General features: G+C 30.5%; 54 protein-coding genes and 1 pseudogene (2 of these 55 cut by a window edge). 29 read left to right on the top strand and 26 right to left on the bottom strand.

The genetic code is table 11. The annotated features are described in order from the left end of the window. The 7 genes from AQ1685_RS07610 to AQ1685_RS07580 form a co-directional block, all read left to right on the top strand. Positions 1–2904, top strand: the 3' portion of a protein-coding gene (locus AQ1685_RS07610) for a hypothetical protein (protein WP_095070904.1). It extends 6459 nt beyond the left edge of the window; only the last 2904 of its 9363 coding nucleotides appear in the window; its start codon lies beyond the left edge, outside the window; its stop codon occupies positions 2902–2904. A 677-nt stretch (positions 2905–3581) separates the two neighbouring features. After that, complete coding sequence (locus tag AQ1685_RS07605; protein WP_095070902.1) at positions 3582–5369, top strand: autotransporter outer membrane beta-barrel domain-containing protein; 1788 nt, start codon at positions 3582–3584, stop codon at positions 5367–5369. Between the two features lie 7 nt (positions 5370–5376). After that, positions 5377–6243 carry a hypothetical protein gene (locus AQ1685_RS07600; protein ID WP_157730152.1) on the top strand — a complete coding sequence of 289 codons (867 nt, stop codon included), beginning with the start codon at positions 5377–5379 and terminating at the stop codon, positions 6241–6243. Positions 6244–6253: 10 nt separating this feature from the next. After that, the gene (locus AQ1685_RS07595; protein ID WP_157730151.1) at positions 6254–6418 is read left to right on the top strand and encodes a hypothetical protein; all 165 of its coding nucleotides are present in this window, start codon (positions 6254–6256) and stop codon (positions 6416–6418) included. A 101-nt stretch (positions 6419–6519) separates the two neighbouring features. Further along, entirely contained in the window at positions 6520–8745 is a 2226-nt protein-coding gene (locus tag AQ1685_RS07590) for a T9SS type A sorting domain-containing protein (protein ID WP_157730150.1), read from the top strand. A 5-nt stretch (positions 8746–8750) separates the two neighbouring features. Next, a complete protein-coding gene (locus AQ1685_RS07585; protein ID WP_157730149.1) occupies positions 8751–8909 on the top strand; it encodes a hypothetical protein in 159 nt (52 codons plus the stop codon). Positions 8910–9023: 114 nt separating this feature from the next. Further along, on the top strand, positions 9024–10580 hold the full coding sequence (locus tag AQ1685_RS07580; protein WP_095070898.1) for a tetratricopeptide repeat protein: 1557 nt from the start codon (positions 9024–9026) through the stop codon (positions 10578–10580). Positions 10581–10599: 19 nt separating this feature from the next. On the opposite strand, the gene AQ1685_RS07575 is transcribed toward AQ1685_RS07580, so the two are convergent. From AQ1685_RS07575 to AQ1685_RS07540, 8 genes are all read right to left on the bottom strand, one after another. Continuing rightward, a complete protein-coding gene (locus AQ1685_RS07575; protein WP_157730148.1) occupies positions 10600–12450 on the bottom strand; it encodes a hypothetical protein in 1851 nt (616 codons plus the stop codon). A gap of 155 nt (positions 12451–12605) precedes the next feature. After that, positions 12606–13463, bottom strand: a complete 858-nt coding sequence (lgt, locus tag AQ1685_RS07570; RefSeq protein WP_095070896.1) for a prolipoprotein diacylglyceryl transferase — start codon at positions 13461–13463, stop codon at positions 12606–12608. 23 nt (positions 13464–13486) lie between these two features. Then, on the bottom strand, positions 13487–13726 hold the full coding sequence (gene yidD, locus AQ1685_RS07565; protein WP_095070894.1) for a membrane protein insertion efficiency factor YidD: 240 nt from the start codon (positions 13724–13726) through the stop codon (positions 13487–13489). 1 nt (position 13727) lies between these two features. Next, on the bottom strand, positions 13728–14546 hold the full coding sequence (locus AQ1685_RS07560) for a hypothetical protein (protein ID WP_095070892.1): 819 nt from the start codon (positions 14544–14546) through the stop codon (positions 13728–13730). 17 nt (positions 14547–14563) lie between these two features. Beyond that, entirely contained in the window at positions 14564–16045 is a 1482-nt protein-coding gene (cysS, locus tag AQ1685_RS07555; protein ID WP_095070891.1) for a cysteine--tRNA ligase, read from the bottom strand. Positions 16046–16323: 278 nt separating this feature from the next. Then, entirely contained in the window at positions 16324–17337 is a 1014-nt protein-coding gene (locus tag AQ1685_RS07550; protein ID WP_095070889.1) for a hypothetical protein, read from the bottom strand. Further along, positions 17318–17866: a hypothetical protein gene (locus tag AQ1685_RS07545; RefSeq protein WP_095070888.1), complete on the bottom strand. Its 549-nt coding sequence runs from the start codon at positions 17864–17866 to the stop codon at positions 17318–17320. The genes AQ1685_RS07550 and AQ1685_RS07545 overlap by 20 nt, the downstream gene beginning before the upstream one ends. Continuing rightward, positions 17850–18410 (bottom strand): RNA polymerase sigma factor, encoded by a 561-nt coding sequence (locus AQ1685_RS07540; protein ID WP_095070886.1) that lies wholly within the window; start codon positions 18408–18410, stop codon positions 17850–17852. The genes AQ1685_RS07545 and AQ1685_RS07540 overlap by 17 nt, the downstream gene beginning before the upstream one ends. Positions 18411–18513: 103 nt before the next feature. Here AQ1685_RS07540 and meaB point away from each other — a divergent pair, with 103 nt between their 5' ends. Continuing rightward, entirely contained in the window at positions 18514–19596 is a 1083-nt protein-coding gene (gene meaB, locus AQ1685_RS07535; protein ID WP_095070885.1) for a methylmalonyl Co-A mutase-associated GTPase MeaB, read from the top strand. A 155-nt stretch (positions 19597–19751) separates the two neighbouring features. Further along, positions 19752–20462, top strand: a complete 711-nt coding sequence (locus AQ1685_RS07530) for an energy transducer TonB (protein ID WP_095070884.1) — start codon at positions 19752–19754, stop codon at positions 20460–20462. A gap of 129 nt (positions 20463–20591) precedes the next feature. Here AQ1685_RS07530 and AQ1685_RS07525 read toward each other — a convergent pair whose 3' ends face one another. Further along, a complete protein-coding gene (locus AQ1685_RS07525) occupies positions 20592–21389 on the bottom strand; it encodes an MBL fold metallo-hydrolase (RefSeq protein WP_095070882.1) in 798 nt (265 codons plus the stop codon). 81 nt (positions 21390–21470) lie between these two features. Here AQ1685_RS07525 and AQ1685_RS07520 point away from each other — a divergent pair. The 4 genes and pseudogenes from AQ1685_RS07520 (at position 21471) to AQ1685_RS07505 (ending at position 24537) form a co-directional block, all read left to right on the top strand. Then, a pseudogene (locus AQ1685_RS07520) lies at positions 21471–22896 on the top strand (TonB-dependent receptor). Between the two features lie 59 nt (positions 22897–22955). Further along, the gene (locus AQ1685_RS07515; RefSeq protein WP_095070881.1) at positions 22956–23501 is read left to right on the top strand and encodes an RNA polymerase sigma factor; all 546 of its coding nucleotides are present in this window, start codon (positions 22956–22958) and stop codon (positions 23499–23501) included. 34 nt (positions 23502–23535) lie between these two features. Continuing rightward, positions 23536–24060, top strand: a complete 525-nt coding sequence (locus tag AQ1685_RS07510; RefSeq protein ID WP_095070879.1) for a hypothetical protein — start codon at positions 23536–23538, stop codon at positions 24058–24060. 15 nt (positions 24061–24075) lie between these two features. Next, positions 24076–24537, top strand: coding sequence for a hypothetical protein (locus AQ1685_RS07505; RefSeq protein WP_157730147.1), 462 nt, complete (start codon positions 24076–24078; stop codon positions 24535–24537). 52 nt (positions 24538–24589) lie between these two features. Here the strand turns inward: AQ1685_RS07505 and AQ1685_RS07500 are convergent, their stop codons facing one another. From AQ1685_RS07500 to idi, 8 genes are all read right to left on the bottom strand, one after another. Next, positions 24590–24790, bottom strand: coding sequence for a hypothetical protein (locus AQ1685_RS07500; RefSeq protein ID WP_095070876.1), 201 nt, complete (start codon positions 24788–24790; stop codon positions 24590–24592). Positions 24791–24919: 129 nt separating this feature from the next. Then, on the bottom strand, positions 24920–25186 hold the full coding sequence (locus AQ1685_RS07495) for a hypothetical protein (RefSeq protein WP_095070874.1): 267 nt from the start codon (positions 25184–25186) through the stop codon (positions 24920–24922). A gap of 20 nt (positions 25187–25206) precedes the next feature. Continuing rightward, a complete protein-coding gene (locus tag AQ1685_RS07490) occupies positions 25207–25836 on the bottom strand; it encodes a CatA-like O-acetyltransferase (RefSeq protein WP_095070872.1) in 630 nt (209 codons plus the stop codon). Beyond that, complete coding sequence (locus AQ1685_RS07485) at positions 25833–26528, bottom strand: HAD family hydrolase (RefSeq protein ID WP_095070870.1); 696 nt, start codon at positions 26526–26528, stop codon at positions 25833–25835. Before AQ1685_RS07485 ends, AQ1685_RS07490 begins: the two co-directional genes overlap by 4 nt. 2 nt (positions 26529–26530) lie before the next feature. Then, entirely contained in the window at positions 26531–27256 is a 726-nt protein-coding gene (gene kdsB, locus AQ1685_RS07480; protein WP_095070868.1) for a 3-deoxy-manno-octulosonate cytidylyltransferase, read from the bottom strand. A gap of 208 nt (positions 27257–27464) precedes the next feature. Beyond that, positions 27465–28439 (bottom strand): type I phosphomannose isomerase catalytic subunit, encoded by a 975-nt coding sequence (locus tag AQ1685_RS07475; RefSeq protein ID WP_095070866.1) that lies wholly within the window; start codon positions 28437–28439, stop codon positions 27465–27467. Between the two features lie 14 nt (positions 28440–28453). Beyond that, positions 28454–28867 carry a 6-pyruvoyl trahydropterin synthase family protein gene (locus AQ1685_RS07470; RefSeq protein WP_095070864.1) on the bottom strand — a complete coding sequence of 138 codons (414 nt, stop codon included), beginning with the start codon at positions 28865–28867 and terminating at the stop codon, positions 28454–28456. Beyond that, positions 28868–29398: an isopentenyl-diphosphate Delta-isomerase gene (idi, locus tag AQ1685_RS07465; protein ID WP_095070862.1), complete on the bottom strand. Its 531-nt coding sequence runs from the start codon at positions 29396–29398 to the stop codon at positions 28868–28870. Positions 29399–29500: 102 nt separating this feature from the next. Between idi and AQ1685_RS07460 the strand changes: the two genes are divergently transcribed. From AQ1685_RS07460 to AQ1685_RS07405, 12 genes are all read left to right on the top strand, one after another. Continuing rightward, a complete protein-coding gene (locus tag AQ1685_RS07460) occupies positions 29501–30214 on the top strand; it encodes a peptidylprolyl isomerase (protein ID WP_095070860.1) in 714 nt (237 codons plus the stop codon). A gap of 96 nt (positions 30215–30310) precedes the next feature. After that, positions 30311–30874, top strand: coding sequence for a TetR/AcrR family transcriptional regulator (locus AQ1685_RS07455; protein WP_095070858.1), 564 nt, complete (start codon positions 30311–30313; stop codon positions 30872–30874). A gap of 51 nt (positions 30875–30925) precedes the next feature. Beyond that, a complete protein-coding gene (locus AQ1685_RS07450; protein ID WP_095070856.1) occupies positions 30926–31333 on the top strand; it encodes a nuclear transport factor 2 family protein in 408 nt (135 codons plus the stop codon). A gap of 10 nt (positions 31334–31343) precedes the next feature. After that, positions 31344–32312 (top strand): alpha/beta fold hydrolase, encoded by a 969-nt coding sequence (locus AQ1685_RS07445; RefSeq protein ID WP_231970262.1) that lies wholly within the window; start codon positions 31344–31346, stop codon positions 32310–32312. Between the two features lie 153 nt (positions 32313–32465). Then, complete coding sequence (locus AQ1685_RS07440; RefSeq protein WP_095070854.1) at positions 32466–34055, top strand: peptide chain release factor 3; 1590 nt, start codon at positions 32466–32468, stop codon at positions 34053–34055. A gap of 10 nt (positions 34056–34065) precedes the next feature. After that, positions 34066–35619, top strand: a complete 1554-nt coding sequence (locus tag AQ1685_RS07435) for a hypothetical protein (RefSeq protein WP_095070852.1) — start codon at positions 34066–34068, stop codon at positions 35617–35619. Between the two features lie 9 nt (positions 35620–35628). Continuing rightward, the gene (locus AQ1685_RS07430) at positions 35629–36558 is read left to right on the top strand and encodes a peptidylprolyl isomerase (protein ID WP_095070850.1); all 930 of its coding nucleotides are present in this window, start codon (positions 35629–35631) and stop codon (positions 36556–36558) included. A 279-nt stretch (positions 36559–36837) separates the two neighbouring features. Beyond that, positions 36838–37518: an energy transducer TonB gene (locus AQ1685_RS07425; RefSeq protein ID WP_095070848.1), complete on the top strand. Its 681-nt coding sequence runs from the start codon at positions 36838–36840 to the stop codon at positions 37516–37518. Positions 37519–37681: 163 nt separating this feature from the next. Next, entirely contained in the window at positions 37682–38767 is a 1086-nt protein-coding gene (locus AQ1685_RS07420; RefSeq protein WP_095070846.1) for an energy transducer TonB, read from the top strand. 72 nt (positions 38768–38839) lie between these two features. Next, positions 38840–39307 (top strand): Mpo1 family 2-hydroxy fatty acid dioxygenase, encoded by a 468-nt coding sequence (locus tag AQ1685_RS07415; protein WP_095070844.1) that lies wholly within the window; start codon positions 38840–38842, stop codon positions 39305–39307. Positions 39308–39354: 47 nt separating this feature from the next. Beyond that, entirely contained in the window at positions 39355–40170 is an 816-nt protein-coding gene (locus AQ1685_RS07410; RefSeq protein ID WP_095070842.1) for a LytR/AlgR family response regulator transcription factor, read from the top strand. Positions 40171–40297: 127 nt separating this feature from the next. After that, a complete protein-coding gene (locus AQ1685_RS07405) occupies positions 40298–41161 on the top strand; it encodes an alpha/beta hydrolase (protein WP_095070840.1) in 864 nt (287 codons plus the stop codon). A gap of 48 nt (positions 41162–41209) precedes the next feature. On the opposite strand, the gene AQ1685_RS07400 is transcribed toward AQ1685_RS07405, so the two are convergent. Both AQ1685_RS07400 and AQ1685_RS07395 read right to left on the bottom strand, forming a co-directional pair. Further along, complete coding sequence (locus tag AQ1685_RS07400) at positions 41210–43714, bottom strand: M14 family metallopeptidase (protein ID WP_095070838.1); 2505 nt, start codon at positions 43712–43714, stop codon at positions 41210–41212. Positions 43715–43830: 116 nt separating this feature from the next. After that, a complete protein-coding gene (locus AQ1685_RS07395) occupies positions 43831–43989 on the bottom strand; it encodes a YqaE/Pmp3 family membrane protein (RefSeq protein WP_095070836.1) in 159 nt (52 codons plus the stop codon). 305 nt (positions 43990–44294) lie between these two features. Between AQ1685_RS07395 and hglS the strand changes: the two genes are divergently transcribed. From hglS to AQ1685_RS07375, 4 genes are all read left to right on the top strand, one after another. After that, positions 44295–45725 carry a 2-oxoadipate dioxygenase/decarboxylase HglS gene (gene hglS, locus AQ1685_RS07390; RefSeq protein ID WP_095070834.1) on the top strand — a complete coding sequence of 477 codons (1431 nt, stop codon included), beginning with the start codon at positions 44295–44297 and terminating at the stop codon, positions 45723–45725. A gap of 29 nt (positions 45726–45754) precedes the next feature. Beyond that, positions 45755–46213, top strand: a complete 459-nt coding sequence (locus tag AQ1685_RS07385; protein ID WP_095070832.1) for an Lrp/AsnC family transcriptional regulator — start codon at positions 45755–45757, stop codon at positions 46211–46213. Between the two features lie 170 nt (positions 46214–46383). Then, on the top strand, positions 46384–49281 hold the full coding sequence (locus AQ1685_RS07380; protein WP_095070830.1) for an FAD-binding and (Fe-S)-binding domain-containing protein: 2898 nt from the start codon (positions 46384–46386) through the stop codon (positions 49279–49281). A gap of 63 nt (positions 49282–49344) precedes the next feature. Beyond that, on the top strand, positions 49345–49797 hold the full coding sequence (locus AQ1685_RS07375) for a hypothetical protein (protein WP_157730146.1): 453 nt from the start codon (positions 49345–49347) through the stop codon (positions 49795–49797). 55 nt (positions 49798–49852) lie between these two features. Here the strand turns inward: AQ1685_RS07375 and AQ1685_RS07370 are convergent, their stop codons facing one another. From AQ1685_RS07370 to AQ1685_RS20335, 7 genes are all read right to left on the bottom strand, one after another. Continuing rightward, positions 49853–52015: an OmpA family protein gene (locus tag AQ1685_RS07370; protein WP_095070826.1), complete on the bottom strand. Its 2163-nt coding sequence runs from the start codon at positions 52013–52015 to the stop codon at positions 49853–49855. A gap of 10 nt (positions 52016–52025) precedes the next feature. Continuing rightward, positions 52026–52925 carry a PorP/SprF family type IX secretion system membrane protein gene (locus AQ1685_RS07365; protein ID WP_231970261.1) on the bottom strand — a complete coding sequence of 300 codons (900 nt, stop codon included), beginning with the start codon at positions 52923–52925 and terminating at the stop codon, positions 52026–52028. Between the two features lie 54 nt (positions 52926–52979). Continuing rightward, on the bottom strand, positions 52980–56159 hold the full coding sequence (locus AQ1685_RS20355; protein WP_162288563.1) for a Calx-beta domain-containing protein: 3180 nt from the start codon (positions 56157–56159) through the stop codon (positions 52980–52982). 80 nt (positions 56160–56239) lie between these two features. Further along, on the bottom strand, positions 56240–56404 hold the full coding sequence (locus AQ1685_RS20350) for a hypothetical protein (RefSeq protein ID WP_394341873.1): 165 nt from the start codon (positions 56402–56404) through the stop codon (positions 56240–56242). Between the two features lie 160 nt (positions 56405–56564). Beyond that, a complete protein-coding gene (locus tag AQ1685_RS20345; protein WP_162288562.1) occupies positions 56565–56729 on the bottom strand; it encodes a hypothetical protein in 165 nt (54 codons plus the stop codon). Positions 56730–56749: 20 nt separating this feature from the next. Then, complete coding sequence (locus AQ1685_RS20340; RefSeq protein WP_162288561.1) at positions 56750–57055, bottom strand: Calx-beta domain-containing protein; 306 nt, start codon at positions 57053–57055, stop codon at positions 56750–56752. A gap of 20 nt (positions 57056–57075) precedes the next feature. Next, positions 57076–57671, bottom strand: the 3' portion of a protein-coding gene (locus tag AQ1685_RS20335) for a Calx-beta domain-containing protein (protein ID WP_162288560.1). Its footprint extends 454 nt past the window's final position; the window shows 596 of its 1050 coding nt (coding positions 455–1050); the start codon falls outside the window, past its right edge; its stop codon occupies positions 57076–57078.

Genomic DNA, 57671 nt, shown 5'->3' with positions numbered 1-57671 from the left:
TCATTAGATCTTACAAATAATACTTCATTACGAAAGTTATTGGTAAATGGTAATGGAGGTTTAACCAGTTTAGATATCAGTAATAATACTAAACTGGTAGAATTTAAAGCGTATGCTACTAATATTGCTGCTTTAGATTTTAGTGTTCATCCTGATTTAGAAACTTTAGAATGTTATGGTACACAAATTAGTACTGTTGATTTCTCTAATAATCCTGAATTACGAGTATTGCGTGTTGATAATACAAATATTACTGAATTGAATTTAAGTAATAATCCGAATATTGAAACATTACACGTAAATGATACAGGTATAACCTCTTTAGATTTAAGTAAGCAAATAGTTTTGAAAAACTTATATGCACATGAAACGAATTTAAGTTACTTAAATGTGAAAAACGGAAACAACACAAATGTTACTACGTTTAGAGCTGAAAATAACCCTAACTTAACTTGTATTGTTGTTGACAATGCTACGTATAGTACAACAAATTGGACAGATATTGATGGAACTGCTAGTTTTACAGATACTTATTGTCGCTATACTGCCATTCCTGATGCAAATTTTGAAGCGGCTTTAGAAAATTTAGGTTATGATGATATTTCTGGTGACGGTCAGGTACCAACAATATTAATTGAAGGAATTACTACGTTAGATGTAAAGAATTTATCTATTACAGATTTCACAGGAATAGAAGATTTTGTTGGATTAACTAGTTTAGATGTAGGAAATAATAACGCTGGAAGTATTGATATTACAAATTTAGTTTTGCTAGAATTTGTTAGACTAGATGCGATGTCGTTAACATCCATAGATCTTTCTAAAAATACAGCACTTGTCGATTTACGTTGTTCATTTAATTCAGGAATAACTAGTATTGATGTTTCAAATAATACGTTATTAGAAACTGCGCATGTTGGTAATAATAGTCTTACAAATATCGATCTAAGTAATAATACATTGTTGCATGAGTTAAGAATGTCTAATAACAATCTAACAAGTGTAGATTTATCAAAAAATACAGCATTAACAGAATTGATTTTATCAAATAATGAGTTAAGTTATTTAAATCTTAAGAACGCCAACAATACTAATATGTTGATATTTTACAGTACGGGTAATCCGCTTTTAAGTTGTGTGTTAGTTGATGATGCAAATTACAGTACAACGAATTGGACAAATATTGACGACACAACTAACTTTAGAGATACAAATTATTGTAATTATACTGCAATTCCAGATGCCAAATTTGAAGCTCGATTAGAAGCTTTAGGTTACGATGATATCTCTGGTGACGGACAAGTTCCTACGGAATTAATTGAAGGTATTACTTCTTTAACTGTAAACAAACAATCTATCACAGATTTCACAGGAATTCAAGATTTTACCAGTTTAACATCCTTAGATGTAGGAAATAATAGTGCAGGAAGTATTGATATTTCAAATTTAGTTTTATTGGAATTTGTAAGACTTGATGCTATGTCTTTAAGTTCAATAGATGTATCAAAAAACACCGCTCTAACTGATTTACGTTGTTCATATAATTCAGGAATGACCAATATTGACATTTCTAAAAATACTTTACTTGAAACGATACACATAAGTAATAATAGTCTAACAAGCGTAGATGTTAGTAATAACCCATTGCTTTATGAACTAAGAGCTTCTTCAAATGATTTAACGACAATAGATGTATCAAAAAACACCAAACTATTAGGTTTAAATCTGAGTAATAATCCAAATTTAACAAGCCTTGATTTAGCAAACAACACAATATTACAAGAATTAAGTGCAACCAATTGTGGCTTAAATTCAGTAACATCTATTAACACAACCGACTTAAAAGAAGTAAGATTATCAAACAACAATCTTACAAGTTTAGATCTATCAAATAGTATTGCTAGTATATTCGAATTATATGTTGGTGAAAACAACCTAACAAGTTTAGATGTAACCGGAGCTGTTCGTTTATTCACATTATCAGCATATTCAAACAGTATTACTAATTTAGATTTATCTACTGCGACCAGCATTGAAATTATAAATGTTTCCTACAATAGTCTGTCTTATTTGAATCTAAAAAATGGTAAAAATAATTTAGTCCTATCTTTTAATGCTGAAAACAACGCTGCTCTAGAATGTATACTAGTAGATGATGCTGATTACAGTACTACGAGATGGTCTGATATTGATAATACTGCTAGTTTTAGCGACACTAACTGTGGTTATATTCAATTAGCTATAAATGCTTACTTACAAGGAGCTTATATAAATCCGAATTCTGGGGAAGAAAGTTTAATGCGTGACGATTTAAGAATTGCCGGAGGAACTTACGGATCAACTTCTCCTTATTCGGATGCTGCTACTATTTCTGATGCTATAAAACTAGATGATGCAGGAGTAAATTCTATGGTTGACTGGGTTTGGGTTGAATTAAGAGATTCAACTAACCCTGATACTGTAATCGCTGGAAAGTCTGGAATATTACAACGTGATGGTGATATTGTAGAAACAACTGACGACCGTAGTACTCCTCTCCTATTCGATGCAACTCCTGGTGATTACTTCGTGGTAATTAAACACAGAAATCACTTGAGTATTAAAACCTCATCTGTAGTGAGCTTTTCTACAACTGCTGTAACTGCTGTTGATTTAACATCAAGTAGTAATATTATTTCTGGAGGAACCAATGCCGTTATCGATATGGGTAATGGAATTTTCGCTATGATTTCTGGTGATTTTGATGAAAATGGACAAATTCAGAATATTGACACCAATGCTGTTATTCAATTATTAGGAGTTTCTGGCTACAATAAAGCAGACTTAGATATGAACGGACAAGTACAAAATGTAGACATTAATAACTTATTGAATCCTAATATTGGTAAAGGTGAACAATTTTAAGATTCATTTCATTATAAATACAGATTAGATACAATCAATTATTATATTACTTACAACCAAAAGAGATAATACTTTATACAAATAGTATTATCTCTTTTTCTTTTATTCAATTTTTATACTAATCATAAATTAACCAGAATTTTCCTCTACTAAATAATAACAATTTTGGTTTTTCTAATACTCGCAAAAAAACAATTTCGGGCAGTATGAAACTTCAAAATTAACGCTAAATGATATTGAAATTGTAATTCAAATATTTTAAAATTCATTTATAAAAAGTCTCAAATAATTATATCTATTCTACTTATTCATCTCTTTAAAAAAAATAAGTATCCAATTATTCTGATGAAAATAACAAGTACCATTTCTCACATACTTTTTTTGAAACATTAATACAACAAGGGTTCAATAAAAAATACGATAAACCCCAGTAAAACAATGCTTTTTATTGTTTGCACCCTGTTTTGCACCCCATGATTTCTTTTTTTTAACCCCAAATCCAAATAGTATTGCACCATGGTTTTACTACTACATCTAGTAAAAAGTAAAATTCATAAAGTTTAAGAAAACATATTAATAATTTAAAAAAATAGAACTGAGAAACATTAAAAAATAGACAAAGAATAACACCTGTTTATTTATAAAAATTTAAAAGCTACTAATAATATAACTAAGACATGAAATACATAAAAGATCCAAATGACAATTTCAATTCGATGTACACAAAAAATTTAAGCATCTTTTTATTCTTATATCTTTTCTCTTTAATCGCATATTCACAAACTCCAGAAGGTTTCAATTATCAATCTGTAGTTAGAAACGCATCTGGAGAAATATTAGCAAATGCTAATGTAGGTGTTGAGTTAAAATTACGCCAAGCAACAGCAGACGGGACTGTAATTTATACAGAAACACATACGACAACAACAAATGGGTATGGAGTATTTAGCTTAATTGTTGGGCAAGGCGCTACAGTAGATACTTTTTCTACAATAGATTGGGCATCTAATAGTCATTTTTTAGAAGTTAGTATTGATATTGCTGGAGGTACAACTTATGTAAGTATGGGAACTACACAATTATTAAGCGTTCCTTATGCATTACAAGCTAAGTATGTAGAAAATGGAGATAATTTAGGAAACCACACATTAACTGAAAACATAAAAACAGATGGAAAATGGATTTCTAATGATGGTGACGATGAAGGTTTACTAGTGAATTCTGGAGGAAGAGTAACTACATCACACAAATTATTCTTAGGAAGTAATATCAATTTAGATACACACTGGATTAATGGAGACGGAACTAATGATAGCGGAATTCAGTTTGATACAAATGGTAATGTAATTACATCAGCTAAAATTTCTTTAGGAGGAAATATTCAAATTAATTCTAATTGGATTTCTAATGATGGAGACGATGAAGGAATTGCTATTAAAGCTGATGGTAGTGTTGGTATTGGAGAATCTAATCCTCAGACAAGTTTAGATGTTGTCGATAATGCTGTGATTGGAAACATTGCTGTTGGTTCTCAAAGTACAACTCAGAATGCTTCTAACCAAAAAGATGAAGGTTACATGACTACACCATGGATTTACACATCGGCTATACAAGCTCCAGGAGAACGAGACAGTTCACCAACAATGATTGCTGTTGGAGGAGATAATAATTTTGGAAAAGCTGATGAAATTCATTTTGTAACAAATGGAACTTCTCAAGTAGAAATTACTGATGGTTTATTAAATGTTTCTGGATCTATAAAATCAACTGGTAATTTTGAACTTGATGGAGCTCTTACAACATCTTCTTTTGAAAACCAAATTTTTGGTTCTTATGATGATACAAGTAATCTTTCAAACCTAGAAAGAAGAAATGTAATTATTGGATATCAAGCTGCAGAGGGCGCACAATCAGGAGATAGTAATGTTGTAATAGGATACTTTGCTGGATATAATTTAAACGGAGACTCTAATGTATTAATCGGAACAGCAGCAGGAGCTGGAGGTTCATTCTCTAATCAATTACATATTAGAAATTTAATTTACGGTGAATTTGATAATGATTACTTACAAGTTAACGGAGAATTAAAAGTAGAAGAAAACATTGCTACTGATGGAAATGTAGTTATAGATCAAGATGGTGATGATCTTAGAGCAGCTGGTGCATCTAATAATGTAGAGATTATTTCTATAATCGTAAACGCAGATGGTTCATTAAATACTAATGTTACTAATTCTTCTGGTATAACAGCCTCTAGAAGTGGAAACACCTATACTGTAAATTACTCGAATCACTTTTCAAATTTACCTGCTGTAACGATCACTTGTATTGGATCTACTTCTGTAACTAGAGCTGCTATGATTACTTCATTGGCTCAAGGTAAAGTGGAGTATCAGGTAAGAAGTTCTGGTGGAGATAACAAAACTGATGCGGCAACTGTTTTACATATTATTGGAAAAAGATAATAAGCGTATGAAACAATTTATATTCATAATCGGTTTACTTTTTTCGGTGACAATGTTTTCACAAACGTTAGAACGTACCGTAATCGGATCAACAGGAAAAACATTAAGTAATACTAACGGAAGCATAAACTTTACTGTAGGAGAATTAGTTGTTACAACTAATTCTAATGGTACAGCAATATTAAACCAAGGGTTTCAACAAGAAGCGATCATACTTAAAATTAGACTTTCTCCAATAGCTTTTTTACAGGGACCCTTGGCTACTTCAGGAACTACAACTATGGACGATAGTTTACGAAGTAATAGTTTGTTACCAACTACAAGTCCGTATTCAGATGGCTTAACCTGTGAAAATTCAGTATTTAATAATACCGGTAACGACGCAATTATCGATTGGATTTGGATCACTTTACGAGACAAAAATGATAAAACCATAGTACTTGCAAGTCAATCTGCATTATTACAAGCTGATGGAGATATTGTTGATACAAACGGGATTTCTCCCGTACAAATAGCATTGTCTTCAGACAGTTATTTTGTAGGAATTAACCACAGAAATCATTTAGGAATTATAAGTACAAATCCAGTTACTTTAAATACAACTTCTACTACTACAATAAATCTTAGTGATACAACTACAGCCGTATTTGGCGGAACTAACTCTGTTTTAAATATGGGGAACGGAATATTTGCGATGATCGCTGGTGATTTTGATGAAAACGGACAAATTCAAAATATAGATACCAATTCAGTGATTCAATTATTAGGAATTTCAACATACAATAAAGCCGATTTAGATATGAATGGTCAGGTACAAAATTCTGATATCAACAATCTTTTGAATCCTAACATTGGAAAAGGAGAACAATTTTAACTAAAACTACATGAAACTAACTAAAAATAAAAGATTTAAAGTTCGTATAGAGATTAAAAAATTTGCCTATTTACCGATAATCTATCGTGGAAGTTTATTCTGGCTATCAAAAATTAAGATAGAAAAATCGTTCAATGGAATGTCGATGAGAATTATCAATGTTCAAAGAGTATAGTCTTTTAAAAAATATATACATCTCTTTTAAAACCTCACTAAACATAAAAAATCTAGAAGGTTTTACAATAAAAAAGATACAAAAAACAACAATTATTCATGATGAGAAATTTACTATTTATTGTTCTAGTTGCTTTTACTAGTCAACTATTTTCACAAAACATAAGTTTTTCTTTTGTTAATGCAAGGAATACAAACGACGGAACTAATGATTTTTATGAAGCTGATATTTATATCGCTTCAGATACAGATTTTATCGTAGGGTCTGGTCAAATTTATTTCAATTATAATACAGAAGCATTTGGCGAAAATGTTGACACCAATACCAATTTTGAGATGCTACAACCAGATGGTTCTATTTTAGCAACTAGCTTTTTTTCTGGGACCGTTTTTGCCTACCATTCTTTTATAGTGAACGATAATACAACATCAAGAGTATCTACTTCTTTTCAACAATTGGCAAGTAGTGGAACTATAGGAATGCCTGTTGTTACCGATACACCACAACATTTATACAGTATTAAAATTAAATATACAGATGTAAGTAAAGATCCTAATGTTACTTTTGAAACTGGTGGCGTATTTTTAGATCAATTTTATACAGCCTGTGGACCAACAACAGCAGTTGCTTTCGGAACGGCTAATTGTACGTCTGAGCCAGGAATTCAACTTACAGGAGATAGTTATGATTCAACAGGAGCTTCACTTCCTACAGATATAAATTGGACAGGAGCTTCTAGTGCATTTTGGGGAGTAACTTCAAATTGGAATACTTCTGAAATTCCTAATGCTACTAATAATGTAATAATTCCAGATGTTACAAACGATCCTATTTTAAATACTGGAAGTTATGTAATTGATGATTTAACTGTTAATTCTGGAGCTGATTTAACCATTTCAAATGGTGTTTTAAATGTAAATGGAAATTTAAATAATGATGGTGCAATTACAGTTACAGCAGATACTAGCGATAGCAGTGTTTTTATCGTAGACGGAAGTGCTTCTGGGCAAGTTACTTTTCAACAAAATGGTTTAGTAGCTAATGAATGGAACATTATAACTGCTCCTGTTAGCGGACAAAGTATTAAAGAATTTGCTGAAAATACTTTAAATGATATTCGTGTAAATACTACTGTAACACCTCATAGATATGCAATTGGATATTATGATGACAGTAAAACAGATGGATCTAAATGGGTGTATTACACAACTACTGATTTAGCTACAAACTCATTAACTTTTGAATTAGGTAAAAGCTATGCCATATCTAGAGCTTCAAACGGAAGTGTATCTTTTACTGGAACTATAGCAACTAACGATGTAACCGAAACTGTTACTGAAAATGAGTGGAATGCTATTGGAAATCCTTATACTGCTTACCTACCAATTAATGATCTTTCTGGTGAAAACTTTATCGCTAATAACTCTAATAAATTCGATCCTTCGTTTGTAGCTGTTTACACATGGGATGTTGCTCAAAATAAATATGTAGCTACTTCTTTAGTTGATGCTGAAAGTAAATTAGCACCAGGGCAAGGTTTCTTTATAAGAACAAAAGCTGGTGAAACAGAAGTAAATTTTAATAAAGACCAGAGAGGAATTAATATTTCAAGTGGTCCTTCTATGAGATTTCAAAATAGAAGCGAAAATGTAGAAATCGAATTATTAGCTGAAACAAATGACAGAAAAGTTAAAACTCGAATATTATATACAAACACAGCAACAAAAGGATTAGATGCTGGCTATGATATTGGAAATTTTGGCGGTGCTAGTTTTGATATCTTCACGCGACTTGCCGATGAAAGCACGAATACTAATTTTACAATACAATCTTTACCAATTAGTGAACTTAAAGATATTATTATTCCTATTGGTTTAGTTGCTGAGAAAGATACTGAAGTTGAGTTTTCTATTCATACAACTGAATTACCTGATACTGCCGAAATTTATTTAGAAGATAAACAAAATAACACCTTTGTAATTCTTAATAATGAAACTACACATAAAATAAAAATAGATGAAACTGCTACTACAGTTGGAAGATTTTATTTACACACAAGTGCTAAAACATTAAGTACAGAACAAGAGAGTTTAGTTTCTGAAAACATCAACATCTTTAAATCTGGTAACAAAGAAATTACAATTACAGGAATCACCTCAACTTCAGAAGTAAAAATATACTCAATTCTTGGTAAGGAAGTATTTAGTACTCAAATAGCATCAAGTTCTTCTTCGAAGATTGATTTAAATGCTATTACTCCTGGAGTATACATTGTTAAGCTACAATCAGAACAAACAAATTCAAGTAAAAAAATAATAATAGAATAACAGAAATGAAAAGTAATCAAAAAGAAATTACCCGTAAAGAGGCTTTAAAGAAGATTGGTGATTTTGGGAAATATACGGCATTAACTGCCATAGGAACATATTTAATTTTGAGTCCGAAAAAAGCACAAGCTGCCTCTCCTGAGGCTCCTGGTGAAGGATTCTAAAATTAAAATCGGGGATTAATTATGTGAAGGTCGACCACACTACTACTGTTGGCCTTCATTTTTTAATTTACAGGAATAACCATCTATTTAAGAAAATCAACCATTAATAATAACATGAAAAAACTTGTTACTCATGTTTTTCTGTTCATTTCCATTGTCATACAAGCACAAAATAGAGATACAACTTTAATAAGATTAGAAAGTGATTTACAAAAAAAACAAACCGATTCGTTACGAGTTGAAGCTTTGTTAAATTTATGTGCTTATCAAAAGAAAAGAGACTATAATAAAGTAATTGTTTACTGTAAAGAAATCCATAAAATTCTAGATCAAGTAAACTATGATACTCGATTGCAAAGAGCTAAAACATACGGTCATTCTGGTATTTATAAAAGAAGAAAAACTGACTATACAGGAGCTTTGAAAGATTATCATGCCGCAGAGAAAATTTATATCAAAATAAACGATACAGTTCAACTTTCTACTATTTACCACAACATAGCTTTTATATATAGAAAAAGAAAAGAATATCAGAAATCAATTCAATTATTTAAAAAAGCTATTGCTATAAACTTCCTCAATAAAAGATACAAAAATCTTGCTAATAACTATAGTATGATGTCTGCATGCTATAAAAATTCAAAGCAAATAGATTCTGCTTTTTATATACTAGATAAAGCAATTTATTATTTTGAATTAAGTAATTATGAAGAAGGAAAACAACAGGCTATTTCTAATAAGGCTTCACTATATTCTATGCAAAAAGAATACGACAAAGCATTACATATATATTTGGAGTATTTGAAGTATACCCAACAAATTAATAAAAAACGTTCTATCATTAATACACTTTCAAATATTGCTAATATTTACCTTAAAACTGAAGCGTATGATAAAGCTTTAGTTCATATAAATAACAGTATAGAAATGGCTATTTCTGAAGATACCAAACAGTATTTATATAATGCTTATCTAATTAGAAGTAAAATATATAAAGCCATGAAAAAATATGAATTAGCTTTTGATGACGTCAAAAAATATAACTCAATAAACAGAAAAATAAATGATATTAGAAAAATAAGAGAGTTAAAGACATTAGAGATTTTAAATACTTATGAAAAAAAACAATTAAGAGATAGTATTGTTAAAGCTAAAGAAAGAAAATTACTACAAATACAATCACAAAATAAAAAATTACAGAACAGACTATATAGCATCGTTTTAATTATTCTATTGCTGATTTTATTATCTATGGTGATTTATGCTTATAAATACATGAAGAAAAAAAATGGTATTAGCCCAAAGCATGAAAAAACAAATCTAGAAAAATACGATAAGTCACTTCAAGAAGAATTACAACAATCATTGCAGTTGATAATTCATTCTTTAAAAAGTAATCAACAAGTAGCGAAAGAAGATATAAATGTTTTAAAGAAACAAATACACACTCTTAATAACGAATATTTAAAAAGATTAAAAACAAAGCATCAAAAACTAACAAAAACTGATATTGAAATTTGTTCTTTTATTAAAATTGGACTCTCTAGGTCGGAAATTGCGCTTTTAAGAAATACCAGTTTAGAAGCTGTAAAATCTACTCGATTTAGATTAAAAAAGAAACTAAATCTTACTAGTGAGCATTCATTAAATAATTATCTCTTAAAATTATAAGTTCATAAAAGTCTTATTTTTAAGAAGCCTCCAAATATTCTAAAATTGAACTTCCTTTTGGCGCATTTACTTTTTTACGAAGACGAGACCTACTTCTAACAACACTATCATTGGAAATCGCTAACATAGTAGCAATTTGTTTAGTATCTAAATATAACTTTTCCATGGCTAACAAGCGTTCTTCAGACTTAGTAAGGTTATATCCTTTATCTTTTAGTCGCATGAAAAAAGTAGGATGCACTTTTGTGAATTTTTCTTTAAAAATATACCAATCATCAGAAGTTAAAATTTTTGTGGTAGTTAAATCATTAATTTTCTCAATAGATTTTTGATTTCCAATTTCTTCTTTTAACTTTTCTAATTCTTGAGTTAAAGACTCTTGTATCTTACTTTTCTCTAATAACTGATTGGTATATGAAGTAAGTTCTTGTTTATTTTCTGCTATTTTTTGTGCCAATACCTTTCGTTTCATTTTACCTTTATACCAGATAAAATAAGAAATAAACGCTGAAAGTACTATTACAGAGAATAAAATAAACCATAATATTCTTCTTTTAGCTTCACTAATCTCTTTGTCTTTTTCTAATAGCGTAATTTCAGTTTCATTTTTAAAGATTTCACTATCCTTTCTTTGTGTTTCGAACTGCGATTGATAATATAAGAAAGTATTTGTTGTAATTCTTCTTTCTATAGAGTCTTTAGCTTTAGTATAAGCCTTTAAATATTTGTACGATTCTGCTATTTTTCTTTGAGCTGATAACACGTCTGAAAGTTGCTTGTTTGCCTCCATTCGCAGTTGTTCGTCACCCAATTTATTATTCTTATTCAATAGCTTTTTATAAAACTTTTCTGCAACAGGATATTCTAATTTGGCACTATGATATTGGCCTGAATACAATAAAAAGGAATTCTTATGATATTGATCTTTTCGTTTACTTGATTTCAATTTGCTATCAAATTCTTTTAGATATTTATAAACACTATCTAATTTTTGAGCTTTTAAATAATATTTAGTTTTAATTTTTGCCAAATGCATGCTAAATCCTCTTTTCATCATTTCATTTTTAACATCAGCATACGAACTCGTCATAGAATCTAAATACTTTTTTGCAATATTTAATTCGTTTTTCTTAGCATACGATGTAAATAAATGTGAGTAGGCATAGAAAATACCTGTAGGATCATTCATTTTCTTAGCACCTGATAAAATTCTTTTTCGTTCGTAAATAGCCTTATCATGAAATCCATTTTTTCCATATAAACTTGATAATTCATTTAGTGTGTAGTTAGCATAACTCGCGTCACCTAATTTGATATAAAGCTGGTAAGCTTTTTCAAATCTTTGCACACTATTTAAAAAATCATTCTTATCAAAATATACCTGCCCAGCAAAAAAAAGTGCATCTGCTGCAAAAATAGAGTCATTACTCTTTAAAAAAAGTTCTCCAGACTTATCATAATCTATTGCTGCACTATCTAACTGTTCTTTATGATAGTATAAAGCTCCCTTTTTAAGTAAAACATGAGCTTCAGAACTTTTCTTTTTAAACTTATCTACATTTTTTAATTGAGTTTCAATCTCTTTAAACGCTGCCTTAAAATCTCCTTCATTAATGTATTCTTGTATAAGAAATCGAGATTTATTCGCTGCTAAATCATATTCTCCTTGTTTACTTGTTAAATTAACATAATCAAGTAAGTATTGTAATTTCTTGGGATGATTCTTACGTACCATAAGATTAGTTAACGTATCTAAATAGGCAATTCGATCGTTAACATTAGTACTTTCATCTAGTTTCTTAAGTAATTCTTCTGCTTTATTTTGACCATAAATAGAAATACCTAAAAAAAACAAGATAAGAAAACTCACACTTCTAATCATTGATTTTGTAGTAATTAGTTAATAAATATGAATAGAATAGCTTTAAATAAACTATTAAAATTAGACGGTCGAAATTTAGCAAAAAAAAATGCAGAACTTAAAAAGTATTTCTGCATTTTGATTATCGATTATTATTTTGTTTTTTATTTTTCAGTTTTAGCTTTTCTAAAAATTAACCAAAGTCCTATTAAAATTAGAGGAATACTTAATACTTGACCAGTATTAAACATTAAAATCCAATCTTCTCTAGTATCAACTTGAGGTTTCTTTAAAAATTCAATTGTAAATCGTAAAGACCATAAAGCAACCATGAATATTCCGAATAAATAGCCTTCTTTAAGTTTTTTATCTGTTTTCCAATATAATCTCCAAAGGATAAAGAATAAAGCTAAATAACTGAACGCTTCGTATAACTGTGTTGGGTGTGCTGGATATCTCTCCCCTGCTCTTTTAAAAATTACACCAAAACTACTACCTGTTAGTTTTCCATAAATTTCTGAATTGAAAAAATTTCCCATTCTAATAAAGAAACCTGCTAAAGCAACCATAATCCCCATTCTATCAAGAATAAATAACCATGATTTTTGCAGATGTTTTTTTGCATAAAAATATAAGGCAATTGGTATGGCTACTGCAGCTCCATGACTTGCAAAACCTGAAATACCTGTAAATTTCCATCCTTTTAATAAACCAAAAAACGCTTCAGCTCCTTCTTTCTTTTCAAATGGTAAAATAATTTTCCATAGGTTATCTTGATAATCTGGCCAACTATAAAAAAATACTTCCCCTAAACGCATACCTATTAACATAGACAAAAATGTATACATAAATAACGGATCCATTTTTTCATGAGAAATTCCATCTTGCGTAAAGATTTTTTTCATTAAATGTGTTCCTAATATAAATGCTATAACAAACATTAAACTATACCAACGTACACTAAAACCTCCAATGTTAAATATTTCAGGATTCCAGTCCCAAGTAATTGCTAAAAAGTTCATCTATTTTAAATAAGTTTGATTTTTTATTTTTTGTTTTTTTTCTCTGGTACAGGATCATAACCACTTCCTCCCCATGGATGGCAACTAGAAATTCTTTTTATTGCTAACCAACCTCCGTAAAATAAGCCATGTTTTTTTAATGCTTCTAGTGCATAAGAAGAACATGTTGGGTTATATCTACAAGTCGCAGGTGTGAATGGAGAAATAGCTGTTTGGTAAAAACGGATTAATAAAATAAACGGATATGTAAGTATTTTCTTCAATTTAGTAATACGTTATATTTATATCTGGCTCATTATCTCTTATCCTTTTTACTGGAAAACCGTTCTCTCCGTATTCGTACTCAAAACGTATAACACCTTCTTCATAATTGATAATGTTATTTGGACAATATCCTTTGAAGAAAAAATTAGTCACACCACTGGTAAATTCATTATAAAGAGTACTATCGTAAAGTTTTTGATAAGCATGATAATAAGGGTTTGGTTTATCATCATAAACATACTCTTTTACAATATCATCATAATTTCCAGAAGAATAATCTTTACTAATCAATTTTATTAGATTTCCTCTTTCATCATATTCACACTCTTGATTAACATATAGATCTCCAGAAAATTCAATTGCTTTAAATTTAATAACTCTTCCTTTATTATCTAAAGTTAGTTCTGATTTGTATGATTGTGACGAGTTTTCAATAATTACTTTATTCCCATTATATGAAAAGATTACATCTCCACCTTCAGGAAATTCTATCTTTTCTAATTTGTCTTGAGCATTATATGAATAGTTAGCTATTACTTTTCCTTCTAACAAAGAAGTTTCTTTCGTTAACTTTCCTTTAGAATTGTATGTGTATTCAGTAATGCTGTAAAAGAAATTATTTTCATCTCCATTTTGATATTTGGTTAAAAAACCATCTTCATAATAAAACAACTCTTTTAAATGTTCAAGATTTGAGTCAATATAATCTATCGATTTAAGATATTTAACCTGTGAAGAAGGTAAAAGTTCTTCCGTTTCATCTTCACTGCTACAAGAACTAATTATCAACAGGCTTAATAACCATAATACTTTTCTCATATTTAATTGAACATTATTTAATTTACAGAAAATGTTGTTCCTTCTCTACCGTCTTTTAGTTGAATACCTAAAGCTAATAATTCGTCTCTAATTTGATCTGATAATGCCCAGTCTTTATTATCTCTAGCCTCTTTTCTTAACTTAATTAATAACTCAATTGTTCCATCTAATTTATTTGATCCTTGATCTTTAGTGTCATTTACTAACCCTAAAATATCAAATACAAAAGCATTCATTGTTTTTCTTAGTAATTCTAAATCGTCAGAAGTTATTGTTGCTTTATTATCTTTAATCTGATTAATGAATTTAACTGCATCAAAGAGTTTTGCTATTGCTATTGGTGAATTAAAATCATCATTCATAGCATCGTAGCACTCCTGTCTCCAATTTGAAACATTAAAAGAAGAATTTCCACTAGTTTTTAAAGTATTCAATAATGAAACTGCCTCCATTAAACGATTATAACCTTTTTCAGAAGCTAATAAACCATCATTAGAAAAATCTAAAACACTCCTGTAATTTGCCTGCATGATGAAGAAACGTACGACGCCAGGCCCGAAAGCTTTACTTAAAATTGAATTTTCACCTGTTAAAATTTCACCAGGTAAAATACTATTTCCAGTTGATTTAGACATTTTTTGCCCGTTTAACAACAACATATTAGCATGCATCCAATAATTAACTGGCTGAACTCCCGAACAAGCATGAGATTGTGCGATTTCACATTCGTGATGCGGGAATTTTAAATCCATTCCACCACCATGAATGTCAATTTGATCCCCTAAATATTTAGAGCTCATTACAGAACATTCTAAATGCCAACCAGGAAATCCATCTCCCCAAGGTGAAGGCCAACGCATAATATGAAATTCATTTGCTTGTTTCCAAAGAGCAAAATCTTGAGGATTTTTCTTTTCAGATTGTCCGTCTAAAGCTCTTGTATTATGAATTGCATCCTCTATATTTCTACCAGATAAAATTCCGTAATTGTTGCCTTCTTCATTATATTTAACAACATCAAAATAAACAGATCCATTCACTTCGTAAGCTAAACCTTTATCCATGATTTCTTTAATCATTTCAATTTGTTCAACAATATGACCTGTTGCAGTTGGTTCTATACTTGGAGGTAAAAAGTTATATTTTGCCGTGATTTCATGAAAATCTACAGTATAACGCTGTACAACTTCCATAGGCTCTATCTGTTCTAATCGTGCTTTTTTGACTATCTTATCTTCCCCTTCTTCAGCATCGCTTTCTAAGTGTCCTGCATCAGTAATATTTCTTACATAACGAACTTTATAACCTAAATGTAATAAATATCGAAACACCATATCGAATGACATAAATGTTCTTAAGTTTCCTAAATGTACGTTACTATATACTGTTGGTCCACAAACATACATTCCTACTCTTCCTTCTGTTACAGTTTTAAATACTTCTTTAGATTTAGAAAGTGAATTATAAATTTTCAGTTGATTTTCTTTGTATAGCTCCATTAAATTACACTATTTTGAAATGTAAATATAGGTACTTTTAATAAAGTGAAATCATAATTTTTTTAAAAAAGTACTTTTAGAAAATTTTGAGGATTTATGAGGTATACAATGTTTAAAATTAAACATTTCTAGTAGTGAGTCTGATTAATCTTTGGATTATTATATGTGGTTAAACAGGGGATATTCTGAAGTCTTTTCTCTCTTCCAAAGATTACAAAAAAGGTTAATGACTATTCGGTCACTAACCTTAAAATATAAATAAGTGTTTTTTTTATTGTTTAATCATTTCCAAAGCTTAATTCTCCATATTTTACATTCATATTAAACTTTGCATTCTTCGGAGCTCTTATAAAAATTAATCGTTTGACTTTCAACTTGCTTCTATTCTTTAAAACCATCTGAATTTTCTTACGTTCCTTCTTTTGTTTTTCTAATTTCTTGAGTTGTTTCTTTAATTTTTCTTGATTCTCCTTTAATTGTTTTTTAGCTTTTTCCATCAACTTTTTTGATTCTTCTTTCCACTCTTTCTGATAAGCTTTTATTTTCTTTTCTCGCTCTTTTTTATTCTTTTCTCTGTCTTTAAGAAAGATCATTAAATCCTGGTTTCCATGTAAAGAACCCGACATTGTAATATTAGAATCATCTGTAGCTATAGAAATTGACTTATCTCCTATTTTTACTTTTGCATTTTCCCCAAGTGCTTCTTTATTCTCTTCTTTCCAACGTTTTAAATAATCTTTGTCCTTTTTATATTTCTCAAAATCGAACTCTGTAAACATTTTGAATGTTGTAAAAGGTGGCATTGGTGGTGTAGGAGGCGCCATAATACCTGATATTGCTGGTGGTTCTGGTGGTAATGGCGGCATTATAAAATCTATGGAATCTAAAACGTCTAAACTACCAATAGAGTAATCTGATAAATCATTAACTATAAAACTATAATCGGGATCATCAAAATTGAATGAATGAAAGTTAAAACTTGGATTCGTTCTAGATTTAACATTTATTTTTTTGCTGTTTCCTGTAACATCAAAATCCCATTTCTCATAGAAATGATCTTTCATTTCTTGTGTTACCTCTTCTCCTTCGACCATCATGTATGCTTCTACTGTAACCTTATCCTTATTCCAAGTTTCTATTTGAATATCTGAATGTCTTGTATTAATATCAATAACCACATCAGATTTTACTTTAAACTCTTCCTTAAAATTCTTGTCTTTTTTCTGACTAAACACATGAAATGTACTTAGTAATAATACGAATGCTGTTGTTTTATATAACGATACTCTCATTGTTGTTTTCTTTAGTTTGCAGATCATTTAATTGATCTTTCAAATGAATTAAAAGTTGTAAACGTAATTGAAGATTTGTAATTAAAGAATTGATTGTTTTATTGGTTATACCTTCTTTTTTTAATTTCTGATTTAACCTTTTATAATCTGTATCTAGCTTACTAATCTTCTCAAAATACTCATCTAATAAGGCCTTATTATTTTGAGTCTCATTTAAACTTGCTATTTCATAATTTATAGCTGTTAAATAATAATCTTCTATTTTCTTCATTTCAGGAGATATCTCTCCTAAATTAACTTGTTCGGTTTCTACATTTTCTTTGGTTGATTCTATATGATTAGGATAAAATTTAATACCTAAGCCCAATAAAACAACTATAGATGCTACAGCATATAACCATTGAAATGATTTCTTTTTTTCAGGAAATGCCTCTTCTAATTTGTTTAAGAATCTTGCTTCATGATTTTGAGATAGCTCAATATTTTCCATTTCAAAATCTCTTACTACGTTTCTAATATCCTTCGGCATGGTTTGTAAATTTTAAATGTTCTTTTATTAACTTTTTTCCTCTCATTAAATGAGTTCTAGAGGTAACTTCTGTAATTCCTAGTATTTCTGAAATTTCTTTATGATCATATCCTTCCAGTAAATACAGTGTTAGTACTAACCTATATTTTTCTTTTTGTTTATTAATAGCTTCAATAATCATTTGTGATGTTACTGAATTATCTATTTCCCAAGTACTGTTCTCTTCTTGTACTTTATGAATTTCAGAATTGATAGAAACCATTACTAACTTTTTCTTTTTAAGCTCATCAATACTCTGATTTATAACAATTTTTTTTAACCAAGCTCCAAAACTTACTTCTCCTTTATAACTGGTTATATTTTTAAATGCTTTTATAAAAGCTTCTTGCATAATATCTTCCGCCAAAAATTGATCCTTTACATATCTGTAAGCAACTAAAAACATTGCTTTACTATAACTTTTGTAAAGCTGTAATTGTGCTTTCTTGTCATTCTTTTGACAGGCCCGAATTAATTTTTGATGAAATTGTTTAGTTGATTTCATTTATTGATTTCTTGTCTTAAAGACGACACATTTTTTAACGCGTTGCATTTTGAATAATTTTTTATTTCTAAATTTACAAATAGTATGATGTATACCTTGATTTATGGCAACTAATTCAAAATCAAATTTATCGGAAAAAGATGGAGTTTTACAACCAGAAACTACCAGTAAAACTTCTGCAGAAAAGATAAAACTGAATAGAAGGAAAAAAATTGATACCAAAGAATTTGTGGCTAAAATCCTTGACGGAGATATTACATTTCTAAGTAGGGCTATTACATTGGTTGAAAGTACAAACAAACGACATCAACAAAAAGCTAATGAAATTTTAAATGCATGCCTGCCTTACGCAAATAAATCTATTAGAATTGGAATTACGGGTGTACCCGGTGTTGGAAAAAGTACTTTCATTGAAAGTTTTGGAAAACATTTAACTTCTATAGGAAAAAAAGTAGCTGTTTTAGCTGTAGATCCTAGTAGTTCAGTGAATAGAGGAAGTATTTTAGGTGATAAAACTAGAATGGAACAACTTGTTGTTGATAAAGATGCATTTATTCGTCCTTCTCCTTCTGGTACATCACTTGGTGGTGTTGCACAAAAAACTAGAGAAAGTATAATTTTATGTGAAGCTGCTGGTTTTGATACTATTATTATTGAAACCGTTGGTGTTGGTCAAAGTGAAACTGCTGTACATTCTATGGTAGATTTTTTCTTGTTATTAAAATTATCTGGTGCTGGTGATGAATTACAAGGAATTAAACGTGGAATTATAGAAATGGCTGATGCCATTGTAATTAATAAGGCAGATGGCGATAATGTAAAAAATGCCAAAATCGCAAAAGTTGAATTTAATAGAGCTTTGCATTTATATCCTCCAAAAGAAAATGGTTGGCAACCAAAAGTACTCACAGCAAGCGCACTTAAAAATTCTGGAATTGATGCTATATATGAAATGATATTATCTTACATTGATTCTGCTAGAACTTCTGGTTATTTTGAAAAAAGACGAAATAACCAAAATAAACATTGGTTATTTTCAACTATAGAACAAGAATTAAAAAGACGTTTCTACGATAACACTGACGTGAATGATCAATTAAAAAAAGAAATCCATGAGTTAAACAATGGAAAAACTACACCTTTTTTTAGTGCCGATAAACTATTAAAATTGCTCAATAAAAGTTAAAAACGAACCGTTTATCGATGTTTAACACTTTTTAACTGATTTTTTTCTTTATTTTGATGTAAGAAATGAAACATTTTAAAGTCTAATTCGTTAAACATTGTGACTTTCGGGATAAAATGTGTCATAATAGTGTGTAAATAATTAATCCCCAACTTATGAGAAAAATAATATACTTATCATTTTTAATAGCGACCACCATCGCATGGGGTCAAAAGGAAACTTGTGATACTGATGAAAAGTTAATTGAAGATTTAAACAGTATTACAAAATGTACAGTTAAACAAACAAAAAATAAAAAGGATAAAAAGTCAAGACAAATTAGTGTTAGAGTATCTGCTTCTAAGAAACGTTTCTTGAAAAGAAGAAAAAAACATGCAGCTACTGAGGCTAATCAATTAAATAGTTCTGGTGTATCTACTATTGAAGGATCTTCAAACTTAAAGTCTTTAAAAATTAAAACAAACTTAGCTGCTTTAAAAAATAGTTTATCAAGAGAAGAACTAAGAGCTGCACAAAAGTTTGGTACAGTAGATGCTATTCCTGCATTTCCAAATTGTGAAAGTAATGGTGATCAATTAGAATGTTTCAATTCAGAAATGATCAAACATATACAAGAATATTTCATTTATCCTAACGAAGCTTTATTAAACAAACAAGAAGGTGAAGTTTGGGTGCGTTTTATCATCGATAAGAACGGAAATGTTACTAACATTAAAACTTTAGGACCTAAAGGAGGTAAAATTTTAAATGATGAAGCGGTTCGTGTAGTTTCTAATTTACCAAAGTTTAAACCAGCAACAAAAGACGGAAAACCTGTTTCTGTAAAATATGGGTTCCCTATTAATTTTTCTTTAGAAGATAATTAATATCAAAACATATATATTAAGAAAACCATCAATTATGAATTGATGGTTTTTATTTTTTAAATGGTTCCTATCTAAAATATTAATATAGAAATCATTTCAATCTTATAGCGTAACGAAAAGCTAAAAAATTTATGTTCCACTCACTTCTAAGGTGTCATAAGCTAAAAATACATTTTCTGGTAAATCCTTTTCAATTTCTGCATGAAAACCAAGTAACTCACTAATATGACTAAAATAAGCTTGTTTTGGCTTTAGTTCTTCCACTAGAGTCAATGCCTCTTCTAAAGTAGCATGTGTTTTATGAGAGTCTAAACGTAAAGCTGTAGTAATTAAAATATCTAAATCTCTTAATTTCTCTTTCTCCTCTTCAGGTATCCATTTTACATCTGTTAAATAAGCAATATTTCCAAAACGATAACCTAGAATAGGTAAATCTCCATGCATTACTCTAATGGGAGTTATTTTTACTCCATGAAATTCAAAAACATCATCCTTAGAAATTACATGTGATTTTACTTCTGGAGCTGAAGGATATCTATTTTCAGTGGTAAAAATATATTCGTATCTTTTTTCTAATGATTTTAAAACTCTTGCATCACTATATATAGGAACTGGACCCATTTTGTAATAATATGGTCTAATTTCATCAAAACCAGCAATATGATCTGCATGTTCATGAGTAAATAAAATACCTTTGATACTATCTACATCAGCTTTAATCATTTGCTGACGAAAATCTGGACCACAATCAATCACATAATTGATTTCTTCACCTTTATCTTCCCAAGAAAAAATAACAGATGATCTTAATCTCTTATCTTTTGGGTTCTCAGAAAATCTTACAGGACTTTTACTTGTAATCATTGGTACACCTGTGGATGTACCTGTTCCTAAAAATGTTACTTTTAACTCTTTTTTATCATTCATTGTCTCTACAAAAATAAGATAAAAATTGACTGATACTTTCTATTTTCAGTACATTTGTCAACGTAAACAAAAACAACTAAAATGGCTATAATCTTAAAAGGGGATCAAAAAATAAGCAGTGTCCCAACTTCTAAAATGAAGGCTCTTAGAATTAACTTAAATTCTAATATCTACGGGACATTTGCTGAAATTGGTGCTGGACAAGAGACTGCAAGAAATTTCTTTAGAGCTGGAGGAGCCTCAGGAACCATTGCAAAAGCAATGAGTGCTTATGATAAAGATTTCTCTGATGCTATTTATGGTATTGAAGATGATAGGCGTTATGTCACAGAATCTCGACTTAAGAAAATGCTTAGGCATGAAATTAATTTAATTGAAGACCGTTTAGATCGTAAAAAACATCCTGAAAAATTATTTTTTAGCTACGCAAATACTGTAACAACAATTGATTTTGCTAAAAAATTTAAAGGACATGGTTGGGTTGGAATCCGTTTTCAATTAGATCCGTTAGAAGATTATAATGAAATAGTACTACACTTACGTTTTAAAGAAACAGAAGCAAAACTTCAACAAGAAACTTTAGGTATCTTAGGAGTGAACTTAATTTATGGTGCTTTTTATTTAAACGACAATCCTAAAGAACTTTTAAAATCTTTTTATGACAATATAGACAAGGATAAACTAGAAATTGATATGATTAATTTCTCTGGTCCTCGTTTTATGTATGTAGATAATCGTTTGATGAGTTTACAACTTGTTAAAAATGGTATGACAAACGCTGTAATGTTTGGTCCTGATGGAAACAATTTATTACCTGCTCAAGTTTTATACAAAAAGAATATTCTTGCCCTACGTGGAAGCTTTAGACCAGTAACTAAAGTTAACATGGATATGTTCGAAAAGTCTAAAATTCAATTCTTAAACGAGAAAAAAGTAAACCCAGAAAAAACACAAATTATTTTCGAAATCACGCTAAGTAATTTAAGAGCTGAAGGTGAAATTAACGAACGTGACTTCTTAGACCGTGCAGAATTATTATGTTCATTAGGTCAGAATGTAATGATTACAAATTATCAAGAATACTACAGATTAGTAGAATACTTTAGCGAATTTACCAAAGAAAGAATGGGACTTGCTATGGGGGTTAATAACCTAGTTCAAATCTTTGATGAGAAATATTACCGCAATATAAGTGGTGGTATTTTAGAAGCTTTTGGGAAATTATTCTATAAAGATCTTAAAATATATCTTTATCCGTACAAGGACAAAGAAACAAATGAATACATTAAAAGTACATCCGAGAATTAAAGAATTATACAAATTCTTTAAAATTAATGGTAGACTTGTAGACATTGAGGATTTTGATCCTGAAATATTATCTATTTTCTCTAGAGAAGTATTAAAAAAGATTCAAGAAGGACAAGATGGTTGGCAAGAATTATTACCATCAGGAATTTCTGAGATGATCGAAGAAAAACGCTTGTTTGGATGCTCTAGAAGAAAATAATTCTTTTTTTAAATTAAACCTTTTACTAATTTTAAAGTCATAATGAAAAACCAATTCATTTGACTGACGAAATTACATTAGTATCACAATTACGAAATGTAGCTACTAAAGAAGCTGCATTTCGTAATTTAATATCGCAATACAAAGAGCGTTTGTATTGGCACATAAGAAAAATAGTAATATCGCACGACGATACTGATGATGTATTACAAAATACTTTTATTAAAATATTTAAAAGTATCGATAATTTTAAAGGGGAAAGTAAGTTGTACTCTTGGATGTATAGAATAGCAACTAACGAAGCCATTACTTTTTTAAATAAGAGAGCAAAACAGAATAATGTTGATATTTCTGATTATAAACAACAAATCGTTTCAAATTTAAAAAGTGATGATTGGTTCTCTGGCGACGAAATACAAATCATCTTACAAAAAGCAATAGCTACACTTCCACAAAAACAACAGCTAGTTTTTAATATGAAATACTTTGATGACCTAAAGTATCAAGAAATTTCTGATGTTTTAGATACATCTGTTGGAGCTTTAAAAGCATCGTATTTTCATGCCGTAAAAAAAATTGAAGAATTTATTAAAAATTATAATTAAACCTTTTCGTATTTCTGAGGTCTAACTAATAGAAATGAATCAAAACAAAGAACATAACGACGATTTTTTGAACCAAAAATTTGGTAAGAATACTGGTTTCAATATGCCAGATAATTACTTTAATGATTTGGAAAACGATCTAATGAGTAAATTGATAGTAGATGATTTGCCAGAAAAATGTGGTTTTGAAATTCCTGAATCTTATTTAGATACTTTAGAAAATAAAATTCTTGATAAAACTAAGGATGATACTAGCAATAAAACAAAAGTAATTTCACTACGAAAGAGAATTGTAAAGTTTACATCTTATGCAGCAGCTGCCTCAATATTAATATTTATTAGTATTCAATTTATAAATACAAATCCTTCTACGGAAGAAAATATTGTTACTATAGACGATTGGTTCGAAAATAATGATGTAACAACAGATGAACTAGCTTTACTATTTGATGATCAAGATTTTTCGGAAAATGACTTATCTTACACGCTTGAAAATGATAGCGTAGAAGATTATTTAGATAATATTGACAATTCATCTTTACTAGACGAAATACAGTAAATGAAATTTGAAGAAATGAAAAAAACAATACTTTTTTTAATAGTAACTTTTGTAGTTTTTACTACATATGCACAAAGACCAGATAAGTCAAAAATAATGAGAGCAAAAAAAATAGCTTTTATTACTGAGAATTTAGATTTATCTGAACAAGAAGCAGAAAAATTTTGGCCTTTGTATAATAAATTTGATAAAGCCAAGCGTAAGTTATACAAACAAGAAAAAGAAGAAATTAGAAATAAGATTAGATCAGCTGGTGGATTAGATAACGTTAGCGAAGATGAAGCTAAAAGATATTTAAAGTTATTCCACAAAATAAAAGCTTCTCATGAAGAAATTAAAGCTTCTTTTCATAATGATCTTTTAGTATTCTTGTCTGCTAAAAAGGTTTTAAAGTTAGAAATTTTAGAACATCGTTTCAATAAAAACATGATAAAACGATTTAAAGAAAGAAGAGGAAGAAATAGAAGAAATCAGTAATTAAATTATATTTTGTAGAAACTAAAAAAGAAGCTTTAAAGCTTCTTTTTTTTTATTTATTATCAATTACTCCCATACAAACATAAAGTTCTGGTTTGTTAGCAGTATATTGCTTTACCCAAATAACTAATTCATCTACTTCATAGGGTAATAATCTTTTCATTGCTTTTTCTAATTCTTTACAAAATAGTTCTGTATTAAAACTCACTTTTTGTAATACCACCTTGGTATATTCGAACATTGCTCTAGGCATAAGTTAAGGGAATTTGAATTATTACATTTTAAATATACAAAAAAATAAAAAGCATTTTGTTAAAATACTACCAAAAAAAAGCTCTATTTCTTAAAGAAATAGAGCTAATTAACTAATTAATAAGTGTTTTTATAAAGCATTAACTTTGTCTACTAAAGCTTTTGCTTTTTGTTCTAATTCAGAACTTATGCTTTTAAAGTGAGATCTTTTATTTTCTACATCTTTAGCATTAACCTTATCTAATAATTCATCAAAAGCAGTAATAGCTTCGTCAATTATTCCTTGAGATGTAGCAGTATCAGCTCCAGGGTTTTCTAACTCCCATAAATAACATTCTTCAATAATATCTCCTAGAGTATAATTGATATCTTTCTTTAAATTTTTAACGCTTGCCATAATTAAAATTTTTGACAAAATTACTCGATTTTATCTAAACCCTTCTGAAAATTTTCAAAAAACTTACCAACATGATACCCATCTACCAAAGCATGATTCACATTAACTGCTACGGGCATTAATAGTTTAGAATTCCCCTTAAATACTTTACCAAAAGACAATTGTGGAACACTACTATTTTTATCTCCAGAAACTGGTTCTTTATGACTTGTAAACGTAAACCAAGGGATAGCAGAACAGTGATAACATCCTAAAGAGTATTTTGGAGGAAAAAGGTGGGTTGAGTTTAAAATACGTTCTTTTTCAGCTAAAAAATTATGATGAAAAACTTCATAATCTTCATCAAACTCTATAAATGAAAAACCAAAAGTTTTATCTTCTCTTAAAATTGTTGCTGAAGCATCTAACTTCTCATAAATTGTGATTTTATCTTCCTCAAGTCTATATCTAAAATTTTCTACAGAATTTAATGCTTTAGTACACTCATGCAAATATGTTGTAAAAAAAGATTTTTGTTTTATTTTACAGATACTATACACATTAGTAACATCTACATTTACCACAGTTGCAAAAGTAGGATCATTTAACGTTAAAAAATGTTCATATATTTCTTTCCTATTCCAAGTTTCAATATCTAAATATGATTTCATTTTAATAAATCGATAACTTCTTTAATATTAGACAATGTTTTGTAATCTGTTGTTGACTTTTGTTCTTTAGACACTGTTTCGTGCGCCCAAGTAGTATGAAAAGGAATATGAATTGCTGAAGCTCCTACTTCAATTAGAGGCAACACATCTGATTTTAAAGAATTTCCTATCATTAATAAATCCGCAGGATTAATATCTAATCTTTGTAACATTTTTTTGTAGTCAATAGGCTTTTTTTCACTCATTACCTCTACATGATGAAAATATTTAGAAATTCCAGATTTCTCTAGTTTACGTTGCTGATCTAGTAAATCACCTTTAGTTGCTACAATTAATTTATACTTTCCTTGGAGTTGCTGTAAAACCTCTTCTACTCCATCTAGTAACTCTATTGGTTTTTCTAACATTTCTTTACCAATATTAAGGATTCGATCTAAAGTTTTCTGAGGTATTTGATAGTTAGATAATTCTAAAGCACATTCTATCATAGAAAGTGTAAAACCTTTTACACCATATCCGTACAATTCTAAATTATCTATTTCCTTTTTGAATAACTCTTGATGAATTTTATTTTCAGTTTCGTAATCATTTAAGAGAGCAGCAAATTCATTTTCTGCATCTCTAAAATAAGTTTCATTTACCCATAAGGTATCATCGGCATCAAAGGCAATTACTTTAATATCTTTATACATTTTTAAAATAATTTTTTAGCTTTTTCTAAATCCTCAGGTGTATCTATACCGATAGATTCTACAGAAGTTTCAATCATTTTTATTTTTTTTCCTACTTCTAAATAACGAATTGCTTCTATTTTTTCTGCTGCTTCTAAAGGAGTCATTGGTGTATTATAAAAATCCATTAAAGCATTTTTTCTAAATGCATAAACACCTTTATGTTTGAAATACTTCACTTTTAAAGTTTGATCTCTATGATAAGGAATTACAGATCTTGAAAAATAAATTGCAAAATCGTTCTGATCGGTAATTACTTTTACATTATTAGGGTTTTCTATATCTTCTATAGTATTCATTTCTACTTTTAAAGAAGCTAAATCTATTTCATGATTCATATCGTCTTTAAATACTTCAATTAATTTACTCAGTGAAACTTCGTCTATAAAAGGTTCATCTCCTTGAACATTAATCACAATATCCACATCTAAATCTTCAACAGCCTCAGCAATTCTATCAGAACCACAATCATGTTCTTTTTTACTCATAATTACCTTTCCATCTGCAGCCTTAATTACATCATAAATAACATCTGAATCGGTTACAACATATACGTCATCGAATAATTTCGTATGTAATGCACTTTCATAAGTACGTAAAATAACAGGTTTCCCTGCTAAGTCTTTCATCAGTTTCCCAGGGAATCGACTTGCGTTAAATCGAGCAGGAATCATTGCGATAATTTTCATAAAAAATGGTCATTAGAATGGGTCAAAGATACATATTTACATATTCTGAAAATAGCACTTTAAAAATGTTAAAAAACCAAAACTTTAACATTTATAATATGGAGTCGGTTTTGTCGCTGATAGTAATCTGACTATGTTTGAGTAAATTCTTTTGTAAGTTAATTTGGTTTGTTTGTTTAAAAAGCTCAAAACGTAGATTTTGGGCTTTTTATCTTATATACACCTCTAAGAGTTCAGATTTTTCAACTGATTTAAGCTTAAATTCTTTGAGTTTTGCAGGAACTAATACTGTTTCGCCAGCTATTAAAATTTCTTCTTGATTTTTGTGTACAAAACTAACCTTACCAGATACGCACATGTATATTACAAAACTATCTTTGTCTTGATGATTTATGAATAATTCTCCTTCGATCGGTAAAACATTCGTTGTAAAATACGGACACGATACGATTTCTGATGAAGAATTCAAGCTTTCATCGTAAGAAGTTGTATAATCAGGAATAGCAGTAAAATCTATGGCGTCTAGAGCTAATTCTGTATGTAATTCTCTATAATTTCCTTCTGAATCTTGACGATCCCAATCATAAATACGATACGTAATATCTGAAGTTTGTTGAATTTCAGCTAATAAAACTCCTGCTCCAATAGCATGAATTCTTCCAGTAGGAATAAAATACACATCACCTTTTTTAACCTCATCTACATTTAAAATATCTAAAAGTGATTTATTATTTAAATGTTTTAAATATTCTTCTTTATTACTGTTTTGCTGAAATCCCACAATTAAGTTCGCTTTTTCATCTGCTTGCATCACGTACCACATTTCCGTCTTACCAAATGAATCATGACGCTCTTTAGCTAATTTATCATTTGGATGCAATTGAATGCTTAATGGAGTTTTAGCATCTATGAACTTTATCAGTAAAGGAAATTTATTTCCAAATTGCTTAAAAACTTTATCACCAACTAAATCTGCTTGATAAGTTTTTATTAATTCTTTCAAATCTTTTCCTTTTAAATCTCCATTAGAAACTACAGAAGTATCACCTTTTACATCAGAAATCTCCCAGCTTTCGCCTAAGTTATCAGATTCAGAGTTTTTATTTAAATGTGTACGTAACTTGCTACCTCCCCATATCTTTTCTTTTAATATGGGTCTAAATTTGATGAATTGATTAAGCATTTTTTTGAGTAATATTAACTTCCTGAGTAAGTTACAAAATTCCTCGGAGTTTCATATAACGTAATTTCCATATCTAAGTCCTCTGATATATGTGTTCTCAATTTGTTATATATAACTACAGAAATGTTTTCAGCTGTTGGATTTAGATCTTTAAACTCTTCAACTTCTATATTTAAGTTCTTATGATCAAAAGCTTCTTCTATTTCTTCTTTTATGATCTGTTTTAGTTTTCCTAAATCATAAACATAACCTGTTTCTTTATCAATTTCTCCTGTTAAAGATACTATTAACTCATAATTATGACCATGAAAATAGGTGTTACTACATTTATTGAATACCTCAAAATTTTTCTCATCAGACCAATCTTTTCTATATAATCTATGAGCTGCATTAAAATGAGCTTTTCTGTGTACAGTTACTCTAGGCATTTATTTGTTATGATTAAAGTTAGCTATTTTGTCGTATGATTTTTCAAAAATTATTTTAAACCAAGCGGTATATTCATGAGGATTTTTTTTGATATCAGATTTTACATCATCTAATAACATCCATTTATAACTTTCTACTTCTTCAGGATTAATTTTTGGTTCTCCGTTGTAATATCCAATCATTACATGATCTAATTCATGTTCAGTAAGACCATTATCAAAAGGAGCTTTGTATATAAAAGAAAAAACTTCTTCTAAATCACAAGAAAAACCCATTTCTTCTTGTAAACGTCTTTTTCCAGCTTCAATATTATGTTCGCCTTGTCTTTGATGTGAGCAACAAGTATTGGTCCACAACAAAGGAGAGTGGTATTTTTCCTTAGCTCTTTGCTGAAGCATTAATTCGTTTTTATCATTAAATATAAATACTGAAAAAGCCCTGTGAAGTAATGCTTTTTCATGAGCTTCCATTTTAGGCATTAATCCAACTTCATTGTCTTGCTCATCAACTAAAATTACGTTTTCTGTCATACAATACAAATGTAAGGAATTATATCTCCTACAAAAAGTGTAGATATAAATCATTCTTATGTAAACATCAACTATATTTACACTTTCATTAAAATAAAACTCATGAAATTTTTAAGATTTTTTATCTTATTCTTTATCTGCTTTTCGGTGTGGAATTGTACACAAACTAAAAAAGAAACAATACAGCCAAAAGCTGAGCCTGCTATCATAAAAAAAGAAGATGAAAAAAAGAAACTAGTAATAAAAAAGGAAATAACACCTAGCTGGGATACTTTAACTAAAAAAAATGCTCAAGAGTTTTTTAAGAAATATGGAGAATTAAATAAAGAAACAAAAGTTATCATAAAAACTAGCTTTGGAAATATTAAATTGAAATTATATAACGATACTCCTATCCATAGAGCTAATTTTATTTTTTTAACTAAAATTAAATATTTTAATACTGCATATTTTTATCGAGTAACAAAAGGATTTGTTGTTCAAGGAGGTGATTCTGATTTACAATCTACTGCTAGATTTAGAAAAAAATATCAACATTATCGATTAAAACCAGAGATCAGAAAAAGAAGAAGACATCGCTACGGTTCACTAGCTGCAGCCAAAGATGCAGAAAATAATCCAAAAAAATTATCTAGTCCTTTTAACTTTTACATTGTACAAAGTAAAAACGGCGCAAAACACCTAGATGGAAACCATACTGTATTTGGTGAAGTAATTTCTGGGTTCTCTACTATTGAAAAAATCGCACAGGTTAGAGTTGGTAGTGACGATTGGCCGCTCGTAGATATTCCAATGACTGTTGAAATTATTGAATAGTTCTAATACTAGAGCTAAATTAAAACAAATTTTTGCTCTAGTATATTTTTTTTACCAATCGTTCGGTAATTTAAAATATTTTTATATCTTTGTCTCATGAGACCACAAAAAGTATTAGATATTGAAATTTTAGCCGGATTAAGTAAAGCATTCCGTTCGAAAGGATATGAAGGTACTAGTTTAAAAGATTTATCTGATGCAACTGGATTAAAAAAAGCTAGTTTATATCATAGATTTCCTGATGGAAAAAAAGGTATGGCTGATGCCGTTTTAAATCACATTGATAATTGGGTTGATGAAAAAGTTTTTTTTGAATTATTAAATACAGAAAAAAATCCTAAAGAAAGATTGAAAACAGGTTTAGAAGCAGTTAGAGTTTTATATGAAGGCGGAGAAGAAACTTGTATTTTTAGAGCATTATCTATGCAGTCTAGCTTAGAATTATTTGAAAGTCAAATTAGTGGAGGAATGCAAAAATGGATCAATACATTTGAAACATTAGGTCTTGCTTTGGACTTCTCCCCTACTAACGCAAAAGAAAAAGCATATCAAACTTTAATTAAAATTCAAGGTAGTTTAATCGTTACCAAAGGACTTAATGATATTTCTGTTTTTGAAAATACTTTAGTACAAATAGAAAATGAATATTTAGATCAGTAAAAAATTTTAAATTTAAATTTTACCGAATGTTCGGTAACTAAAAATAAAAACATGAAAAAACATCCATTACCTCCATTTACTTTGGAGACAGCTAAACAAAAAGTTCAAATGGCAGAAGATGCTTGGAACAGTAAAAACCCTATTAAAGTATCTGAAGCATATTCAATAGATACCGAATGGAGAAATCGTGATCAATTTATTAATGGTAGAAAAGAAGTACAAGCTTTTTTATCGAATAAATGGAATGTAGAACTTAACTATAAACTTAAAAAAGAGTTGTGGGCTTTTTCTGAAAATCGTATTGCAGTGAGGTTCGAATATGAATATGAAAATGATGAAGGACAATGGTTTAGAGCATATGGAAATGAAAACTGGGAATTTGATGAAAACGGACTTATGAAAAAACGATACGCTAGTATCAATGATTTGAAAATTAAAGAAACAGATAGAAAATTATAAAACAAACTACATGAAACTTCTAAAACCTTTACTCTTTTCTTTTATCGCTTTGGCAATTAGTTGTCAGAAAAAAGAAATACAAAAACAAACAACAACAATACAACAAAACACAATGACACAAATTAAATATAAAAAGCAAACCGTTAATGGAGTATCAATTGCTTACAGAGAAGCAGGAAATCCGAAAAATCCAACTATCGTTTTATTACATGGTTTCCCAACTTCATCTCATCAATATAGAAAAGTGTTAGCACAACTTGCAGATGAGTATCATCTTATTGCTCCTGATTACCCTGGGTTTGGTAATAGTGACTTCCCTCCTATTGATCAATATGAATATACTTTCGATAACATTGCTAATACGATTAATACATTCTTAGAAGAAAAAGGAATTGATTCTTATGCCATAATGATTCAAGATTATGGGGCTCCAATTGGTTTTAGATTAGCAACTGCACATCCAGAAAGAATTACAGCTATTATAAATCAAAACGGTAATGCTTACGAAGAAGGTTTAGGTGATGCGTGGAAAGGAATTAGAGAGTTATGGGCAAATCGTAACGAAGAAACTGAAAATGCCTTATTACCTGCTTTTTCTTTAGAAGGATTAGAATGGCAATACACGCATGGAACAAGAGATCCGGAAAATGTAAATCCAGATACTTGGAACTTAGATTATTTAAGATTATCTCGACCAGGTTCACATAAAATGCATTTAAATTTATTTTACGATTATCAAAACAATGTAAAACTATATCCAAAATGGCAGCAATATTTAAGAGACAATCAACCTCCTCTTTTAATTGTTTGGGGTAAAAACGATGCTTTCTTCCCTGAAAGTGGTGCAGCAGCATTCAAAAAAGATGTTAAAAAAATAGATTATAATATATATGATACAGGTCATTTTGCTTTGGAAGAAGATGGCAAAGAAATCATTCAAAAAATTAGAGCTTTCATGAAAAATATTCAGAAAAAATAAGCCTTCAAATTTCATTTTAGATTAGTAGAAAAGTGTGAGTCATAGTACTTGCGCTTTTCTTTTTTATAAACACTTCTTTAGTAATTGGATAAAACTCTAAACACTTGGCTCTTTTTTGAATTAGATATATCTTTACGCCCTCAATTATAGCTAATGAGTTTTTTAGAAGAAATACAAAAAAGAAGAACATTCGGAATTATATCTCATCCTGATGCGGGTAAAACAACATTAACAGAAAAACTATTACTTTTTGGTGGAGCCATTCAAGAAGCTGGTGCTGTAAAAAGTAATAAAGTTAAAAAAGGTGCTACTTCCGATTTCATGGAAATTGAACGTCAGCGTGGTATTTCTGTTGCAACCTCTGTTCTAGCTTTCAATTATAAAGAAAAGAAAATTAATATTCTTGATACTCCTGGTCACAAGGATTTTGCTGAAGATACATTTAGAACGTTAACTGCTGTAGATAGTGTGATTGTTGTTATTGATGTAGCAAAAGGTGTCGAGGAACAAACTGAAAAACTAGTTGAAGTTTGTAGAATGCGTAATATCCCAATGATTGTTTTTATCAATAAGTTGGACCGTGAAGGTAAAGATGCATTTGATCTTTTAGACGAAGTTGAACAAAAATTAGGATTAAAAGTTACACCTTTAAGTTTCCCTATCGGAATGGGTTACGACTTTAAAGGAATCTATAACATTTGGGAAAAGAAAATCAATATTTTCTCTGGTGATAACAAGCAAACTATTTCTGAAGGTGTTGAATTTGATGATATAAACAATCCTAAATTAGATGAACTTGTTGGAGAAGATGCTGCTGATACACTTCGTGAAGAATTAGAACTGGTTTATGAAGTATATCCTGACTTTGATAAAAAGGCTTATGATGATGGACAATTACAACCTGTGTTCTTTGGTTCTGCACTAAATAATTTTGGAGTTAAAGAATTATTAGATTGTTTTATTGATATTGCTCCAAATCCACAACCTAAAATGTCGGATACTCGTTTAGTGGACTCTAAAGAAAATAAATTAACAGGATTTGTTTTCAAAATTCACGCAAATATGGATCCTAAACACAGAGACCGTTTAGCTTTCGTAAAAATCGTTTCAGGAACATTCAAAAGAAATACTCCATATTTACACGTTCGTAATAACAAAAAAGTAAAGTTTTCTAGTCCGAATGCTTTCTTTGCTGAAAAGAAAGAAATTGTTGAAGAATCTTTTGCTGGTGATATTGTTGGACTTCACGATACAGGTAACTTCAAAATTGGAGATACATTAACTGAAGGAGAAAAATTAAACTTCAAAGGAATTCCGAGTTTCTCTCCAGAACATTTCCGTTATGTAAATAATGCAGATCCTTTAAAGGCAAAACAATTATATAAAGGTTTAGACCAATTAATGGATGAAGGTGTTGCACAGTTATTTACTTTAGATATGAACGGACGAAGAATTATTGGTACCGTTGGTGCACTTCAGTACGAAGTAATTCAATACCGTTTAGAGCATGAATACAATGCTAAATGTACATACGAAAACATTGCTGTACATAAAGCTTGTTGGGTAGAACCTGAAGATGAAAAGAACGAAGAATTCAAAGAATTCAAACGAGTAAAGCAACGTTATTTAGCTAAAGACAAACAGGGACAATTAGTTTTCTTAGCAGATTCTCCGTTTACCATTCAAATGACACAAAGTAAATTTCCAACAGTGAAATTACATTTTACTAGTGAATTCAATTAATTTTTGATTTATGAAAAAAACGATTCAGTTCATTTTTCTTCTTTTTGTGACTACAACCGTATTTGGTCAAAAAGACATTTCTGAATTAAAAGGAAAAGAATTAAACAACAGAGTTCGTTTGAATTTTATTCCGGTTTCTATGCCAGATAATGCCACATTTACTGAATCTACAATGGGATTGGTCGGATTGCATTATCAAATTCCTTTTAACGATTGGTTATATGGTGGAGCTGGTTTTCATTTTGCTGTAACTGGAGATCAAGGTGGATTGTTCACTTTAGGTGCAGAACTAGGAATCAACAAAAAAATAATTGACAATCTTTATTTTGATGCTAACTTCCACTTCGGTGGCGGTGGTGGTTATAGAGTTTTAGTAAATGATGGAGCATTTATCAATCCAAATATTGGTTTACAATACAAAAAGAAAAACTATAGTTTTGGAGTACAATTCAGTCATTTAAACTTTTATACTGGTAGTATTAAAGATAATTCTGTTTCTTTCTTTGTTGAAATTCCAAGTATTTTCAGATATACAGATTATGAAAATGCAAATCAAGAATTCACAAACACTTTGGGTAAGGATTCATATTGGAAAAGACCTGTTGTTAAAAACACACAGCAAGTTCGTTTCGACTTCTTCTTCCCTTTCGGAGATTCTAAAAAAGATAATGGAGATCCTTTAGATACTACGTTATATGTATTAGGTTTCGAATATCAGAAGTATGTAAACGAGAATACATTTTTATTTGCACATACCGATGCTATATATAAAGGATTAAGAGCTGGTTTTATGGATTTATTTGTTGGTGCTGGTTATCATCCGTATCAATCAAAGTATATCAATGTTTTTGGAAAACTGGCTGTTGGTGCAGCTGGTGGAAGAATTGCTCCTGAAGGCGGATTAACTGTTTATCCTTCTGCTGGATTAGATTTAAAAATTTCTGACAATCTAGCACTAAGCGGACATGGTGGATATTACCGAGCTTTAGATGGAGACTTTGAAGCTTACACTTTAGGTTTCGGATTAAAATATATGAACTTGAGTAGTGGAATTGAAACTTCAGACGGGACACCAAATACAAACTTTAAAACTCAAGGAATTTCAGCATCTATACAAAATCAGACGTATTTTAAAGTTCAAAAAACAGATGATCCCAATAATGTATTGGTAACCGATTTACAATTATTAGCTTTAAACTTTACTTATGATATCTTTAATAATGTATACTTAATTGGTGAAGCTGGTTTTGCTTATGGAGGAAGATCTGGTGGTTACGCACATGGATTGGCTGGTTTTGGTGTAAAAACAAATACATTTTTGAATCATAAGGTAAATGCTTTTGTAAATTTAGTTGGAGGTGCTGCTGGTGGTGCTGGTGTAGATACTGATGAAGGAATTGTAGCAAGACCAACTATAGGATTCAATTATTTCGCAACTAACAATATAGCTTTACACGTTTCTGGTGGAAAATTATATTCGCCTTTCGGAAATGTAAATTCAAACAACTTTAATATAGGTATAAGTTATAACTTTGCCTCACTTAAAAATAACACTGACAAATAATAATTTATAATGAATAACGGAATATACGCAAAGTTCACTACTCCTAAAGGAGACATTTTAGTGAATTTAGAATACGAAAAAACTCCTGGAACAGTTGGCAACTTTGTTGCTTTAGCTGAAGGAAACTTAGAAAACTCAGCTCGTCCTCAAGGTGAGCCTTACTATAATGGATTAAAATTTCATAGAGTTATTGCTGATTTTATGATTCAAGGTGGTTGCCCACAAGGAACAGGTACTGGAAATCCAGGTTATAAGTTTGACGATGAAATTCACCCAGAATTAAAGCACGATGCTCCTGGAAAACTTTCTATGGCAAATGCAGGACCAGGAACTAACGGTTCTCAATTCTTTATTACTCATGTTGCTACTCCATGGTTAGACGGAAAGCATACTGTTTTCGGTAGTGTAATTGAAGGACAAGATGTTGTTGATGCTGTTGAGCAAGGTGACGATATGAATGTTGAAATTTTAAGAGTTGGTGAAACTGCTGAAGCTTGGAATGCAGTTGAGGCTTTTAGATCTTTTGAAGGAGAACGTGAAAAAAGAGAAGCTGCTGAAAAAGCTAAGCAAAAAGAACTTTTAGATCAAGTTGCTGCTGGTTATGATGAAACTCCAAGTGGATTACGCTATAAAATCATTCAAAAAGGTGAAGGAAAAAAAGCAACTAAAGGAGCAATGGTTTCTGTACACTATAAAGGACAATTATTAGACGGAACTGTATTTGATTCTTCATACAAGCGTAAACAACCAATTGATTTTGCTATTGGAGTTGGTCAAGTAATTCCTGGATGGGATGAAGGAATCCAATTATTACAAGTTGGAGACAAAGCACGCTTGGTTATTCCTTCTGACTTAGCTTATGGCTCTAGTGGAGCTGGTGGAGTAATTCCTCCAGACGCTACTCTTATTTTTGATGTAGAATTAATGAATGTGAAATAATTTAGTTAAATAACTAAGAATAACTCAATAAAAAGTCGATTTATTAACAAATGTTAACGAGTCGGCTTTTTTCTTTTATTATATTTGCCCGAGAGATTACGTAATTATTGAATATTAAATAACTGTAAGCAAATCATTAAATTATAACTATTTTAATTTTATTTTTTTCTTCATATTTAACCTATCAATAAATAATACTTAACATATTAAAATAACTTAAAACCGAAATTTGTAAATGATGATATAGATAAATTTAACAATAAAATTCCCCTCACGACAATGAAACACATTTACCCCCCATTATTAATAGTAGTTTCTTTATTTTTTTATACTACAATAAGCTCACAATCTAACGAGACTTGTGACACCCCTAATAACGTACATATCGCTGACTTAAATAGCATATCTAAATGTACTATAAAACAAGAATCAGATAATAAAAGGAAAATAACATTAAATGTTGCTTCTAACAAAATACGCAAAAGAGTAGTTAGAAAAAGAGGTAAAGCAAATTCATTAGGTGATATTGGTCATTTAAAGAAAGATGTTAAAACAAATACTGATAAATTAGAGATTCGTTCAAATTTAGTTACCAAAAAAGTTATCGCACAAGAAATTTTATTTTCTATTGTAGATGAAGTTCCAAGTTTCCCAGAATGTGAAGATCATATAAAAAGTAAAAGTGATTGCTTCAACAATCAGTTTTCTAAGCACTTTGCAAAAAACTTTGAACCAGAAAGAGCTTCAAATGATGGAATTACTGGTAGAGTCTTTCTTCAATTCACTGTAGATGTGAAGGGTAATGTTCGTAATTTATTGATTAAATCTAGGAATAAAAACAAACAATTAGAAGAAGAGATTGAACGTGTGGTAAGCAAACTTCCTAAGTTTACACCAGGAAAACATAACGGATTACCTGTGAATGTAAAGTATAGTTTACCTATAAATTTTAGCGAGTAAAATAGACATAAAAATACTTGGCATACTTTTTGGATCACTGATTATGCAATGCGATATCAAGTTATGATACTTATTAACAACTAATTAAAAAAAAACAAGAAATTTTTTTTAGTCGATATAAATTCATATCTTAGCCGCAGATAATCTCTAATCCCTATAAAGTATGTTTAAAAAAGTTTTCGCAATTGCTGCTATCTTTTTATTTCAGCAATTGACATTTTCTCAAGCAAAAGATGAAACCTGTGATACTCCAGCTGGAGATCCAGCTTTAGATTTAAATAGTATCACCAAGTGTTCAGTTGAAAGTAAAGACGGAAAAGCAAAAAAGATATCTGTCGAAGTAACCTCTAGAAGAAGGGTTATACGTAAAAGAAATGCCGTAACAGGTGTTAATTCATCAAGTGCGACTTCTAACAAATTAGCTGAATTAAAGAAAAAAGCTTCTTTAGTTGGTAATTTAGATTTAAGTAGTGAAGAAGTTGTAGAAAAAATTCCATTTAATTTAGTAGAAGAAATTCCTTTGTTCGAAGATTGTGAAAAGGTCGCTATTTTCAAACAAGAGAAATGTTTCAATAAAATGGTAAGAGATCACATTAACAGAAACTTTTCTTATCCTGGAAAAGCATATGATGCTTCAATTCAAGGAAGAGTATTAGTACAATTTGTTATTGACAAAAACGGTGATGTTGCAGATTTAAATGTAAGAGGTCCTTACAAGGGAGAATTATTAGAAAAAGAAGCTGTAAGAATCATTAAGAAGTTACCAAAATTCAAACCTGGTAAACACAATGGGAAAAATGTAAAAGTTAAATATGGTGTACCTATTAACTTTAGAATTCCTGGAAAAAGACCTTCTAACGTAAAGAGAGTTAAGAAAATTCCAGAAAACACAAAAGATATTTTTGGATTTAAAAGTGTAGATTCAGTTCCATTATTTTCTGACTGTAATTCAAAAGATTCTCAAAGTTGTTTCAATGTTCAATTTTCTAAATTTATCAATGAAAACTTTGCATATCCAGAAGAAGCAAAAAAGAAAAACATCCAAGGAAAAGTTACTGCTTCATTTATAGTAGATACAAACGGAGATATCGTAAATATTAGAGCAAAAGGACCAGAAGGAGGAAAAATCTTGGAAGATGCTTTAGTTTCAATACTAAGCGGAATGCCAAAATTAAAACCTGCAATTAGAAAAGGTGTAAGAGTTAAGGTAAGATATAGCTTCCCAATTAACTTTGCTTTAAATAAATAATATACTACTAACAGAGATTTATATACTTTAAAGACCAGAAGCAATTCTGGTCTTTTTTTAATTTAATATATTATGAGAACAGCTAATCAATGGTTTGAAGAGTACGCCATAAGCCATCAAAATGAAACAAATCAATTTATTCATTACATATGTGTACCTGCTATATTTTTTAGTGTTGTAGGATTAATTATGTGCATACCTCCTTCACTACTTAAAAATACTTTTAAACTATATAATCCACTTATTGAAAATTGGGCTTTTGTAGTTGGTACTTTTCTATGCTTATTTTTTTATTTAAGATTAGGGTTTTGGTATTTTATAAAAATGCTAATATTAATTCTTCTTTCAATAGCAGGTAATAATTGGATAAACAACCATGCTAGTTTATTAGTTGTATCAATAACTATTTTTGTAGTTGCTTGGATCGGACAATTTTATGGTCATAAAGTTGAAGGTAAAAAACCATCGTTTATTAAAGATTTACAATTTCTTTTAATAGGTCCATTATGGGTGATTGAAAAACTAACTTCAAAAAAATAATTATTAATATATTAAATTCAATAGCTATATATCAATATTAAAAATTAATGCTTTACAAGAAATTCCCATACAGTAAATCATATAGAACTCATTTCTTTATAAGTATTATATTATCATTTTTTGTTTTATTTATTTTATTCTTTTTAGAGCCTTTTAATTCTGGAAATTCTAAGTTTTTATATAAAAATTTATATTTAATAGGTTACGGATTTATCACCTTATTCACTTATCTAATTTGTCATAGGTTTTCTATTGGCTATTATACAAAAACAGAAATTTGGAACTTTTTTGAAGAAGTAATATTCAGTTTTGTATTTGTATGTGCAGCAGTTGTTCTTGCATTTTTTTATACAGAATTAGGCATTAACAAAAATCCAGAAAGAGTAAATTTATTTCACTTTTTAAACTGGTTCAAAGTTATTTTTTTGGGCTTTGGTAGCTTACTTTTTGTATCAACTATCTTTTTAAGACAAAAATACCTTCAAGATAAACCTAACAACAGTAATCAAGAGAATGAACCAATAAAAGAGATAGAGAAAATTCAAATAAAAAGTAAATTGAAAAAGGAATCTTTTTATATCGAACCAAAGAATATCCTTTTTATAAAATCTGAAAATAATTATATCAGAATCTTTTTTTTTAACAATGAAAAGGTTGAAGAAAAACTTATTCGTACAACTCTAACTGAGGTTCAAAGTCAATTTAATTCATTATTGAAAACGCATCGCTCATATATTGTTAATCCAGATTATATACTTTCAGTAAAAGGTAATAAACAAAATGCCAAAATAAATTTAAAACATATAAAGTATAGCATTCCTGTATCAAAATCTCTCTTTGATGAGCTGATTAATCGTATATAGCTTTACAACATTAGCATTTATTCGCCACAAAAATGTTGAATTGACAACAAAAAGTATCAACTGACAACATATTTTATTAGCAATCTTTTCTTTTTTTTTCATTTGTAAAAACAATACATAAAAACAAATGAAAAGAGTTTCACTACTTATACTTATTAAACGAATACTTATTTCCATCATACTAATAATTCTAATATTTATAACTTATGTTAGATTTAATAGAACTTTAGATTCATACATATATCATGTTAATGTAGATAAAGTAAAATTTACAAGTAAATTTGAGCATAATGAATATTATTTAGAATTAAAAGATCAAACAACAATTCATTCGGCGTTATTCAAACCTAAAACATCTTATACAAAAGCTACAATTTTTCATCATTTAGGTAATGCTATGACGTTGAATAATGCACAACTTATGTATGAAAGCCTTTTAAACTCTGGTTACCAAATATTTGCATACGAGAGGAGAGGTTTTTCAGAATCTTCAGGTAAAGCCAATAATTCTAAAACTCTCAAAAATGATGCTTTAGAAGTATTTGATCAATTTAAAAATTTAAAAGATGTAAAAGGAACACCAATTATCATATGGGGTGTATCTATGGGAGGCATTTTTGCTACTACAAATGCAGTAGAAAGAGCATCTGATATTAAGGGACTTATTATTGAATCGGCTTTTAGCTCTTTTTCAGATGTAGCTAAACACTATGCCAATGAAATTAATTTAGAAAATTACAGATGGTTAATTCCTATATTATTAAATAATGATTTTCCTACTTATGAAGAAATACAGCAATTTCATAAATCAACTGTAATAATCCATAGTACAGAAGATCAGATTATTCCGTTTAAGTTTGCTGAGAAAATTTATGGCAGTTCAAATAAAAAAAATACATTTTTTTGGAAAATAAAAGGCAGTCACATAAAAGGTATTTTTGATTATAAAGATCAATATCTAAAGAAATTTGATGATATCTTAACGAACTAATTAAGAAAAAAAAGGAAATACTAATTTTAAGTATTTCCTTTTTACATACTACATTTTATCTCCAAAAAATACAGCATTCATTAATAGCTTATTCGTCCCATACCAAAAAGCTCTAAAATTAGTATTATCAGTAAAAACTATTACTTTTCCTCTACCTAATTGACTAGCTTTAAAAGGAACTGTTTCTTTTAATAATTTTAAGTTAGGCTTTGAAATATACCCGCTTAATAGTGGATTTGAAGTATATTTTATTGGATTACTAAAACTACTTTTACTTGGTTTTATAAATAACGTACTATTTCTAAACAAAGCAAGCTTAGTATTTTTATAACCAAAGTTAATAGGATGAGACCTATCAAGAGAAGTTTCAAAAATAGCTCCACCAATTACTTGTGCTCCAAAATGCAATCTTCTATTCTCAAAAGTTACATTTTTAATTTCTTCAGTTTTTTTAGTTTTAAAATCTAATCTTATAAACTTACTATTCGCTAACCATCTTGCAGCATTTTTGTAACCAATTAAAACACCTCCATTATTTGTCCATTCTCTCAACTTACTTTCAATTACAGCACTTAAAGACGAAGTATTAGGTAATATAATCGTTGTATATTTTGAAATATCCATTCTTCTAAAGTTTGATACATCTAACTTTGTTATATGCATATCAAATCTTTGATCAAATAAATGCCAAATTTCTCCAGCATCACTTGGAGAGATTCCATCACCAACTAATACGGCTACTTTTTGTTTTTTTACATTTCTAAAATTATTACTACCTAGATCAATTCCTTGATTTAAACCAGTATTTACTCCAGTGATATCAACAAAATTATTTTCTGCTATTTCAGATAAGAACTTGAATAACTCTAATGAATTTAGATTTTGATTTTGAACTGGAATAAAGATTGTTCCATAATCAAAATTATTACCTCCATTTTTAAAGTTTTTCATTGCTACTTTAGCTCTTAATCCTTTGTTTAAAATAGTATTTAGAGCTCTTGGTGTGTAGTATTCATTCCAAGGTAATAAATATCCAACATCACTTTTAATAGTTACTTTTCCTTCTTTTAATGTAGGGGTTTTAATTTCTTTTCCCACTTTAGACAATGAAACGTCTTTTGAAAAATCAACACCAAAAGCATGGTTGAATGTCCATGCAGAAACATCATAAAACAAACTATCCTTAAAGTTCTTTCTTACATCAAACATTGCGTTAATTAAACGAATATTCTTTTGATTTAAAGGAACTGCATAACTATTGCCTTTTTTAAACTTTATATTTCCTTCATTAAAATCTGATTTTATCTCATGTATTTTAATTTTATGTCTGTGTAATACATCTGCTAAATGATACGTTTTTGCAGCATCCTTTTCATCACCAAATACAATCGCTTTTTGTTTTTCAAAAGACTTAGAATTCTTATAAAAATTTTGTTGATATTTTAGCAACTTGACGCGCATGCTATTAGCAGCTTCTAAAGTAGAAAGTGTAGCAGTAAACTGATTACGAATAGTAAAAGGAAATGTTAAGATTCCATTGTCCGTTTCTTGTGCATGCCCTCTGGAACTTCCTTGTTCAAATAAAATTCCTATACCTCCATTTATATCTGGAAAAGTAGATCCTTTTCCATAGTAAAAATCATCAAAACTCTCCTCTGAATAGTATAATGATCCTAGTTGATCAAATGCTTTGGCATGATATGTAGCTATTTCTTTTGTTAACTCTTGATTTAATTTTGGTGTTAATGGATGTGTTCTACTTTGAATTCCTGGTTGAAAGAAAAATGTAGAATTACTACCCATTTCATGATGATCAGTTAAGATATTAGGTAACCATTCATGAAAAGTTTTTACACGAGATTTACTTTCTGATAATTGTACAGGTAACCAATCTCTATTCATATCGAACCAATAATGATTTGTTCTTCCTCTAGGCCAAATTTCAGTATATTCTCTGTCGTTTGGATCTGGGTTTATATTTTTTGATTTATTGCTATTCGCCCAGTATGAAAAACGTTGAACTCCATCTGGGTTCATACATGGATCGAATAAAACAACTGTATTTTGTAATAAGTTTTCTATCTCGTTTCCTTCTGCTGCGGCTAAATGATAAGCAGCAACTAATGCTGCATTAGCTCCACTAGCTTCATTCCCATGAATTGAAAAACCTTGATAAACAACAACTGGTAAATTAGAAATATCTATAGCTATATTTTCTGTAGCTTCAATATGTTTTTTTCTAATATTCTCTAAATTATTATGATTCTTAGGTGAAGTTATTTTTAATAAAATTAAAGGTCTGTCTTCATAAGTTTTTCCTCTTTCTTCTATAACAATTCTATCTGAAACTTTAGCTAAAGCTTTCATGTAATACAAAAGTTTGTCGTGTGTAATATGCCACTCCCCTACTTCATGACCAATAATAGATTTTGGAGTAGGTATGTTTTTATTGTATGTTACATTTTTAGGTAAATAATAAGATAAATCTAATTTGCTTTGTGCGAAAGAAGATAAGATTACTGTTAACAGTAATAACGTAAATATTTTTTTCATTTTGAAGTATTCGGTGTATGTAACAAAGATAATGACCAATACTTTGAACTTTAATCGAATACCTAAATGAAACTAAATTTTAAGAAAAAATTAATACTTAAACGGTACAATAAAAATTATCTGTTTGGATTGTTCAGAATTACTAAAGCACCAATTACACCAGGAATCCAACCGCAAAGTGTTAACAGGAAAATGATAATAAATGATCCACAACCTTTATCTATAATTGAAAGTGGAGGAAATACAATAGCCAATAAAACTCTTAATATATTCATGTAGAAAATCGCATTTTTATTTAAAAGACGATTTTATTTCTGATTTGTTACACAGTTTATATGAATACCTACTAAAATTCATTCTTTTTCAAGCAGTCAAACATAAAACCTATAGGTTCTTCATCAAAGTAAAGTCAATTTGATTTTAAAAAAGCTATTTTAAAATTAAAATTGTTTTTTCTGTTTCAAAAAAGACATCTAAAAAGTTAATATAACTCAAAAAACCTAATTTAAAAGTAAATTTCACTTTTATAAACTAAAATAGAGATTAAATTTATTTATTTTGTAATAAAAATCGATTCGTTATGTCATCAAAAAATAGTGTAGATAATTCTAATTTAGATACAAAAGCATTTGTTTCGCCAGAATATATTCGTAACCGTTTTGCTTCAATCATGTCTGACATGTATAAGAATGAAGTTCCACTGTACGGAGATTTACTAGATTTAGTTCATGATATTAACGATACTGTGCTTTCTGAATCTGCTGCAATTAAAGAACAACTTGCCAATACAGGAGAAATTACTCGACTAAACATGGAACGCCATGGTGCTATTCGTTTAGGGAAACCGTACGAATTATTTACGATGCGACGTTTATTTAAAGTTATGGGGATGTTTCCTGTTGGATATTACGACTTAGCTACAGCTGGCGTTCCTGTACATTCTACAGCTTTTAGAGCGATTGAAAACACAGCTTTAAATCAAGCTCCCTTCAGAGTTTTCACTTCTTTATTGCGTTTAGATTTAATTGATGATAATAATTTACGTGAACGTGTGGAAACTATTTTAGAAGATCGTCAAATCTTTACACAGAAAGCTTTAGAGCTCATTGAGAAATCTGAAAAACAAGGCGGATTAAACAAAGAAGATGCCGAAATATTTGTTCAAGAAGCTTTAGAAACTTTTAGATGGCATGACACGGCTACTGTAGATTATGAAATGTATGAAGCTTTACTAAAACAGCATCGTTTAATTGCAGATGTAGTTGCATTTAAAGGTCCGCATATCAACCATCTAACTCCAAGAAGTTTAGATATAGATAAAGTACAAGCAAATATGGAAGCTCGTCATATTCCACCGAAAGATAATATTGAAGGTCCGCCAACTAGAAAATGTCCTGTCCTATTACGTCAAACAAGTTTTAAAGCACTAACTGAAAAGGTTACTTTTAAAAATGATAACGGAAACGGAAAAATGGGTGAACATAAAGCTCGTTTTGGGGAAATTGAACAACGTGGAGTCGCTTTAACTCAGAAAGGGTTAGACTTATATAATGAATTACTTGGTAAAACACGAAAAGCAATTGGAGGTTCTCCAAATGCTGAAAATGCAGCTGAATACAACAAATTACTACAAGAAAATTTTACAGTTTTTCCAGATAATTATGCTGAATTACATTCAGAAAAATTAGCCTATTTCCATTATTTTACCACTGAAAAAGCTAAAAATATTTCTAAAGATCGTTTATTTAGGAAGGAAGATGTTCCTCAACTATTAGATGACGGCTATTTAAAAATAGAACCGATGGTTTACGAGGATTTCTTACCTGTAAGTGCAGCAGGAATTTTTGCTTCAAACTTAGGAACAGATGATGCTAAACGTAATTACGAAGGAACTTCGAATCAATTATTATTTGAAAAAGATTTAGGAGCTCCTGTATACGAATTAATGAAATGGTATGAAGATATGCAAGATGAAACTATTCAGAAATGTTTAGCTGAACTTAATGCTTAATGTATAATTAGAAACATAAAATTATACTCTTGGAAAATCAATTTGACTACATAGATCGACAAATTTTATCTAAACTTAGAGATGATGCCAGAAAAGCATTTTCTCAAATCGCTGAAGAATTGAATGTTTCTAATTCTTTAATTCATCAACGTATTAAAAAGTTAACTGCCGAAGGAGTAATTAAAAATGCTGAGTTTGTTCTCGATGAGAAAAAACTAGGTTACAAAACAAAATCGTATACTGGTATTCGTTTAAGAGAAGCTCGATTTGCTAAAGAAGTAATGCGAGAACTTGAAAAAATAGATGAAATTGTTGAGTGCAACTTTGTTTCTGGTAGTTACGCTATTTTTATTCTTACCTATACTCGTGATAATGAACATTTACAAAAAGTTCTATACGACAAAGTGCATTTAATTAATGGAGTTGCAGGTACAGACTCTTTCATTTGTTTTGATACTTGTTTCAAAAGAAACTCAGTAATTCAATAATTGTCTTTTTTTTTATGAAATAACAACACTTTTTTTGCCAAATTCTCAGTAAAATAGTTTTTAAAGAGAAATTGATCTTTTGAATCATCAGATTGTAGTAAATTAGAGGTTTTGATTCAAAAATCAATAGAAAACAACACAACTATTAAAAGGTAAATTCCTTATTTATCATGACACTAGACAAACAACTACAAATTGTTTCAGAAAAATTATCAGGAGAACTCGTATTTGATAATCTTCATAAAAGTATTTATGCTACAGATGCTTCGGTATATAGAAAAACACCAACAGCAGTTGCTTTTCCTAAAACTATTGAAGACATAAAAATATTAATCGATTTTTCTGTACAGCATAATATTACTTTAGTTCCTAGAACTGCTGGTACTTCGTTAGCTGGACAATGTGTTAGTGATGGAATTATAGTTGATGTTTCGAAACACTTTACGAATATTCTTGCGTTTGATGAAAAAAATAAAACCATTACTGTAGAACCAGGAATCATTAGAGACGATTTAAATCGTTTTTTAAAGCCTTACGGATTATTTTTTGGTCCGAATACTTCTACTTCAAACCGTTGTATGATTGGTGGTATGGTAGGAAATAATTCTTCTGGAAGTACTTCTATTCGATATGGTGTAACAAGAGATAAAGTGATTGCTATCGATGCTCTTTTATCCGATGGCTCTAAAGCTACTTTTTCTGAAATTTCCTCTCAAGAATTTCGTAAAAAGACAACTCAAGATGATTTAGAAGGGAAAATATATAAGTCAATTTTCTTTGAATTAAGCTCTAAAGAAACTCAAGATGAAATTTTAAAAGAGTTTCCGAAAGCTGCAATTCATAGAAGAAATACAGGTTATGCTGTTGATGAGTTTTTGACTTCAAATTTATTTGGCGGTGAACAAGATACTGTTAACACAGCCAAATTTCTTTCAGGAAGTGAAGGAACTTTAGCGTTTATGACTGCTATTACGATTCAATTAGATGACCTTCCTCCTACTCATAGCATTATGGTAACTCCACATTTTACTAGTGTAAATGAGAGTTTAAAAGCTACTATTACAACCATGAATCATAATTTATTCACTTGTGAATTGATGGATAAAGTGATTTTAGATTGTACTAAAAATAATAGAGAACAAACTAAGAATAGATTTTTTATTCAAGGAGATCCTGAAGCTGTTTTAATGTTAGAAGTTAAAGCTGATTCTAAAGAGAAAGTTGAAGAGTTAGCCGATAAATTAATTCAAGATTTAAAAGACAATAACTTCGGATATCATTATCCTAAGGTATTTGGTAATGATATTAAAAAAGTTCTAGATTTAAGAAAAGCCGGACTTGGATTATTGGGTAATATGATTGGTGATAAAAAAGCGGTGGCTTGTATTGAAGATACTGCTGTAGATTTACATGATTTACCTGAATATATTGAAGAATTTTCTGCAATTATGGACAAATACCAGCAACAAGCTGTTTATTATGCACATGCCGGAGCTGGAGAATTGCATTTAAGACCTATTTTGAATCTTAAAAAAGCGGAAGATGTTGATTTATTTAGAAAAATAACAACGGAAACGGCAGAACTTGTAAAGAAATACAATGGTTCTTTTAGTGGTGAACATGGAGATGGAATTGTAAGAGCCGAATTTATTCCTTTAATGATTGGTGATCGTAATTATCAACTTTTAAAGCGTATTAAAAAAGCTTTTGATCCGAATAACGTATTCAATAAAGGAAAGATAACAGATGCTTTTAAAATGGATGAAAGTTTACGTTATGAAGTAGATCGAAATGAACCTGAAATTAATACCATTTTCGATTTTTCTGATAGTGAAGGAATTTTACGTTTAGCGGAAAAATGTAATGGTTCTGGTGATTGTAGAAAATCTCCTGAAGCAGGCGGAACTCTTTGTCCGAGTTACAGAGCTACAAAAGACGAAAAAGATACCACTCGATCGAGAGCAAATGCTTTACGTGAGTTTTTGACAAACTCAGATCAAGTAAATAAATTTAATCATAAAGAGTTAAAAACTGTTTTCGATTTATGTTTGAGTTGTAAAGCTTGTGCTAGTGAATGTCCTAGTAATGTTGATGTTGCTTCTTTAAAAGCTGAGTTTTTATATCAATATCAAGAAACTAACGGATATTCTTTCAGAAGTAAATTATTTGCAAATAATGCAAAGTATAACAAGTTAGGAAGCAAATTTCCTACAATTACAAACTTCTTAACCAATACGAGTTTAGCTAAAAAAGTAATGGGAGTTGCACAAGAAAGAACTGTTCCGAAATTAGCTAAACAAACTTTAGACGCTTGGTTGAAAAAAACGAATCAGAAAGACAGCGAAAAAACGGTATTGTTATTTAACGATGAGTTTACCAATTTTTACGACACTGAAATTGGAAAAGATTCAATAACTGTGTTAAACGCTTTAGGATATGAGGCTGAGGTTTTAAATCATGAAGAAAGCGGACGAAGTTATATTTCAAAAGGTTTTCTAAAAGAAGCTAAAACTATCGCTAATAAAAATGTTGAATTATTTAAAGATAAAGTTTCAGAAAACAAACCTTTAATAGGAATTGAACCTTCTGCTATTTTAACTTTTAGAGATGAATATTTACGATTAGCTGATGATAAAAAAGCAGCATCTGAAATTGCAAAACATACGTTTACTATTGAAGAGTTTCTTTCGAAAGAAATTGAGAAAGGAAATATAACTTCTAGTCAATTTACTTCTTCTAGCAAAGAAATTAAGATTCACGGGCATTGTCATCAAAAATCTTTATCAACCACAAATTCGATTTTTACGATGCTTAATATTCCTGAAAACTATACTGTTCGAATAATGAATACAGGTTGTTGTGGTATGGCTGGTTCATTTGGATACGAAAAAGAGCATTATAAGGTTAGTATGCAAGTTGGTGAAGATACTTTATTCAAAAAGGTTAGAAATGCTTCTAAAGGCACAGAAATAGCTGCTTCAGGTACAAGTTGTAGACATCAAATATATGACGGAACTAGTAAAATAGCGAAACATCCAATCACCTTACTAAAAGAAGCATTAATCTAAAATATTGAAAATCATTATTTTATTTCGTATATTTAAGAATAACTAACTTTAAAATTCTTAAGTATGGATACGAATAAAATTATCTTAAAGAATGGTTTTTTAATATATAGTTGCATTGTCATTTTCTTTCTTTTAATGAAAATTCTAGGATTAGATAATGTTTCTGAGCTTCGTTTTTTAAACTTTCTATTTGTTTTTTGGGGCGTAAATAGAGCTATAAAACAAAATATTAATCTTAATGCGCAAGATTCCTACTTTAATAATTTTTATGTAGGTTTTGGTTCGTCTGTTATTGGAATTGCTTTAACAATTATTGGCTTAATTGTTTATGTTGGATTTATAGAACCCAGCTTTATTACGGTATTAGAAAACTCATCTTTATGGGGTAAAAAATTAAGTCTAGAAATGGTCGTATTTGCATTGACTATAGAAGGAATAGCTTCCTCTGTAATGTGTTCTTTTATTTTGATGCAATATTATAAAAATTATAAATCTGCTAATATCTTAACATCTTAAAAAAATAAAGCGAGAAAGTTTCCTTTCTCGCTTTTTACTTAAAATAATTTAGGGATTATTTTAACAACTTATTACATTCACTATCTTTTTCGCTGTAACATTTATTGTCACTTCTGGAACGTCTTTTAAATAACTTTCCTCGACTTTTAGGTTTACGAATCATTCTAAGCCTTTGCATTATAGCTTTTTGATCTTTATACCCTTTTCTATCTATTACTCGCGGTTTGCTGTTTTCTACAGTAATATCATTTTTTCCACTAACGATGTAGAAATAAGATCTTCTATTTAATTGATGTTCTTCTTCAGAACATTTTTTACTGTTCTTATCATTACAATGATTTAACAATTGATCTTCACCATATCCTATTGCACTCTCAACTCTTTTTGGAGCAATACCCCTTGAGATTAAAAACTCTCTTGTCGATTTTGCTCTTCTATCAGATAATTTTCTGTTATACAGTTTTCCTCCCCTACTATCTGTATGAGATTCAATTTTTATAATCATTTTTGGATGGTTATTCATCACAGCTACAATATTTTCTAATTCATATTGTGCATCGTCTCTAATATATGATTTATTAAAATCGAAGTAGATTGGCTTAATTACGATTTGATTTCCTACAATTAACGGATCTAACATAAGATCTATCGTAATTATTTTACCATTTTCCTTAGTTAAATTAAAGTCTTTTTTTGCAGCCGACCTATAGTCTCTTTGCTCTGCTATTACAGATAATGTATCATTTCCACAGACTACTTTATCAAAACTATATTTACCATTAATATCTGTTAAAGCTTCATTTACTATAGTTCCGGTAGCTTTATCTACCAACTTAATAATTGCATTTGCAATTGGAGCTTTGGTAACTTTATCTGTTAAAGTTCCTGTTATTGATTGTAAACATTCTTTCGGTTTAGGTAACTCTGATATGTAGAAACTGTAAATATCATCATCTCCTTTACCTTTCGACCTGTTAGATGAGAAAAAACCTTTTTTTCCTGTACTATCTACATAAAATGAAAAATCATCTTTCTTACTATTGAATGGAAAATCAAGATTTACAACTTTGCTGAATGTTCCATCTTCATAGATTTTGGTCTGGAAGATATCTAAAAGTCCTAAACCTCTATGTCCATTAGAAGAGAAGAATAATACATTATTTTCAGCAACAAAAGGAAACATTTCTCTTTCGGGTGTATTTACACTTTCACCTAAATTAGTAGGTACTCCGTAGCCATCTTCTTTGATCTCTACTTTAAAAATATCTGTCGCTCCAAGAGAACCAGGCATGTCGGAAGTAAAATATAATGTCTTTTCATCAGGACTTAAAGCAGGATGACCTACTGAATAATCGTCACTATTGAAAGGAAGCTCTTCTACATTCTCCCAATTTCCATTATTATTTTCTGCTTTGTATAATTTTAAATTAACAGTTTGTTTTTTGTCTTTACGAAGTTTCTTACCATCAAAATTAACTCTAGAGAAATACATATATTTTCCATCTTTGGTAAATACAGCTGAAGATTCATGAAATGATGTATTTACAGGTGAAGTTAATATAGTTCTATCATTTACTCCATAAATAGTATCAGCTTTTGTTCCTTCTACTTTTTGGATGTATCCTTTAGATTTATATAAGTTTAAAAATGGTTGATTATTCCAGCGATATACTTTTTCTCCTTTTATTCCTTTAGGTGCAGCAGATGCATAATATATTTCATCATTGAAAATTACACCTCCAAAGTCAGAAAAAGATGTGTTTGTAGCTAAGTTTCTTACACTAATCTTTTTTCTTCCACCGTTTAAAAAATCTTGAAATTGATCTTCTTTATCAATATATTTTTTCTTGTCTTTTCCAGGATTCGTTTTATTTAACACTAAATAAATAGAATCTGATTTCTTGGTGTCTCCATTACTTTTTAATACTTGTGCATATTTAAAAAGATAATTTGGATCTGTTTCCTTGGCTTTTTCAATTAATTTTCTATACCAAATTTCAGCTTCCTCTGTTCTTGAATTGTTGTAATACGAATCCCCGATTCGTTTTAAAACATATTTTGAAGTATCTCCTTTTTCATATACTGCTTCGTATATTTTAGCTGCTTTAAAATATGCAAATTCTTCAAAGTATCTATCTGCAACTCTTTTGCTTTGCGATAGTATTGGTAGTGTTAGTAATGTTAGAATTAAGGTGGTTGATAGTGTTTGTTTTTTCATTATTTAAGCTTTAAAAAAATCTGGGGGATTTCATTCTAGCCTGTTTAAAAATTTCGTAACGTAATAATACTTCGTGAGTTCCGCTGTTAGCGACATTATAATTTGAGGTTGTTAAATCAAATGCATACCCTATGTGCAATGATTCGCTGGCTTGAAAACCAGCTAAAAAGGAAACAGAATCATCCCATCTCCATGCTGCACCTGCTCTAAACTTTTCATAAAATAAAAAGTTTGCAGAAACATCAATAGATAAAGGTGCCCCAAAAACTAACTTCGCTAAAGCTGCAGGTTTAAATTTAATATTTTCATTTAAATCAAAAACATAACCTGCAATTAAGAAATAGTGTAATCTTTCTACTGCCGTTTCTGCTACTCTATTATTTGCATCGTAATGTTCTTGTCTCAAAAAGTTTGGTACCGATAAACCGATATACCAATCTGGCTCGTGATAGTAAATACCAGCTCCCACAGTTGGTAAAAACTTGTTTACAATATTATTTGATGGATCAAATGTTGGATCGCCATCTCTTGATCTTCCAAGCGACCAGTCTACATTTAAGAGCCTACCTCCTAGCTTTAATCCAAAGGCTAGGTTTCCTTCTTCTCCTGTTCGTATTGTATAAGATAAGTTACCATCTAAATATGTTTCATGAGATGGTCCTAACTTGTCATTAACAAGGTTTATACCAATTCCTAATCCACTATATCCTATAGGAGAATCGTAACTTAAATTTTGTGTGTCAGGTGCTCCTTCAAAACCAACCCATTGTGTTCTTCCTAAAGCAGTAAGTACTGTATGACCTTTAGAACCAACATAAGCCGGGTTAACAGACATGGTATTTAACATGTACTGTGTGTAATGGGGATCTTGCTGAGATATAGCATCTGTTACAAAACAGATGCTAATCATTAAAACTATTCTTTTTAATAAAAGTGACTTCATTATTTACTTTACACTTTATTATTATCTATTAATATATATCCAACCTTTTCTGATAGGACTTCCATCTCCTAAATCTATTACATAGTAGTATGTACCTACAGGTAATTTATCTAGTGTTTGAATGGTTGCTCTACCATTAGATATACCTTCAAATCTCTTGCTAGGATCATCGTTGCTATATCCTTGTACTTTGTATACTGTGTTACCCCATCTGTTGAAAATTTCAACTGTATTATTTGTGAAATTATCAATACAACTAATTCTCAGGTAATCATTTATTCCATCTCCATTTGGACTAAATTCATTATAAACTGTTAAACATGGATCAGTAACTTCTATAGTAACTGTTGCTGTTGAACAATTTGGTGGTGTAGCACTATCACATATTGTATATGTAAATGTGTCTGTACCTGTAAATCCTGGATCTGGAGTATATGTTACTGTATCATCACTAGGATCATTAGGTGTACCTCCATCATCAATTGTTACATCACCATTATCAGGACCGTTATCTATTGTTAATGTTCCATCATCTGGTACATCATTGTCATTATCAAATATATCAATAATAACTGGATCGTCTCCTGTCGTCTCAGAATTATCATCTTCTGCATCTGGTGTAGGATTAACATCTACAACTACAGTAACTGTTTCACAGTTTGGTGGCATAGCATCATCACAAATTGTATATGTGAATGTATCTGTACCATTAAAATCTTCGTCTGGTGTATATATCACCGTATCATCACTAGGATCATCTGGCGTACCTCCATCGTCAATAGTTACTGTTCCATTTGCTGGATCTGTTACTGTTAAAGTACCAGAAGAAGGAACGTCAGTATCATTTCCTAATACATCTATTTCTACTGATTCGTCTTCATCTGTAGTTGCTGTATCTGGATTCGCATCTGGTGTTGGTAATACGTCTACCGTTACAGTTGCTGTTGAACAATTTGGTGGTGTTTGATCATCACATACTGTATAAGTGAATGTATCTGTACCGCTAAATCCTGGATCTGGTGTATATGTCACCGTATCATCGCTTGGATCATTTGGTGTACCACCGTTATCAATAGTTACTGTTCCATTCGCTGGGTCTGTTACTGTTAAAGTACCTGAAGAAGGAACATCTGTATCATTTCCAAGTATATCTATTTCAATTTCTTCATCTTCATCAGTAGTTACACTGTCATCTAAAGAACCTGGTAAACGTGTATCTGGATCATTATCTAAGATCGTTACCGTTCCGCTTGGATCTGTGTTTGATGTATTTCCGCTTGTAACTGTACCATTAACCGTAAACGTTTCATCTGGTTCGTCAGTCGTATCATCTGTAATTGGAATACTTACATTAACACTTGTGCTTCCCACTGGAATTGTTACTGTTGTCGTTGTCGTTGTATAATCTCCTGAATCTGCACTTCCATCTGAAGTAACAATCGTGATTACTGTATCAACACTACTTGGTACATCAATACTTACTGGTACTGTAGCAGTTCCTGCATCTTCATCAACTATTACATCTCCGATAGCTACTACTGGTAAAGTTGTACTACTATCATTGTCTAAGATCGTTACCGTTCCGCTTGGATCTGTATTTGATGTATTTCCGCTTGTAACAGTACCATTAACTGTAAACGTTTCTGTTGGTTCTGCTGTAGTATCATCTGTAATTGGAATACTTACATTAACACTTGTGCTTCCCGCTGGAATTGTTACTGTTGTCGTTGTCGTTGTATAATCTCCTGAATCTGCACTTCCATCTGAAGTAACAATCGTAATTACTGTATCAACACTACTTGGTACATCAATACTTACTGGTACTGTAGCAGTTCCTGCATCTTCATCAACTATTACATCTCCGATAGTAACCACTGGTAAAGTTGTACTACTATCATTGTCTAAGATCGTTACTGTTCCGCTTGGATCTGTATTTGATGTATTTCCGCTTGTAACTGTACCATTAACCGTAAACGTTTCATCTGGTTCGTCAGTCGTATCATCTGTAATTGGAATACTTACATTAACACTTGTGCTTCCCACTGGAATTGTTACTGTTGTCGTTGTCGTTGTATAATCTCCTGAATCTGCACTTCCATCTGAAGTAACAATCGTGATTACTGTATCAACACTACTTGGTACATCAATACTTACTGGTACTGTAGCAGTTCCTGCATCTTCATCAACTATTACATCTCCGATAGCTACTACTGGTAAAGTTGTACTACTATCATTGTCTAAGATCGTTACCGTTCCGCTTGGATCTGTATTTGATGTATTTCCGCTTGTAACAGTACCATTAACTGTAAACGTTTCTGTTGGTTCTGCTGTAGTATCATCTGTAATTGGAATACTTACATTAACACTTGTGCTTCCCGCTGGAATTGTTACTGTTGTCGTTGTCGTTGTATAATCTCCTGAATCTGCACTTCCATCTGAAGTAACAATCGTAATTACTGTATCAACACTACTTGGTACATCAATACTTACTGGTACACTTGTCGTTCCTGCTCCTTCATCAACAGTTACATCTCCGATAGATACCACTGGAGTACCATCGTTATCGGTAATCGTTACTGTTCCACTTGGATCTGTATTGCTCGTGTTTCCACTTGTTACATTTCCGTTTACTGTGAAGGTCTCATTTGGCTCATCAGTTGTATCATCCGTTACTGGGATACTAACATTTATGCTAGTACTTCCTGCTGGAATCGTTACCGTTGTCGTTGTTGTTGTATAATCTGATGTTCCTGCTGTACCTGTGGCTGTAGTGATCTCAACTACCGTATCCACACTACTTGGTACATCAATACTTACGGGTACACTTGCTGTTCCTGCTCCTTCATCAACTGTTACATCTCCGATAGTAACCACTGGAGTACCATCGTTATCTGTAATCGTTACTGTTCCACTTGGATCTGTATTGCTCGTGTTTCCACTTGTTACATTTCCGTTTACAGTAAAGGTCTCATTTGGCTCATCAGTTGTATCGTCTGTAACTGGGATACTAACGTTTACGCTAGTGCTTCCTGCTGGAATCGTTACTGTTGTCGTTGTTGTTGTATAATCTGATGTTCCTGCTGTACCTGTGGCTGTAGTGATCTCAACTACCGTATCCACACTACTTGGTACATCAATACTTACTGGTACACTTGCCGTTCCTGCTCCTTCATCAACTGTTACATCTCCGATAGATACCACTGGAGTACCATCGTTATCTGTAATCGTTACTGTTCCACTTGGATCTGTGTTGCTCGTGTTTCCACTTGTTACATTTCCGTTTACAGTAAAGGTCTCATTTGGCTCATCAGTTGTATCGTCTGTAACTGGATACTAACGTTTACGCTAGTGCTTCCTGCTGGAATCGTTACTGTTGTCGTTGTTGTTGTATAATCTGATGTTCCTGCTGTACCTGTGGCTGTAGTGATCTCAACTACCGTATCCACACTACTTGGTACATCAATACTTACTGGTACACTTGCCGTTCCTGCTCCTTCATCAACAGTTACTCTCCGATAGATACCACTGGAGTACCATCGTTATCTGTAATCGTTACTGTTCCACTTGGATCTGTATTGCTCGTGTTTCCACTTGTTACATTTCCGTTTACTGTGAAGGTCTCATTTGGCTCATCAATGCCTCATCCGTTACTGGAATACTTACATTAACACTTGTGCTTCCTGCTGGAATCGTTACTGTTGTCGTTGTTGTTGTATAATCTGATGTTCCTGCTGTACCTGTGGCTGTAGTGATCTCAACTACCGTATCCACACTACTTGGTACATCAATACTTACGGTACACTTGCCGTTCCTGCGCCTTCATCAACTGTTACATCTCCGATAGTAACCACTGGAGTACCATCGTTATCTGTAATCGTTACTGTTCCACTTGGATCTGTGTTGCTCGTGTTTCCACTTGTTACATTTCCGTTTACTGTGAACGTTTCATTTGGCTCATCAGTTGTATCGTCTGTAATTGGAATACTTACATTAACACTTGTGTTTCCTGCTGGAATCGTTACTGTTGTCGTTGTTGTTGTATAATCTGAAGTTCCTGCTGTACCTGTGGCTGTAGTAATCTCAACTACCGTATCCACACTACTTGGTACATCAATACTTACGGTACACTTGCCGTTCCTGCTCCTTCATCAACAGTTACATCTCCGATAGTAACTACTGGAGTACCATCGTTATCTGTAATCGTTACTGTTCCACTTGGATCTGTATTGCTCGTGTTTCCACTTGTTACATTTCCGTTTACTGTGAACGTTTCATTTGGCTCATCAGTTGTATCGTCTGTAACTGGGATACTAACGTTTACGCTAGTGCTTCCTGCTGGAATCGTTACCGTTGTCGTTGTTGTTGTATAATCTGATGTTCCTGCTGTACCTGTGGCTGTAGTGATCTCAACTACCGTATCCACACTACTTGGTACATCAATACTTACTGGTACACTTGCCGTTCCTGCGCCTTCATCAACAGTTACATCTCCGATAGTAACCACTGGAGTACCATCGTTATCTGTAATCGTTACTGTTCCACTTGGATCTGTATTGCTCGTGTTTCCACTTGTTACATTTCCGTTTACAGTAAAGGTCTCATTTGGCTCATCAGTTGTATCGTCTGTAACTGGGATACTAACATTTACACTTGTACTTCCTGCTGGAATCGTTACTGTTGTCGTTGTTGTTGTATAATCTGATGTTCCTGCTG

This window comes from Tenacibaculum jejuense, from assembly GCF_900198195.1.
Lineage (GTDB): Bacteria > Bacteroidota > Bacteroidia > Flavobacteriales > Flavobacteriaceae > Polaribacter > Polaribacter jejuensis.
The sequence above is the reverse complement of the archived record's forward strand: the minus strand, read 5'-3'. Positions and strand labels throughout refer to the sequence as shown.

Bases quoted from the DNA above. Each gene is read 5' to 3' on its own strand.
- AQ1685_RS07605 (WP_095070902.1), top strand. From the start codon at position 3,582: ATGAAATACATAAAAGATCCAAATGACAATTTCAATTCGATGTACACA.
- AQ1685_RS07600 (WP_157730152.1), top strand. From the start codon at position 5,377: ATGAAACAATTTATATTCATAATCGGTTTACTTTTTTCGGTGACAATG.
- AQ1685_RS07595 (WP_157730151.1), top strand. From the start codon at position 6,254: ATGAAACTAACTAAAAATAAAAGATTTAAAGTTCGTATAGAGATTAAA.
- AQ1685_RS07590 (WP_157730150.1), top strand. From the start codon at position 6,520: ATGAGAAATTTACTATTTATTGTTCTAGTTGCTTTTACTAGTCAACTA.
- AQ1685_RS07585 (WP_157730149.1), top strand. From the start codon at position 8,751: ATGAAAAGTAATCAAAAAGAAATTACCCGTAAAGAGGCTTTAAAGAAG.
- AQ1685_RS07580 (WP_095070898.1), top strand. From the start codon at position 9,024: ATGAAAAAACTTGTTACTCATGTTTTTCTGTTCATTTCCATTGTCATA.
- lgt (WP_095070896.1), bottom strand. From the start codon at position 13,463: ATGAACTTTTTAGCAATTACTTGGGACTGGAATCCTGAAATATTTAAC.
- AQ1685_RS07560 (WP_095070892.1), bottom strand. From the start codon at position 14,546: ATGAGAAAAGTATTATGGTTATTAAGCCTGTTGATAATTAGTTCTTGT.
- cysS (WP_095070891.1), bottom strand. From the start codon at position 16,045: ATGGAGCTATACAAAGAAAATCAACTGAAAATTTATAATTCACTTTCT.
- AQ1685_RS07550 (WP_095070889.1), bottom strand. From the start codon at position 17,337: ATGAGAGTATCGTTATATAAAACAACAGCATTCGTATTATTACTAAGT.
- AQ1685_RS07545 (WP_095070888.1), bottom strand. From the start codon at position 17,866: ATGCCGAAGGATATTAGAAACGTAGTAAGAGATTTTGAAATGGAAAAT.
- AQ1685_RS07540 (WP_095070886.1), bottom strand. From the start codon at position 18,410: ATGAAATCAACTAAACAATTTCATCAAAAATTAATTCGGGCCTGTCAA.
- meaB (WP_095070885.1), top strand. From the start codon at position 18,514: ATGGCAACTAATTCAAAATCAAATTTATCGGAAAAAGATGGAGTTTTA.
- AQ1685_RS07530 (WP_095070884.1), top strand. From the start codon at position 19,752: ATGAGAAAAATAATATACTTATCATTTTTAATAGCGACCACCATCGCA.
- AQ1685_RS07525 (WP_095070882.1), bottom strand. From the start codon at position 21,389: ATGAATGATAAAAAAGAGTTAAAAGTAACATTTTTAGGAACAGGTACA.
- AQ1685_RS07510 (WP_095070879.1), top strand. From the start codon at position 23,536: ATGAATCAAAACAAAGAACATAACGACGATTTTTTGAACCAAAAATTT.
- AQ1685_RS07505 (WP_157730147.1), top strand. From the start codon at position 24,076: ATGAAAAAAACAATACTTTTTTTAATAGTAACTTTTGTAGTTTTTACT.
- AQ1685_RS07500 (WP_095070876.1), bottom strand. From the start codon at position 24,790: ATGCCTAGAGCAATGTTCGAATATACCAAGGTGGTATTACAAAAAGTG.
- AQ1685_RS07495 (WP_095070874.1), bottom strand. From the start codon at position 25,186: ATGGCAAGCGTTAAAAATTTAAAGAAAGATATCAATTATACTCTAGGA.
- AQ1685_RS07490 (WP_095070872.1), bottom strand. From the start codon at position 25,836: ATGAAATCATATTTAGATATTGAAACTTGGAATAGGAAAGAAATATAT.
- AQ1685_RS07485 (WP_095070870.1), bottom strand. From the start codon at position 26,528: ATGTATAAAGATATTAAAGTAATTGCCTTTGATGCCGATGATACCTTA.
- kdsB (WP_095070868.1), bottom strand. From the start codon at position 27,256: ATGAAAATTATCGCAATGATTCCTGCTCGATTTAACGCAAGTCGATTC.
- AQ1685_RS07475 (WP_095070866.1), bottom strand. From the start codon at position 28,439: ATGCTTAATCAATTCATCAAATTTAGACCCATATTAAAAGAAAAGATA.
- AQ1685_RS07470 (WP_095070864.1), bottom strand. From the start codon at position 28,867: ATGCCTAGAGTAACTGTACACAGAAAAGCTCATTTTAATGCAGCTCAT.
- idi (WP_095070862.1), bottom strand. From the start codon at position 29,398: ATGACAGAAAACGTAATTTTAGTTGATGAGCAAGACAATGAAGTTGGA.
- AQ1685_RS07460 (WP_095070860.1), top strand. From the start codon at position 29,501: ATGAAATTTTTAAGATTTTTTATCTTATTCTTTATCTGCTTTTCGGTG.
- AQ1685_RS07455 (WP_095070858.1), top strand. From the start codon at position 30,311: ATGAGACCACAAAAAGTATTAGATATTGAAATTTTAGCCGGATTAAGT.
- AQ1685_RS07450 (WP_095070856.1), top strand. From the start codon at position 30,926: ATGAAAAAACATCCATTACCTCCATTTACTTTGGAGACAGCTAAACAA.
- AQ1685_RS07445 (WP_231970262.1), top strand. From the start codon at position 31,344: ATGAAACTTCTAAAACCTTTACTCTTTTCTTTTATCGCTTTGGCAATT.
- AQ1685_RS07440 (WP_095070854.1), top strand. From the start codon at position 32,466: ATGAGTTTTTTAGAAGAAATACAAAAAAGAAGAACATTCGGAATTATA.
- AQ1685_RS07435 (WP_095070852.1), top strand. From the start codon at position 34,066: ATGAAAAAAACGATTCAGTTCATTTTTCTTCTTTTTGTGACTACAACC.
- AQ1685_RS07430 (WP_095070850.1), top strand. From the start codon at position 35,629: ATGAATAACGGAATATACGCAAAGTTCACTACTCCTAAAGGAGACATT.
- AQ1685_RS07425 (WP_095070848.1), top strand. From the start codon at position 36,838: ATGAAACACATTTACCCCCCATTATTAATAGTAGTTTCTTTATTTTTT.
- AQ1685_RS07420 (WP_095070846.1), top strand. From the start codon at position 37,682: ATGTTTAAAAAAGTTTTCGCAATTGCTGCTATCTTTTTATTTCAGCAA.
- AQ1685_RS07415 (WP_095070844.1), top strand. From the start codon at position 38,840: ATGAGAACAGCTAATCAATGGTTTGAAGAGTACGCCATAAGCCATCAA.
- AQ1685_RS07410 (WP_095070842.1), top strand. From the start codon at position 39,355: ATGCTTTACAAGAAATTCCCATACAGTAAATCATATAGAACTCATTTC.
- AQ1685_RS07405 (WP_095070840.1), top strand. From the start codon at position 40,298: ATGAAAAGAGTTTCACTACTTATACTTATTAAACGAATACTTATTTCC.
- AQ1685_RS07400 (WP_095070838.1), bottom strand. From the start codon at position 43,714: ATGAAAAAAATATTTACGTTATTACTGTTAACAGTAATCTTATCTTCT.
- AQ1685_RS07395 (WP_095070836.1), bottom strand. From the start codon at position 43,989: ATGAATATATTAAGAGTTTTATTGGCTATTGTATTTCCTCCACTTTCA.
- hglS (WP_095070834.1), top strand. From the start codon at position 44,295: ATGTCATCAAAAAATAGTGTAGATAATTCTAATTTAGATACAAAAGCA.
- AQ1685_RS07380 (WP_095070830.1), top strand. From the start codon at position 46,384: ATGACACTAGACAAACAACTACAAATTGTTTCAGAAAAATTATCAGGA.
- AQ1685_RS07375 (WP_157730146.1), top strand. From the start codon at position 49,345: ATGGATACGAATAAAATTATCTTAAAGAATGGTTTTTTAATATATAGT.
- AQ1685_RS07370 (WP_095070826.1), bottom strand. From the start codon at position 52,015: ATGAAAAAACAAACACTATCAACCACCTTAATTCTAACATTACTAACA.
- AQ1685_RS07365 (WP_231970261.1), bottom strand. From the start codon at position 52,925: ATGATTAGCATCTGTTTTGTAACAGATGCTATATCTCAGCAAGATCCC.